At 69.6% G+C, this 55,237-nt stretch carries 53 protein-coding genes (2 of these 53 cut by a window edge); 29 read left to right on the forward strand and 24 right to left on the reverse strand.

Annotated features, from left to right (window positions below):
* The 4 genes from QSJ30_RS04010 to QSJ30_RS04025 all read right to left on the reverse strand — a co-directional run.
* On the reverse strand, nt 1-625 hold the 5' portion of the coding sequence (locus QSJ30_RS04010; RefSeq protein ID WP_285606641.1) for an alpha/beta hydrolase. Its footprint begins 254 nt before the window's first position; 625 of the gene's 879 nt are visible here — the first part of the coding sequence; it begins with the start codon at nt 623-625; its stop codon lies beyond the left edge, outside the window.
* A gap of 62 nt (nt 626-687) precedes the next feature.
* Nucleotides 688-2,052 (reverse strand): DNA repair protein RadA, encoded by a 1,365-nt coding sequence (gene radA / locus QSJ30_RS04015; protein WP_285606643.1) that lies wholly within the window; start codon nt 2,050-2,052, stop codon nt 688-690.
* Nucleotides 2,052-2,450 carry a cobalamin B12-binding domain-containing protein gene (locus QSJ30_RS04020; protein WP_285606645.1) on the reverse strand — a complete coding sequence of 133 codons (399 nt, stop codon included), beginning with the start codon at nt 2,448-2,450 and terminating at the stop codon, nt 2,052-2,054. The genes radA and QSJ30_RS04020 overlap by 1 nt, the downstream gene beginning before the upstream one ends.
* 19 nt (nt 2,451-2,469) lie before the next feature.
* Nucleotides 2,470-2,925, reverse strand: coding sequence for a tRNA (cytidine(34)-2'-O)-methyltransferase (locus QSJ30_RS04025; RefSeq protein WP_285606647.1), 456 nt, complete (start codon nt 2,923-2,925; stop codon nt 2,470-2,472).
* An 11-nt stretch (nt 2,926-2,936) separates the two neighbouring features.
* Here QSJ30_RS04025 and QSJ30_RS04030 point away from each other — a divergent pair, with 11 nt between their 5' ends.
* The 9 genes from QSJ30_RS04030 (at nt 2,937) to mraY (ending at nt 12,431) form a co-directional block, all read left to right on the forward strand.
* Nucleotides 2,937-3,296, forward strand: a complete 360-nt coding sequence (locus QSJ30_RS04030) for a histidine triad nucleotide-binding protein (RefSeq protein ID WP_285606651.1) — start codon at nt 2,937-2,939, stop codon at nt 3,294-3,296.
* 206 nt (nt 3,297-3,502) lie between these two features.
* Nucleotides 3,503-3,988 carry a division/cell wall cluster transcriptional repressor MraZ gene (locus tag QSJ30_RS04035; RefSeq protein ID WP_285606653.1) on the forward strand — a complete coding sequence of 162 codons (486 nt, stop codon included), beginning with the start codon at nt 3,503-3,505 and terminating at the stop codon, nt 3,986-3,988.
* Nucleotides 3,988-4,947: a 16S rRNA (cytosine(1402)-N(4))-methyltransferase RsmH gene (gene rsmH, locus QSJ30_RS04040; protein ID WP_285606655.1), complete on the forward strand. Its 960-nt coding sequence runs from the start codon at nt 3,988-3,990 to the stop codon at nt 4,945-4,947. Before QSJ30_RS04035 ends, rsmH begins: the two co-directional genes overlap by 1 nt.
* 11 nt (nt 4,948-4,958) lie before the next feature.
* Nucleotides 4,959-5,327, forward strand: coding sequence for a hypothetical protein (locus tag QSJ30_RS04045; RefSeq protein ID WP_285606657.1), 369 nt, complete (start codon nt 4,959-4,961; stop codon nt 5,325-5,327).
* 55 nt (nt 5,328-5,382) lie between these two features.
* A complete protein-coding gene (locus QSJ30_RS04050; RefSeq protein WP_285606659.1) occupies nt 5,383-7,524 on the forward strand; it encodes a penicillin-binding transpeptidase domain-containing protein in 2,142 nt (713 codons plus the stop codon).
* Nucleotides 7,521-8,978 carry a UDP-N-acetylmuramoyl-L-alanyl-D-glutamate--2,6-diaminopimelate ligase gene (locus tag QSJ30_RS04055; RefSeq protein WP_285606661.1) on the forward strand — a complete coding sequence of 486 codons (1,458 nt, stop codon included), beginning with the start codon at nt 7,521-7,523 and terminating at the stop codon, nt 8,976-8,978. The genes QSJ30_RS04050 and QSJ30_RS04055 overlap by 4 nt, the downstream gene beginning before the upstream one ends.
* On the forward strand, nt 8,975-9,961 hold the full coding sequence (locus tag QSJ30_RS04060; RefSeq protein WP_285606663.1) for an L-threonylcarbamoyladenylate synthase: 987 nt from the start codon (nt 8,975-8,977) through the stop codon (nt 9,959-9,961). The genes QSJ30_RS04055 and QSJ30_RS04060 overlap by 4 nt, the downstream gene beginning before the upstream one ends.
* Nucleotides 9,958-11,307, forward strand: coding sequence for a UDP-N-acetylmuramoyl-tripeptide--D-alanyl-D-alanine ligase (locus QSJ30_RS04065; protein ID WP_285606665.1), 1,350 nt, complete (start codon nt 9,958-9,960; stop codon nt 11,305-11,307). Before QSJ30_RS04060 ends, QSJ30_RS04065 begins: the two co-directional genes overlap by 4 nt.
* A gap of 35 nt (nt 11,308-11,342) precedes the next feature.
* Nucleotides 11,343-12,431, forward strand: coding sequence for a phospho-N-acetylmuramoyl-pentapeptide-transferase (mraY, locus tag QSJ30_RS04070; RefSeq protein ID WP_285606667.1), 1,089 nt, complete (start codon nt 11,343-11,345; stop codon nt 12,429-12,431).
* On the opposite strand, the gene QSJ30_RS04075 is transcribed toward mraY, so the two are convergent.
* Complete coding sequence (locus tag QSJ30_RS04075) at nt 12,409-13,176, reverse strand: EAL domain-containing protein (RefSeq protein WP_285606670.1); 768 nt, start codon at nt 13,174-13,176, stop codon at nt 12,409-12,411. The two genes, mraY and QSJ30_RS04075, sit on opposite strands and share 23 nt — an antisense overlap.
* Before the next feature lie 102 nt (nt 13,177-13,278).
* Here QSJ30_RS04075 and murD point away from each other — a divergent pair, with 102 nt between their 5' ends.
* Genes murD through QSJ30_RS04090 form a run of 3 tightly spaced genes read left to right on the forward strand, consistent with a single transcriptional unit; the run spans nt 13,279 to nt 16,597 of the window.
* Nucleotides 13,279-14,604 (forward strand): UDP-N-acetylmuramoyl-L-alanine--D-glutamate ligase, encoded by a 1,326-nt coding sequence (murD, locus tag QSJ30_RS04080; protein WP_285606672.1) that lies wholly within the window; start codon nt 13,279-13,281, stop codon nt 14,602-14,604.
* Nucleotides 14,605-14,612: 8 nt separating this feature from the next.
* Nucleotides 14,613-16,040 (forward strand): FAD-binding oxidoreductase, encoded by a 1,428-nt coding sequence (locus QSJ30_RS04085; protein ID WP_285606674.1) that lies wholly within the window; start codon nt 14,613-14,615, stop codon nt 16,038-16,040.
* Nucleotides 16,041-16,090: 50 nt separating this feature from the next.
* Nucleotides 16,091-16,597 (forward strand): hypothetical protein, encoded by a 507-nt coding sequence (locus QSJ30_RS04090; RefSeq protein WP_285606676.1) that lies wholly within the window; start codon nt 16,091-16,093, stop codon nt 16,595-16,597.
* Nucleotides 16,598-16,669: 72 nt separating this feature from the next.
* Here QSJ30_RS04090 and QSJ30_RS04095 read toward each other — a convergent pair whose 3' ends face one another.
* The 5 genes from QSJ30_RS04095 to QSJ30_RS04115 form a co-directional block, all read right to left on the reverse strand.
* On the reverse strand, nt 16,670-18,442 hold the full coding sequence (locus QSJ30_RS04095) for a cytochrome c biogenesis protein (protein WP_285606679.1): 1,773 nt from the start codon (nt 18,440-18,442) through the stop codon (nt 16,670-16,672).
* 1 nt (nt 18,443) lies between these two features.
* On the reverse strand, nt 18,444-19,604 hold the full coding sequence (locus QSJ30_RS04100; RefSeq protein ID WP_285606681.1) for a cytochrome c biogenesis ResB family protein: 1,161 nt from the start codon (nt 19,602-19,604) through the stop codon (nt 18,444-18,446).
* The gene (locus QSJ30_RS04105; RefSeq protein ID WP_285606683.1) at nt 19,597-20,235 is read right to left on the reverse strand and encodes a hypothetical protein; all 639 of its coding nucleotides are present in this window, start codon (nt 20,233-20,235) and stop codon (nt 19,597-19,599) included. Before QSJ30_RS04105 ends, QSJ30_RS04100 begins: the two co-directional genes overlap by 8 nt.
* A gap of 84 nt (nt 20,236-20,319) precedes the next feature.
* Nucleotides 20,320-20,565, reverse strand: coding sequence for a 4a-hydroxytetrahydrobiopterin dehydratase (locus QSJ30_RS04110; protein WP_285606685.1), 246 nt, complete (start codon nt 20,563-20,565; stop codon nt 20,320-20,322).
* Complete coding sequence (locus tag QSJ30_RS04115; protein ID WP_285606687.1) at nt 20,562-22,154, reverse strand: aromatic amino acid hydroxylase; 1,593 nt, start codon at nt 22,152-22,154, stop codon at nt 20,562-20,564. The genes QSJ30_RS04110 and QSJ30_RS04115 overlap by 4 nt, the downstream gene beginning before the upstream one ends.
* A gap of 95 nt (nt 22,155-22,249) precedes the next feature.
* Between QSJ30_RS04115 and QSJ30_RS04120 the strand changes: the two genes are divergently transcribed.
* A complete protein-coding gene (locus QSJ30_RS04120) occupies nt 22,250-23,032 on the forward strand; it encodes a TrmH family RNA methyltransferase (RefSeq protein ID WP_285606689.1) in 783 nt (260 codons plus the stop codon).
* Here the strand turns inward: QSJ30_RS04120 and QSJ30_RS04125 are convergent.
* Entirely contained in the window at nt 23,029-23,598 is a 570-nt protein-coding gene (locus QSJ30_RS04125) for a thioredoxin family protein (protein ID WP_285606691.1), read from the reverse strand. The genes QSJ30_RS04120 and QSJ30_RS04125 overlap by 4 nt on opposite strands.
* A gap of 99 nt (nt 23,599-23,697) precedes the next feature.
* On the opposite strand from QSJ30_RS04125, the gene QSJ30_RS04130 reads away from it, so the two are divergent.
* The 4 genes from QSJ30_RS04130 (at nt 23,698) to QSJ30_RS04145 (ending at nt 28,033) form a co-directional block, all read left to right on the forward strand.
* Entirely contained in the window at nt 23,698-24,210 is a 513-nt protein-coding gene (locus QSJ30_RS04130; protein WP_285606693.1) for a hypothetical protein, read from the forward strand.
* 112 nt (nt 24,211-24,322) lie between these two features.
* Nucleotides 24,323-25,366, forward strand: coding sequence for an NAD(P)-dependent alcohol dehydrogenase (locus QSJ30_RS04135; protein WP_285606695.1), 1,044 nt, complete (start codon nt 24,323-24,325; stop codon nt 25,364-25,366).
* A gap of 108 nt (nt 25,367-25,474) precedes the next feature.
* Nucleotides 25,475-27,013, forward strand: a complete 1,539-nt coding sequence (locus tag QSJ30_RS04140; protein ID WP_285606697.1) for a protein kinase domain-containing protein — start codon at nt 25,475-25,477, stop codon at nt 27,011-27,013.
* A gap of 3 nt (nt 27,014-27,016) precedes the next feature.
* Nucleotides 27,017-28,033 (forward strand): tetratricopeptide repeat protein, encoded by a 1,017-nt coding sequence (locus QSJ30_RS04145; RefSeq protein ID WP_285606699.1) that lies wholly within the window; start codon nt 27,017-27,019, stop codon nt 28,031-28,033.
* Nucleotides 28,034-28,078: 45 nt separating this feature from the next.
* Here QSJ30_RS04145 and QSJ30_RS04150 read toward each other — a convergent pair whose 3' ends face one another.
* Nucleotides 28,079-28,639 carry a type 1 periplasmic-binding domain-containing protein gene (locus QSJ30_RS04150; RefSeq protein ID WP_285606701.1) on the reverse strand — a complete coding sequence of 187 codons (561 nt, stop codon included), beginning with the start codon at nt 28,637-28,639 and terminating at the stop codon, nt 28,079-28,081.
* Nucleotides 28,640-28,906: 267 nt separating this feature from the next.
* On the opposite strand from QSJ30_RS04150, the gene QSJ30_RS04155 reads away from it, so the two are divergent.
* The 3 genes from QSJ30_RS04155 (at nt 28,907) to QSJ30_RS04165 (ending at nt 30,480) form a co-directional block, all read left to right on the forward strand.
* Nucleotides 28,907-29,782, forward strand: a complete 876-nt coding sequence (locus QSJ30_RS04155; RefSeq protein ID WP_285606703.1) for a winged helix-turn-helix domain-containing protein — start codon at nt 28,907-28,909, stop codon at nt 29,780-29,782.
* Nucleotides 29,783-30,081: 299 nt separating this feature from the next.
* Entirely contained in the window at nt 30,082-30,234 is a 153-nt protein-coding gene (locus tag QSJ30_RS04160) for a DUF3309 family protein (protein WP_285606705.1), read from the forward strand.
* A gap of 72 nt (nt 30,235-30,306) precedes the next feature.
* Nucleotides 30,307-30,480: a hypothetical protein gene (locus QSJ30_RS04165; RefSeq protein ID WP_285606707.1), complete on the forward strand. Its 174-nt coding sequence runs from the start codon at nt 30,307-30,309 to the stop codon at nt 30,478-30,480.
* Nucleotides 30,481-30,506: 26 nt separating this feature from the next.
* On the opposite strand, the gene QSJ30_RS04170 is transcribed toward QSJ30_RS04165, so the two are convergent.
* From QSJ30_RS04170 to QSJ30_RS04195, 7 genes are all read right to left on the reverse strand, one after another.
* Nucleotides 30,507-30,866 (reverse strand): nuclear transport factor 2 family protein, encoded by a 360-nt coding sequence (locus tag QSJ30_RS04170; protein ID WP_285606709.1) that lies wholly within the window; start codon nt 30,864-30,866, stop codon nt 30,507-30,509.
* 204 nt (nt 30,867-31,070) lie between these two features.
* A complete protein-coding gene (locus tag QSJ30_RS04175) occupies nt 31,071-31,616 on the reverse strand; it encodes a hypothetical protein (RefSeq protein ID WP_285606711.1) in 546 nt (181 codons plus the stop codon).
* 59 nt (nt 31,617-31,675) lie between these two features.
* Entirely contained in the window at nt 31,676-31,900 is a 225-nt protein-coding gene (locus tag QSJ30_RS04180; RefSeq protein WP_285606713.1) for a DUF2188 domain-containing protein, read from the reverse strand.
* A 487-nt stretch (nt 31,901-32,387) separates the two neighbouring features.
* Entirely contained in the window at nt 32,388-32,729 is a 342-nt protein-coding gene (locus tag QSJ30_RS14470; RefSeq protein ID WP_420798757.1) for a putative signal transducing protein, read from the reverse strand.
* A 57-nt stretch (nt 32,730-32,786) separates the two neighbouring features.
* Nucleotides 32,787-34,079: a dihydroorotase gene (locus QSJ30_RS04185; RefSeq protein WP_285606715.1), complete on the reverse strand. Its 1,293-nt coding sequence runs from the start codon at nt 34,077-34,079 to the stop codon at nt 32,787-32,789.
* A gap of 103 nt (nt 34,080-34,182) precedes the next feature.
* Nucleotides 34,183-35,643: an IMP dehydrogenase gene (gene guaB / locus QSJ30_RS04190; protein ID WP_285606717.1), complete on the reverse strand. Its 1,461-nt coding sequence runs from the start codon at nt 35,641-35,643 to the stop codon at nt 34,183-34,185.
* 148 nt (nt 35,644-35,791) lie between these two features.
* Entirely contained in the window at nt 35,792-36,724 is a 933-nt protein-coding gene (locus QSJ30_RS04195; RefSeq protein ID WP_285606719.1) for an ABC transporter ATP-binding protein, read from the reverse strand.
* Nucleotides 36,725-36,873: 149 nt separating this feature from the next.
* Between QSJ30_RS04195 and QSJ30_RS04200 the strand changes: the two genes are divergently transcribed.
* Nucleotides 36,874-37,107, forward strand: coding sequence for an HP1242/YdcH family protein (locus QSJ30_RS04200; RefSeq protein WP_285606721.1), 234 nt, complete (start codon nt 36,874-36,876; stop codon nt 37,105-37,107).
* 69 nt (nt 37,108-37,176) lie between these two features.
* Here QSJ30_RS04200 and hutI read toward each other — a convergent pair whose 3' ends face one another.
* Entirely contained in the window at nt 37,177-38,385 is a 1,209-nt protein-coding gene (hutI, locus tag QSJ30_RS04205) for an imidazolonepropionase (RefSeq protein WP_285606722.1), read from the reverse strand.
* A gap of 180 nt (nt 38,386-38,565) precedes the next feature.
* Between hutI and QSJ30_RS04210 the strand changes: the two genes are divergently transcribed.
* The 7 genes from QSJ30_RS04210 to QSJ30_RS04240 are packed head-to-tail and all read left to right on the forward strand — an operon-like array spanning nt 38,566 to nt 49,756.
* Entirely contained in the window at nt 38,566-40,653 is a 2,088-nt protein-coding gene (locus QSJ30_RS04210; RefSeq protein WP_285606724.1) for a hypothetical protein, read from the forward strand.
* Nucleotides 40,650-41,594: a DUF1175 family protein gene (locus QSJ30_RS04215; protein WP_285606726.1), complete on the forward strand. Its 945-nt coding sequence runs from the start codon at nt 40,650-40,652 to the stop codon at nt 41,592-41,594. The genes QSJ30_RS04210 and QSJ30_RS04215 overlap by 4 nt, the downstream gene beginning before the upstream one ends.
* A 1-nt stretch (nt 41,595) precedes the next feature.
* Entirely contained in the window at nt 41,596-46,356 is a 4,761-nt protein-coding gene (locus tag QSJ30_RS04220; protein WP_285606728.1) for an alpha-2-macroglobulin family protein, read from the forward strand.
* Nucleotides 46,353-47,213, forward strand: coding sequence for a hypothetical protein (locus QSJ30_RS04225; RefSeq protein ID WP_285606730.1), 861 nt, complete (start codon nt 46,353-46,355; stop codon nt 47,211-47,213). The genes QSJ30_RS04220 and QSJ30_RS04225 overlap by 4 nt, the downstream gene beginning before the upstream one ends.
* The gene (locus QSJ30_RS04230) at nt 47,200-48,030 is read left to right on the forward strand and encodes a hypothetical protein (RefSeq protein WP_285606732.1); all 831 of its coding nucleotides are present in this window, start codon (nt 47,200-47,202) and stop codon (nt 48,028-48,030) included. The genes QSJ30_RS04225 and QSJ30_RS04230 overlap by 14 nt, the downstream gene beginning before the upstream one ends.
* Nucleotides 48,027-49,508, forward strand: a complete 1,482-nt coding sequence (locus tag QSJ30_RS04235) for a hypothetical protein (protein ID WP_285606734.1) — start codon at nt 48,027-48,029, stop codon at nt 49,506-49,508. The genes QSJ30_RS04230 and QSJ30_RS04235 overlap by 4 nt, the downstream gene beginning before the upstream one ends.
* Entirely contained in the window at nt 49,505-49,756 is a 252-nt protein-coding gene (locus tag QSJ30_RS04240; protein WP_285606736.1) for a GIY-YIG nuclease family protein, read from the forward strand. The genes QSJ30_RS04235 and QSJ30_RS04240 overlap by 4 nt, the downstream gene beginning before the upstream one ends.
* Here QSJ30_RS04240 and QSJ30_RS04245 read toward each other — a convergent pair.
* From QSJ30_RS04245 to QSJ30_RS04260, 4 genes are all read right to left on the reverse strand, one after another.
* A complete protein-coding gene (locus QSJ30_RS04245) occupies nt 49,740-50,333 on the reverse strand; it encodes a hypothetical protein (protein ID WP_285606738.1) in 594 nt (197 codons plus the stop codon). The genes QSJ30_RS04240 and QSJ30_RS04245 overlap by 17 nt on opposite strands.
* Before the next feature lie 370 nt (nt 50,334-50,703).
* Nucleotides 50,704-51,462 (reverse strand): hypothetical protein, encoded by a 759-nt coding sequence (locus tag QSJ30_RS04250; protein ID WP_285606740.1) that lies wholly within the window; start codon nt 51,460-51,462, stop codon nt 50,704-50,706.
* Nucleotides 51,459-52,145, reverse strand: a complete 687-nt coding sequence (gene rpe / locus QSJ30_RS04255) for a ribulose-phosphate 3-epimerase (RefSeq protein WP_285606742.1) — start codon at nt 52,143-52,145, stop codon at nt 51,459-51,461. The genes QSJ30_RS04250 and rpe overlap by 4 nt, the downstream gene beginning before the upstream one ends.
* A 50-nt stretch (nt 52,146-52,195) precedes the next feature.
* Nucleotides 52,196-53,800 carry an amidohydrolase gene (locus QSJ30_RS04260; RefSeq protein WP_285606745.1) on the reverse strand — a complete coding sequence of 535 codons (1,605 nt, stop codon included), beginning with the start codon at nt 53,798-53,800 and terminating at the stop codon, nt 52,196-52,198.
* Between the two features lie 77 nt (nt 53,801-53,877).
* On the opposite strand from QSJ30_RS04260, the gene QSJ30_RS04265 reads away from it, so the two are divergent.
* On the forward strand, nt 53,878-55,237 hold the 5' portion of the coding sequence (locus QSJ30_RS04265) for an acyl-CoA mutase large subunit family protein (protein WP_285606747.1). The gene runs 296 nt beyond the window's last position; only the first 1,360 of its 1,656 coding nucleotides appear in the window; it begins with the start codon at nt 53,878-53,880; the stop codon falls past the right edge of the window.

Consider the following 55,237-nt stretch of genomic DNA (forward strand, 5'->3'; position numbering starts at 1 on the left):
TCCAAGGCGCGAAGGCCGCGGGGTCGAGCGGGAAGACCTTCACCAGGCTGCGGCGGACGAACCAGTTCAAGCCCTGGAAGGGGCCTTCGACCAGGGCGGGGGAGAGGGCGAGACAGCGCGAGAAGGCGCCCGTCCGGGCCGCGAGGTTGAGGGCACCGAAGCCCCCCATGCTGAGTCCCGTGACGGCCCGCGCCTCCGGACTGCCCCCGAAGCCGGGGTACCGGGCCTCCAGGAGCGGCAGCAGCTCGTCCATGAGAAACCGCTCGTAGGGGAAGGTGCCGTCGGCGCGGTCCGCGTACCAGCTTCGGAAGTGGGTCACCGCCACCCAGAGGCTGGGCGGGAGCTCCCCCCGGGCTTCCTGGTCCGCAAGGAAGGCGTCCAGGCCCTCCCGCTGGAAATCTCCCGGGCCGTCATAGGCGCCGGGCAGGAAGAGGACCAGGGTCATGGGGCCGGGATGGCGGACGGTCCACTGCCGCACCACCGCGGGCGTCGGCACATGGAGCGCCACGGGCACATCGCGGCGCAGGCGTTCCGAATGGATGGTTTCCAGAGTGCGGCCCAGGCAGGGGAGGGCCAAGGCAAAGGTCAAGGTAAGGCTGAAGGCGAGGAACCACCGTCGCTTCACATGGCCTCCACGATCCTTGGATGCCGCAGGCGCCGGGGGTGTGACCCGGAAGGGGGCGGCGCCTACTCCTCCGCCACACCCTTCAGCCAGGCCTTGCTCCGCAAGCGTTCCACGCTGACCTCGGGGAACAGGTCGAGGGGGCTCTTCCCCTCGAGCCCCAGGCGGGGCACGGCAGCCGCGGCGAAACCCAGGCGGGCCCCCTCCTGGAGGCGCAGGGGCAGCTGGGCCACGGGACGCACTTCGCCGGTGAGGCCCACCTCGCCCATGAAGAGACATTTCTCGGCCAGCAGGCGGCCGCCGGCGCTGCTGCAGAGGGCGGCGATCACGGCCAGGTCCGCGGCGGGGTCCTCGATCTCCAGGCCGCCGGCCACGTTCACGTAGACATCCCGGTCGTGCAGCTGCACACCGCCGCGCCGCTCCGCCACGGCGCAGAGCATGGCCAGCCGCGGCCCGTCGATGCCGAGGGCCGTGCGGCGGGGGATACCCAGGCCCGCGGCGGCCACCAGGGCCTGGATCTCCACGACCATGGGCCGGGTGCCGCTGAGCACCACGGTGGCGGCGCAGCCGGGCCGGGGCTCGGCGTCGAGGAAGAAGGGGTTGCCCTCGGCGGGCACCAGGCCCTTCTCGGTCATGGCGAAGATGCCCAGCTCGAAGGCGGCGCCGAAGCGGTTCTTGAGGGCGCGCAGCAGGCGGTGGTGGTGGTGGCGATCGCCCTCGAAGGCCAGCACCGTGTCCACCAGGTGCTCCAGCACCTTGGGGCCGGCCAGGCCGCCGTCCTTGGTGACGTGGCCCACCAGCACCAGCGGCGTGCCCGTGGTCTTGGCCCAGCGGGTGAGCATGGCCGCGCAGCCGCGCACCTGGCTCACGCTGCCGGCGCTGCTCTCGAAATCGGGGTCGAAGAGGGTCTGGATGCTGTCCACCAGCAGCAGGCCCGGCTGCATGCGCTCGGCCTCCTCGATGATGCGGCGCACGTCCGTCTCCGCCAGCAGGTGGATACCGGGGTTCTCGGCGCCCAGGCGCTGGGCCCGCAGTTTGATCTGGCGCTCGCTCTCCTCGCCGCTGGCGTAGAGGACCGTCCCCTGCGCCGTGGCCGCCCACTGGAGCAGCAGCGTGGACTTGCCGATGCCCGGCTCGCCGCCCAGCAGGGCCACCATGCCCGGCACCACGCCGCCGCCCAGGACGCGATCCAGTTCCGCGAGGCCCGTGGGGCTGCGCTGGGTGTCCGTCACATCCACATCGGGCAGGGCGACGGGGCCGGCGTAGTGGCTCTGGGAGTAGGCCGAGCCCGCCCGCTGGAGGTCGCGCTTCAGGCTTCCGCGCACCTCCTGGACCGTGTCCCAGGCCCCGCAGCCCGTGCACTTGCCCATGGCCTTGGGATGGCGGGCGCCGCAGGCCGTGCACTCGAACAGGGGTGAGGTCTTGGCCATCAGGCGGAGGTCTCGCGGCGGATGAACGTCACGATGTCGTCGGTGTTCGTGCCGGGCTGGAAGATCTCGCGGATGCCGAGGGCCTTGAGGCCGGGGATGTCGCCGTCGGGGATGATGCCGCCGGCGAACACCAGCACGTCATCGGCGCCCTGTTCCTTCAGGAGCCGCATGACCTCGGGGAAGATCTGGTTGTGGGCGCCGCTGAGGATGCTCATGCCCAGCACCCGGGCGTCCTCCTGCACCACGGCCGCCACGATCTGCTGGGGCGTCTGGCGCAGGCCCGTGTAGATGACCTCCATGCCGGCGTCCCGCAGGGCCCGGGCCACGACCTTGGCGCCGCGGTCATGCCCGTCGAGGCCTGGCTTGGCGATGACGACGCGGATGGGGGCCTGGCTCATGGGGGCTCCGGTGGATGGGTTACCAGTTCTCAGTCTGCCGCAGCGCCTCGTAAAGGCCAATGGCCGCGGCCTGGGCCAGGTTCAGGCTGCGGTGGTGGTCGCCCAGCATGGGGATGCGCACCAGGTGGTCCTTGTAGGTCTCCAGGAGGTCTTCCGGAAGGCCGACGGTCTCGCGGCCGAACACCAGGCCGTCGCCGAAGGCCCAGGGGATCTGGGTATGGCGGCGGGCCCCCTTGGTGGTGAAGAACCACAGGCGCATGCCGGGATTGCGGGCCAGGAAATCCTCCCAGCTCTCGTAGTGGGTGGGCTCCAGCTTCTCCCAGTAGTCCAGGCCCGCCCGCCGCAGGTAGTAGTCGCTGGTGTCGAAGCCCAGGGGGTGGATGAGATGCAGCTTGGCGCCGTTGTTCACGCACAGGCGGCCGATGCTTCCGGTATTCTGCGGAATCTCGGGTTGGTGCAACACAATATGAAACATGGAGGTCCCTGATGAGCGCCGCTACGAGCGAATGCCTGTTCTGCAAGATCGCGCGGAAGGAGATTCCCGCTGTTCCAGTCTACGAAGATGACAGCCTGCTCGCCTTCAAGGACATCTTTCCGCAGGCGCCGGTCCACCTGCTGCTCATCCCCAAGGCCCACTGCGAGGGCCTGGCGGACATGACGCCCGGGATCGCCGAGACGGTGGGCCGCCTTCCCCAGGTGGCCGCCCGCCTGGCCCAGGAACACGGGGTCGCCGCCAGCGGTTGGCGCCTCCTGAGCAACAACGGCCCCGACTCCGGCCAGAGCGTCTTCCACCTCCATTTCCACCTCCTGGGCGGCAAGCCCCTGGGCGGAAAGCTCTGTCTCTAAGCTGACGCTCCTAGATTCTTTTCATATTTAGCGAAAAAGACACGCGTTTGCGTGTCTTTTTCGCTTTTATTTCCGCTTGTGGCATCTCGCCGTCTTTCTAGACTTTGAAGTGGTTCTCAGTGGAGAAAAGTGGGCTGAAGTGGATCAAAGTGGTCTCATTTCGGTCTCCCGGTCTCTCCTGGACCACTGGTTGAAAGGCGACACCGGTGCTGCGACTACGCGGAAACTCACCGGCCACAGTAGATGAGAAGGGACGACTGAAGCTCCCCTCTTCCTTCAAGGCCGAGCTCGAATCCTTCGCCCAGGGCGAGGGAGCGGAAGCTCTGCGTGAAGGTGCCGGCGCCCTGCGGCACTACCTGACTTCCCTGGACGGCCGCTCCGCCCGTCTCTACCCCCTGCCAGTCTGGGAGGCCATCGAGGCCCGCCTGGCGGGCCTGCCTTCGACCAGCCCCGCCAAGCGCAAGTTCCTGGAGACCACCGCCTACTTCGGCAGCGAGGTGGAGCCGGATGCCCAGGGCCGCTTTGTCATCCCGCCCATCCTGCGCGAGGCCGCGCAGCTCACGGGCGAAGTCGCCGTGCTGGGGCAGATGGATCACCTGGCCCTGTGGAACAAGGCCGGCTTCGAGCGCCGCCTGGCGGCTGAACCCCTGGGCGCCGACGACCTGGCCCAGCTCGCGGAACTGGGGATCTGATGATGACGATCCCCGTCCATGTCCCCGTGCTGCTCCAGGAAGTGCTGGACAGCCTCGTGCTGCCCCCGGCGGCCCGGGTTCTCGATCTCACCCTGGGGCTGGGCGGCCACGCCGAGGCCCTGCTGGCCCGCTGCGACAAGGCCGCCCGCTACCTGGGCGTGGATCGCGACCCCGAGGCGCGCTACCAGGCCCGTCGCCGTCTGGGGGACGACCTGCGCCTGGAGATCCTGGCGGGGAACTACGAAGACATCTGGAGCGATGCCCAGTTCCTGGCCTGGAAGGCCGAGTACGCCGCCGGCGGCTTCGACGCCATCCTCGCGGACCTCGGCGTCTCCACCCTCCAGCTCCGCACCCCGGAACGCGGCTTCAGCTTCCGGGACGACGGCCCCCTCGACATGCGCATGGATACCACGTCCGGCCCCACTGCCCTGGAATGGATCGCGGAACAGACCGATGAAAGCCTGGCCGACGCGATCTACCAGTACGGCGAAGAGCGTGCCAGCCGGCCCATCGCCCGCGCCATCCTCCGGGCGCACCGCGAAGGCCGGCTGGCCACCACGAAGGATCTGGCCGAAGCCGTCTATACCGTCATTCCCCGGGAGCCCGCCAAGCGGAAGGGGCACAGCGACCCGGCCACCCGCACCTTCCAGGCCATCCGCATCGCGGTGAACGGCGAACTGGACCGCCTGGCCGCCGCCCTGGAAGCCGCCGTTGCCAACCTCCGCCCCGAAGGGCGCTTGGCCGTCATCAGCTTCCACAGTCTGGAGGACCGCATCGTCAAGCAGACCCTGCGCCGCCTCGCGGGCATCTACGACGGGCCGGGCCGGACGGCCCCCGCCGAACTCCCCAGGATCCTCAAGCTCATCCATCCCGGTGGTCTCGCCCCCAGCGAGGCCGAGGCCGCCGGGAATCCCCCCTCCCGTTCCGCCCGCCTCCGCGTGGCGGAGCGTCTCCCCTGACCGAGGTACCCATGGCCGCCGGAACCCTCCCGAGCCCCACCCCTCCCGTCCGCATGGTCGAGAGCGAGGGCATCCTGCGCATGCTGCTCCTTGTGCTGGCCCTGGCCATGCCCCTGGCCACCCTCGCCTACCTGAAGATCCAGAGCACCCGCCTGAGCTACGCCATGGGCGAGCTGAAGGAGCGCATCCGCAAGGAAGAGGAGCTGCAGCGCAAGCTCCTGCTGGAGCGCAGCCGGTACCAGCGGGATGAGGAAGTCCAGGGCTACGCCCAGAAGGCCGGGCTCCAGCCCCGCAAGCAGGGGCACCTGATCCGCCGCGCCTTCACACCCGAGGATCAGCGCCTTGCCAAGCTCCGCCCGGTCTCGTCCGATGGATTGTAGTCTGTAGGCTGGGGGCTGCGGCCCCGCCACCGCGTCATCCAGCCCCGGCCTTCCCGTGTCCATCCGTTTCGCCACCGAGCCCCGCATCTCCCGCCGCCTGCTGGGCCGGCAGGATCCCCAGGATCTGCTGAGCCAGCGCCTGCCCTGGATCCTGGGCGGCATGGCCTTCTGGGCCCTGTGCATCCTGCTGCGGCTGCTCTGGCTGCAGGGGGTGGAGCACAACCGCTACCGGGCCCGGGCCGAGCAGCAGCACACCACCATCGTGCCGATCCCGCCCATCCGGGGCGAGCTCCGGGACCGGCGCGGGGAGCCCCTGGCCATCTCCATCAAGGTCGAGAGCCTCTTCGTGGATCCCCGCGTGTTCTACCCGGACTACAAGCCGGGGAAGGGGGAGGAGCGCCAGTGGGGCGAGCCCGACCGGAAGGCCGCCGCCGCCGTGGCCGCGAAGCTGGCACCCATCCTGGACCAGACCCGGGGCCAGGTGCTGGAGAAGCTCCTCCGCAAGAAGACCTTCGTCTACCTGGAGCGGCACCTGCCGCCCATCAAGACGGCCGCCGTGCGGGCGCTGAACCTGGATGGCGTGGAGTTCCAGCCCGAGAGCCGCCGCTTCTACCCCCGGGGCAGCTTGGCCGCGCAGATCATCGGCTTCACCAACATCGACGGCTTCGGCCAGCTGGGCATCGAGCAGACCTACGACAAGCAGCTGGCCGGCGTGAAGGGCGAGCTTATCGCCCCGAAGGACGCCCACGGCAAGCTGCTCATCCTCCAGGAGAACTACAGCCAGGTGCCCGTGAACGGGGCGTCGCTCCAGCTCAGCCTGGACGCCTCCATCCAGCACATCGTGGAGGACGCCCTGGAGGAGGGCGTGCGCCTCTCCCGGCCCCGCACGGCCTATGCCGTGGTGGTGGATCCCCGCACCGGGGAGATCCTGGCCATGGCCGGCACGCCCACCTTCGACCCGAACCACATCCTGCCCAAGAAGTTCCGCAACCGGGCCGAGTCCGAGCTTTCCACCGCCGAGCGGGAGGAGCTGCGCCGGGAGCTGGAGCGCCAGAAGGCGGCCCGCAAGGTGCATCCGGTGGAGGACGTCTACGAGCCCGGCTCCACCATGAAGATCTTCACCGCGGCCATGGCCCTGGAGGAGCGCAAGGTCCACCTGGGCGAGCGCATCGACTGCATGTCGGGCCGCTGGCTCTACAGCCCCAAGATCCCCCCCATTACGGATACCCACCGCCACGGGCTGCTCACCTTCGAGGAAGTGCTCTGGCAGAGCTCCAACATCGGCGCCGCCAAGATCGGCATCCGCCTCGATCCGACGATGCACTACCAGTACCTCCGGAAATTCGGCTTCGGGGACGCCACGGGCCTGAACTTCCCCGGGGAGAGCTCCGGGCGCCTCATCGCGCCGGACCGCTGGAGCGTGCCCACCCAGTACACGATGTCGTACGGCTACGGGCTGAGCACCACGCCCCTGCAGATCCTCATGGCCGGGTGTGTTTTGGCCAACGGGGGCAAGCTCATGCAGCCGATCCTCGTGCAGCGCATCTACAACGACAAGGGCCTGCTGCTGAAGGAGTTCAAGCCCACCGTGCGCAGCCAGGTCCTCAGCGAGGAGACGGCGAACCTGATGAAGGAGACGCTGAAGGGCGTGATCACCCAGGGCACGGGCAAGCGGGCCAAGCTCGACAACGGGGTGGAGGCCTTCGGCAAGACCGGCACCAGCCGCAAGCTCATTGATGGACAGTACGATCCCAAGCGCCACTACGCCTCCTTCATGGGGTTCTTCCCCGCGGACAAGCCGCAGTTCGGCGTCCTCGTGATGCTCGACGACCCCGCCGGCGACACCACCGGCGGCGACGTGGCAGCGCCGCTGTTCAAGCGCATCGGCGACGGCATCCTCCGCTTCCGGCAGACCGCCGCCGATCCGGATCGCGAGGCGGACCTTAAGCTGTCCCTGCGCGACTGGCCCGTGAGCGAGACCGACGAGGCGGCCCTGCACGTGGAGCGTGGCCGGGTGCCCGACCTGCAGGGGCTGAGCCTCAAGGCCGCCATCCATCGCGTGGTGCTGGTGGGCGGGACCCCCAAGGTGGAGGCGGCGCCTGGCGTCACGGCCACCCATGTGGTGGGCCAGAGCCCCAGTCCCGGCGCGCCGCTGGAGCCGGGCACCGTGGTGAAGATCAAGGCGGGGATGCCATGAAGCTGGATGCGCTCATCGAGGGGTTCGCGGTCCGGCATTCCGGCCCAGATGCGGAGGTGGTGGATCTCACCAGCGACAGCCGCGAGGTCCGCCCCGGGTGGGTTTTCCTGGCCCTCAAGGGGGAGAAGGCCGATGGCGCCGCCTTCGTGCCCCAGGCCCTGGGGCAGGGCGCTTCGGCGGTGATCTCCGAGGCGGCGCTGGGGCTGCCTTCGACTGTCGCGGACTGCGCCTTCACAGAGGAGCCCCGCCTCGCCATGGCGGAGCTGGCCCGCCGCCTGCATGGCGCGCCGGACCAGCGCCTGGCCCTCATCGGCGTCACAGGCACCAACGGCAAGACCACCACCACCACGCTCATCCGCCAGCTCCTGCGGGGGGCCGGGATCGGCTGCGGGGTGGTGGGGACGGTCCTGAATGCCGCGGGCGACCTGGAAGAGGAAGCCGTCCGCACCACGCCCGAAAGCCCGGCCTTCTACCGCTGGCTGCACCGCAGCGTGGCAGCGGGCGATGCGGCCTCGGCGGTGGAGGTGAGCAGCCACGCCCTCTGCCTGGGCCGGGTCCACGGGGCGCGGTTCCGCGTGGGCGTCTTTACGAACCTCACCCAGGACCATCTGGACTTCCACGGCACTCTGGAAGCCTACTTCGAGGCCAAGCACCGGCTGGTGGCCCAGAGCGACCGCTTCCTGGTGAATGCCGACGACCCCTGGGGCCGAGGTCTGCTGGAGCGGGAGGGCCACGTCAGCTACGCCGTGGACCGGCCCGCCTGCTACCGGGCCCACGGCTTGGAGCTGGGCCCCACGGGCACCCGCTTCACCCTGCACTCGGCCAGGGGCAGCTGGGAGGTCCAGAGCCCGCTGCTGGGGCGGTTCAACGTCTACAACCTGGTGGCGGCCCTGGCCGCCTGCGCCGAGGCGGGCTTCGACCTGGATCGCCTGGTCCCCGCCGCCCGGAAGGTCAGCGGTGCCCCGGGCCGCCTGGAGCGGGTGGACTGCGGCCAGCCCTTCGGCGTGATGGTGGACTACGCGCACACGCCGGACGCCCTGGAGAAGCTGCTGGCAGAAGGCCGGCGCCTGCTGCCAACCGGCGGCCGCCTGCATGTGCTCTTCGGCTGCGGCGGCGACCGCGACCGCGCCAAGCGCCCCCTCATGGCCGCCGCCGTGGCCGCCGGCGCGGATGTCCTCTGGCACACCAGCGACAACCCCCGCACGGAGGATCCCGAGCGCATCCTCGACGATGCGGCGCCGGGGATTCCGGAAGCCATTCGCACGAATCGGGCGCGGTACCACCGCAACGCCGATCGTCGGGAGTCCGTGCGCCAGGCCCTGGCGGACTGCCGCCCCGGCGACCTGCTGCTGCTGGCCGGGAAGGGCCATGAGCCCTACCAGGAGATCCACGGCGTGAAACACCCCTACAGCGACCGCGCGGCGGTCGAGGCGGCCCTCGGAGGTCCGCGGTGACCCGCCTCCTCCCCGTCACCGGGCCGGAGGATCCGGCCATCCAGGAGGCCGCGACCCTGCTGCGGGCCGGGGGCCTGGTGGCCTTCCCCACGGAGACGGTGTACGGCCTGGGGGCGGACGGCCTGAACCCCGAGGCCGTGGCGAAGATCTACGCAGCCAAGGGCCGGCCCGCCACCAACCCGGTGATCCTCCACGTGGCCGATGCCGCCGCCGCCCAAGCGCTGGTGTCCCACTGGCCCACGGAGGCCCAGGCCCTGGCGGAGCGGTTCTGGCCCGGCCCGCTCACTCTGGTGCTGCCGGCCTCGGAGCGAGTGCCTTCCATCGTCCGCGCGGGCGGTCCCTCCGTGGCCCTGCGCTGCCCGGCCCATCCCGTGGCCCTGGCCCTGATCCGCGCCGCGGACCGGCCCCTGGCCGCCCCCAGCGCCAACCGCAGTCAGCACCTGTCGCCCACCCTTGCCCGGCACGTGGCCTCCAGCCTGGGGGACGCGGTGGATCTGATCCTGGACGCCGGCCCCACGGCGGCGGGCCTCGAGTCCACCATCCTCGACCTGACCGGGGCCCGGCCGCGCATCCTGCGTCCCGGCCCCCTCGGCCCAGCGGAGCTGGCGACCCTGGTGGGACCCATCGAGCTCTGGGAGGGCGCGGTGAGGGCGGGCGAGGTGCAGGCGGCCCCGGGGATGGCCGAGCGCCACTACGCGCCCCGGGCCAGGCTGGAGCTGGTGGCGCCCGGGACCGGGGCGCATGCCGTCTCCGGTGCGGTGGCCTATGTGGGCCTTGGATCGCTGCCCCCCCTGCCTGAGGGGGTTCGCGGCATCCTCCTGCCGCTGGACGCGGAGGTGGTGGGCGCGCGCCTCTACGCCCTCCTCCATGAACTGGATGACACTGGCTTCGAGCGTATCTTCATGGAGCGCCCGCCGGAGGACGAGCGCTGGCTGGCGGTGCGCGACCGTCTGCGGCGGGCCTCCGCCAAGGAGCTGCCATGAGCCTCTGGTCCCTGTTCCAGGCTGCTTACCAGGTGGGTGGCGAGGTCCTTGGCGATGGCGCCGTGGTGCCGTCGTCCCTTTCGCTGGATACCCGGACGATCCAGCCCGGCGCCTGCTTCGTGGCTCTGCGGGCGGAGCGGGACGGGCATGACTTCATCGGCCAGGCCGAGGCCAAGGGGGCCGCGGCCCTCCTGGTGGACCATCCGGTGGACAGCGACTGTCCACAGCTTGTGGTGCCCGACACGGAGGTGGCCCTCCAACGCTGGGGTCAGACCCGGCTGGCGGCGGTCCGGCCGAGGGCCGTCTTCGGCGTCACTGGCAGTGTCGGCAAGACCAGTACCAAGGAACTGCTGGCGGCGGCCGTGGGGGGGTGGAAGACACCGGGCAACCGCAACAACACCCTGGGCCTGCCCGAGGCCCTGGCCACGCTGCCGGAGGGCCTGGGAGCGGCGGTGCTGGAGATGGGCATGAGCACGCCCGGAGAGATCCAGCTCCTCACGGAGATCGCACCCCTGGACTTCGGGATCATCACGCTGGTGGGGACCGCCCATGCCGAGAACTTCGCTCACGGTCAGCAGGGCATCGCCGAAGCCAAGGGTGAGCTGGTGGCCGGTCTGGTTCCCGGTGGCGTCTGGGCCCACCTCGCCTCGGACCCCTGGTGTCGCTGGATCGCGGAGCAGCCCTGGGCCCGGCATGCAGTGGCCCTGCCCGTGGGTGAGGGGCACCCCTACGATTGGGAAGGCATCGCGTCCCTGGGGGCCGCGGGCGGGGCCTTCCTCATGCGGACGCCGCAGGGCGCGTTCCCGGTGCGGATCCAGCTTTCCGGAGAACACCAGGTGCGCAATGCCGCCCTGGCCGCAGCCATCGCCGTCCAGGCCGGGTTCGACCCGAAGCAGGTGGCGGCGGGTCTCGGCTCGGTGGCTCCCGACCCCGGGCGCGGGAGGCTCCACACGCTGGCCGGAGGTGGCTGCCTGCTGGATGAGACCTACAACGCCAGTCCCGACTCCATCCTGGCCTGCGCCCGGGCCCTGCTCCAGCTCCCCGGTGAGGAGGCCGTGGCGGTGCTCGGCTCCATGCGGGAGCTGGGTCTGGAGGCCCCGCGGATCCACCGGGAGACCGGCGCGGCCCTGAAGGCCCTGGGCCTGTCGCGGCTCTGGGCCTACGGGGAGTTCGCGAAGGACTACGCGGAAGGCTTCGGCCTGAGGGCTGTGGCCTTCCCGGATTTCGAAGCCCTCCGCGACGATGCCGCCGGTCTCTCCGCAATCCCGCCGGGAGCCCGTATCCTGGTGAAGGGCAGCCGGTTCTGGCGCGCGGAGCGCGTCGTGGATTGGCTCCTCAACCGCTGACTTCAGACCTTCAGACTTCAGACTCCGGACTCCCCATGCTGCCTTGGCTCCTCTATCCCTTCCGTGACGTGATCCCGGGTTTCTCGGTCTTCCGCTACGTGACCTTCCGGACCGCCCTGGCCGCCGCCACGGCCATGGTGCTGAGCCTGCTGCTGGGTCCCTGGGTGATCCGCACGCTGACCGCCCTCAAGATGGGCCAGCACATCCGCGACGTGGGCCCTGAGCACCACCAGAAGAAGGCGGGGACCCCCACGATGGGCGGCATCCTCATCCTGCTGGTGATCACGGTCTCCACGCTGCTCTGGTGCGATCTCAAGAGTGGTGCCATCTGGGTGGCGCTCATGGCGCTGCTGGGCTTCGGCACCGTGGGCGCCTTCGATGACGCCCAGAAGCTGCTGAAGAAGCAGAACCTGGGCCTCACCAGCTGGCAGAAGATGGCCCTGCTCACCGGCATCTCGCTGCTGGTGGCCTGGCTCATCCTGCATTTCGGCCTCCGAGGCACGGCGACCAGCCAGCTCTCCATGCCCTTCTTCAAAAAATTCCGACCCGACGTGGGGGTGCTCCTCATCCCCTGGATCTGGCTGGTCATGGTGGGCACGAGCAACGCGGTGAACCTCACGGACGGGCTCGACGGGCTCGCCATCGGCGGCACGCTCATCGTGTCGCTCACCTACGCGATCCTGGCCTACATCGTGGGCCACGCGAAGATCGCGGCCTACCTGGTGGTGCCCCATGTACCCGGCGGCGCGGAGCTCTCCGTCTTCATGGGCGCCATGGCGGGGGCCTGCCTGGGCTTCCTGTGGTTCAACGCCCACCCGGCGGAGGTCTTCATGGGTGACACCGGCTCCCTGGGCCTGGGCGGGGCACTGGGCACCGTGGCCGTGGTCATCAAGCAGGAAGTACTGCTGGTCATCGCGGGCGGGCTCTTCGTGCTGGAGGCCGTGAGCGTCATCCTCCAGGTTGGCAGCTTCAAGCTGCGCGGCGGGAAGCGCATCTTCCGCATGGCGCCCTTCCACCACCACCTCGAGCTGGGCGGGCTCCAGGAGACCAAAGTGGTGATCCGTCTCTGGATCACCGCCATCGTCTGCTCGATCCTGGCGCTCAGCTCTCTGAAGCTTCGCTAGGCAGAGCCAGCGGCTTCGGCCGCGTGGGCCAGGGCTGGCCGAGGATGTAGCCCTGGCCCCAGGGCACGTCCGCGTCCATGACGGCCTCGAGCTCTTCCAGGGTCTCGATGCCCTCGGCGATGAAGCCGATGCACATGTGCCGGGCGAAATGGGAGAGCGCATTGAGGAGGGCCGCCTGATAGGGCCGGCGGTGGACCTGCTCCACGAGGCTCCGGTCGGCCTTGATGTAGTCCGGCGCCAGCCGCGCCATCTGCGTGAGGCTGGCCACGCCAGCACCGAGGTCATCCACAGCCACGCGCAGCCCTGAATCGCGCAGCCGCTTGGCATAGGTCTGGAGCGCCTCGAGATCACTCATGCCCTGGGACTCGGTGAACTCCATCACCACGCATTCCACCGGGAAGGGGAGGGCCTCCAGCCAGCGGGGAAGGCAGCCCCAGAATCCGGGGGCCTCCAGGCTCACGGGTTCCAGGTTCACGAAGTGCAGGTGGGTTCCGGTCCCGCGCTGGGCCAGGGCCGAGAAAGTGGCCTCCAGGAACCGCAGATCCAGGGCCAGCCGGTCCTTCGGCGCCAGGGACGGATCCTGGAGGATGGGTCCCACCGGGTGGGCCACGCCGGCCTGGTCCAGGTGCCGCGCCAGGTACTCCTGGGCCATCATCCGGTTGTCGGACAGCCGGTACATGGGTTGGACGTGAGGCACGATGGCGCCTTCGCCGCTCAACAGACTTTCCAGGATGCCCTTGGGCATGGCCACTCCGAACTCATTCAAGGGTCCTGCCACTATTGTAGCGCGCCGGAAGCCCGCATGCAGGAAGCTTCTGCCCAGGTTACGCTGGAAACAGGGGGAGACATGCGTACCGTGGTCATGGGGGCGGGACGTTCAGGCCTGGCGGCGGCCCGGTTCCTGGCAGCGCAGGGGCAGTCTGTGGTGTTGACCGACACCCGCCCCAGTCCCGAGCCCACGCTGGAACTTGACCTGGCGAAGGACGGAATCCCCGGCGTATGGGGCAGCCACCCTGAGTCCCTCCTGGAGCAATGCGGGGAACTGATCATCAGCCCCGGCATTCCTCCCAGCGCCCCGTTTGTGGCGGCCGCCCATTCAAGGGGCATCCCCGTGATCGGCGAAGTGGAGCTGGCCCACCGCGTCCTCCGGGCACGGAGCGATGGCAGCCGCGTGCTGGCCGTGACCGGCACCAATGGCAAGAGCACCACGACGGACCTGGTGGCGCACCTGCTGCGGACCTCCGGCCTGCCCGCCGTGGCCTGCGGCAACCTGGGCACCCCGGTCATCGAAGCCGTGGTCGCGGGCGCCGCGGGCTCGATCTACGTGGCGGAGCTGAGCAGTTACCAACTCGAGACGGTGGCGGCCTTCCACGCGGAGGGGGCGGCCTTCCTGAACCTCACGCCGGATCACCTGGCCCGCCACGGGAACCTCGAGGCCTACCGCCAGACCAAGCTGCGGATTTTCGAGCGGCAGGATGCGGGGGATCTCCGCGTGGTGCCCGTCGCCCACCCGGAGTGGTGGCAGGACGCGCCGGGGGCCGGGCGGAATGCGCGCTTCGGCTGGTCCGAGTGCGAAGCCTGGTGCGATGGGTCAGGCCGCCTGAAGCTTCACGGCGAGGCGCTCCTGCACCGCGAGGACCTGCGCATTCCCGGCGACCACAATGTCGAGAACGCCCTGGCGGCGGCCCTCCTCGCGCGGCACGGAGGCGCGACGCTCGAGGCCATCCGAGCGGGGCTGCGCACCTACCCCGGGCTGGCTCACCGCATCGCCTTCTGTGGCGAAAAGGGGGGCGTGAAGGCCTACAACGACTCCAAGGGCACGAACGTGGACGCCACCCTCACGGCCATCAAGGCCCTGCCGGGGCCGCTGGTGCTGCTGCTGGGCGGCACGGACAAGGGCGCCAGCTACGAGCCGTTGCGGCAGGCGCTGGCGGGCAAGTTGCGCCGGCTGATCTTCCTGGGCGATGCGATTCCGCAGCTCACCCGCGACCTCGGCGACCTGCCCCACGACGTGGTGCCAGCCTTCGATGAGGCCGTGCGCGCCGCCCTCGCCCTCGCGCAGCCCAGCGACCAGGTGCTCCTCAGCCCCGCCTGCGCCAGCTTCGACCAGTTCGACAACTTCGAACAGCGCGGCGAGCGCTTCGAGGCCCTGGTGAAGGCCTGGCTCCAGTAGAATCGGTTATGCACGATGCCGTCTTAGCCGCCGCCGACCTCCGCGCCATGCTGGGCGCCGATGCCGTCCTGGCGGAGCCGGAGGATCTCACCCGCTACGAGTCGGGCTGGCGGTACGGGAAGGGCAGGGCCCTGCTGGCGGTCCGCCCGGGCACGACCGCCGAAGTGTCGAAGGTGATGGCCTATTGTCATGAGCAGGGCCTCCGGGTGATGCCCCAGGGAGCCAACACCGGCCTGGTCGGCGCCTCCAACCCGGACGCCAGCGGGGAGATGCTCGTGCTCAGCCTGGAGCGGCTGAACAAGCGGCTGGAGATCGACCCCATCAACCGCACGGCCGTGGTGGACGGCGGCGTGCTGCTCAGCACGCTGAACGGTGCCCTCGCGGAGCACGGCCTCATGTTCCCCATCGACCTGGGGGCGGACCCCACCATCGGCGGCATGATCGCCACCAACACGGGCGGCACCCGTCTCCTGAAGTACGGCGACGTGCGCCACAACCTGCAGGGCGCTGAGGCCGTGCTGGCGGACGGCACGGTGGTGGACGTGATGAACCACCTGCGGAAGAACAACACCGGCCTCGACCTCAAGCAGGTGCTTGTGGGCACCAGCGGTGTCTACGGCGTGATCACCGGCGCGGTGCTCCAGGTGGTGCCCGTGCCCCGGCAGGATGCCACGGCCCTGGTGGGCTGTGCGTCCGGGGATGCCGTGCTGGCCCTCCTGAAGGCCCTGGAGCGCGAGCTCGCGGATGTGTTCACGGCCTACGAGGTGATCAGCGCCAATGCCCTGAGCCCCGTGTTCAAGCACCACGACACCATCCGGAACCCCTACGGCGGCAGCAAGCCGCCGGCGTACACGGCTCTGGTGGAGCTCTCCTCCACCCTGCCCGAGACGGCCCTGAACCTGCCCGAAGTCCTGGAGGAGCGTCTGGGAGCCTTCCTCGAAGCCGACGGCGGCGAGGGCATCACGGATGTCTTCATGGGCAAGCCCGAGGACTTCTGGGCCATCCGCCACCACATCAGCGAGAGCCTGCGCAACGAGGGCAAGGTGCTGGCCTTCGACATCAGCGTGCCGCGGAGCCGCATGGCCGCCTTCACCGATGCCGCCGTGGCGCTGCTGGCCAAGGACTATCCCTTCGTCCGCTGCTGCGACTTCGGGCACTGGGGTGACGGTGGGACCCATCTCAATCTGGTGTGGAACGAGGCCGAGTCGCCCCGGCCGACGCCGGTGATCATCGAGGAGCTGCAGTCGCGCATCTACGAGCTGGCGGTGCGCGGCTTCGAGGGTTCGTACAGCGCCGAGCACGGGGTCGGCCCGCACAATCAGCGCTTCTATGATGCCTACACCCCTGAACCGGTGAAGGCCGTGAACCAGGCGCTCAAGCAGCAACTGGATCCCAAGGGCCTGCTGGGCACCACCCGGCTCGGTCCCCGGCCCTGATCGCGGCCGGAGGCATTCCAAGGTAGATTCGAGGTCTCCAGGGAGTTTTCATGCGCCCATCCACCCTCGCCCTCCTGCTTTGCACGCCCCTGCTGGCCCAGGCGCCCGCGCTCAAGGCGGATCCCTTCGAGGCCGTGCGATTCCTGGGCGGCGATTGGGTGGGGGAGTCGGACGGGAAGGCCGGCTCGCCCAGCGGTGCGGCCACCTTCCGCTTCGAGCTGGAGGGGAAGGCCCTGGTGCGGCGCAGCCACGCGGATTACCCAGCCGCCAATGGCCGGCCGGCCGCCCACCACGAGGACCTGATGACGGTCTTCGTCGAGGGCGGCCAGCTCAAGGCCTTCTATGTGGACAACGAGGGCCACGTCATCCGCTACCTGGCGGCCGCCGTGCCCCATGGCGTGGCCTTCACCAGCGAGCCGGCCCCGGGCCCCCGGTTCCGTCTCACCTATCTTCGCGGGACTGCCGACACCGTCGCCATCCGCTTCGAGATCGCTCCGCCCAACGCCCCCGACGTCTTCAAGACCTACCTGGAGGGTGTCACCCGCAGGGTGAAGTGACCTTTTAATGTTTTTACCTGGATGCAAAACGGCCCCCGGTTTCCGGGGGCCGTTTTGCATCTGGCAAAAAACTCAAGCCTTGGAATGCGGCTTCTGTTCCCAGAACCGTGCTGGCGCAGCGCAGATGGCCATGAAGACCAGCTGGCTGACGATGAACCCGGTCAGGGCGTAGAAGGCCTGGTCCATGAAGCCATAGGAGTGCAGGCCCACGCCCAGCATGTTCACGCCGAACCAGGAGCAGGCTGTGATCACGTTGCCGAAGATGGCCATCACCATGGTGCCGCGCTCACGCACGTAGCCTGCCCAGCGGGCGTGAAGGATGATGGCGTTCCACAGCACGATGAGCAGGGCGCCGTTCTCCTTGGGATCCCAGCCCCAGAAGCGGCCCCAGGACTGGTCGGCCCAGATGCCGCCCAGCACGGTGCCCACGAAGCTGAAGAAGAGGGCGAAGCAGATGATGCCGTAGGCCATGTCCACGAGGGCCTTGTCCGTCTCCACATCCACCTTGGCGACGATGTGCTTCCGGATGGCGTAGCCGATGGCGATGGCGCCCGCGAGGAAGGTGCCGGAATAGCCGATGGTGATGGTCACGACGTGGGTGGCCAGCCAGAAGTTGGAGTCCAGCACGGCCCGCATCATCTCCATGGTGTCGCCTTCGGTGCCCAGGTTCTGGGCCACGATGAGGGACGCGAAGCCCGCGGCGGCGGCCACGGCCGTGCCGAAGCCCTTGCGGTACATCCGCTCCACGATGAGGCCCAGGATCACCGCGCCCCAGCCCACGAACACGGCGGAGGAGTAGAGGTTCGTCACCGGGGGGCGGCCCTGGAGGATGATGCGCGCCGCCAGGCCCAGGGTGTGGACGATGGCGCCGGCGAAGAGCAGCGAATAGGCCGTGGGGCGCAGCAGCTCGGGCTTGTAGATCCAGGACACGCACAGGACGAGGAAGGCCACGAAGTAGATCGACAGGCCCACGAAGAAGGGCTGGGCGCGGTTGAAGACGATCTCGTTGTTCGCGTGGCTCAGGGCGCCGGGCTTCAGGGTGCTGACCACACCCTTCATGTCGGCCAGGGCGGCATTGAAGCTGGCGGCATCATTGGCGAGGTAGGCCGCGTTGAGCCGGGCGAGGGGCACCAGGGCCGGGTGGACGCCCTGGCCGGAAGCCATGGCGCGGAGGCCCTCACCCACGTTCTTCCACGCATCGGGGTTGCCACCGGGCAGGGGCGGCAGGATGCGGAAGGCCGCGAGCTGCATCAGTTCCTGGTGACGGGCGGCAGCCTCGGCATCGCCGATGGACTGGAGCTCCCAGCCGAGGCCAGGCGACCCCGCCAGCTGGAGGGTGTTCCGCAGCTTGTAGTAGAGGTAGGCGCGGTCGAACAGGTTCACGATGGCGCTCTGGAAGCGGGTCCGCTTCTGGGGCGCGATGGGCTGGGCGGTCTGCGCCTGCTTCTGGATCTCCTCCAGGTGGGTGGAGAGGTCGGCGAAGCTGAAGTAGTTGCGGTTCTTGGTCTGCTTGGCGCCGATGAGGCCGATGACATCCGGATCATCGATGACGAAGATGGGCTGCTGGTCGGCCACCTGGGGCCGGAACATCACGTCGAGGATCCACTCGTCGGGCCCGATGGTGCGTCCCTGGTAGCGGAAGCCCTGGCGGCTGTGGATGACCAGGAGGGAGTTGCGGGCCAGGGAATCCAGCGGCTTGACGCGTCCGCCATCGAGGATGGGCAGGTTGCCGAAGCCAGCGGCATCGAAGCCGCGGACCTTGCCGCCCGGCAGGGCGACGACCAGCGCGATGAGCAGAGCGAGGACGCCGGCGCCCCAGGCGAGGTATTTCTGCACGAAGGTCATGTCAGCCCTCCTTCTTGTCCTGGCGCCGCTTCAGCGAGCGTCGCAGGACGATGGCGAAGTGCACGAGCAGGCCCAGCGAGACCAGCACGCACGACACATAGGGGAGAAGCCAGCCGGGATTTTCGACCACGGAAAGGACGGACAGGGTGTCGTTCTTGCCAAAGCTCGCCTGGTAGAAGGTCTTGCCCTCGTACCGCAGCGGCTGGTTCATGTAGATGAGCACCTCCCGGGATTCCTTCTGGGAGGGGTTCACCACCTGCACCAGGCTCGAGAAGTTCTTGGGGATGTCGGTGCCGGGGTACACGTCATGCCGGAACTGCTTGAGCGTGAAGGAGTACGGAAGGTACTGGCGGCGCAGGCGCATGGAGAGCGCGTAGGTGCGGCCCTCGTGGGTGAAGGACTGGGGTGCCCCGATGGCCATGGAGGCCAGCCAGATGCCATAGCTGCGGCCACCGGCCACCGGCTCCACGAACACGGAGCCCGTGTTCATCTCATTGTCGTTGGTGACGGTGGGCCGCTCGACGACGGAGACACCAGGGCCGATGCCGGCGGTGGCCAGGGACGGCTGGGCTCCGGGCGGCAGGTTCGAAAGCTCCGAATTGGGGAAGTAGCGCTTCACGTTCAGGGTGATGGGCGTGCCGGGGATGGCGATGGCGCCCCCCTTGGCCAGCAGGGTGTCCGGTACCGAGTAGACCTCGTCCCAGGTGGGGTCGGTCGTGTCGATGACGGCCAGCTCCATGTTCTTGTAGCTCTGGACGTAGTTGACGGTCTGGCCCACCTCGATGGAGAGGTTGGTGTCCACCTGCATCAGGCCGGCCACGAACTCGCCGGCGAACAGGATCACCAGGCCCGCGTGGACCAGCCACATGCCGGCCTTGGTCCAGGTGCGCTGGATGTCGAGGGTCTTGGCGATGAGGTTGAGGGTGAGCATGAGGCCCACCAGGCCGCCGCCCGGGAACGTGGGGATCGGGAAGGGCAGGAAGCTGAACTGGTGCCAGACGAAGAAGCTGCGCATGTAGGCGTTCACGGCACCGGCCGTGCCCAGTTCCACCTGGGCCAGGGTGCAGAACACCACGAGGAGCATGAGCAGGGCCAGCAGCACGATGGTGAGCTGGAAGGACTTGAAGAAAGCCCAGGTGCGGGAGGCGAGTGTCTTAATCAAGGCGGAGGCTCTCCAGGATGCGCATGAAGTCAGGCTTGGCCTTGGCCACGGGACCGGCGTCGCCCGTGAGCTTGAGGAACCAGGTGTTCCCGTCCGGCGTGGAGATCAGGCCGGCCACCATGCGGCTCTTGGCCTGGCCCTGGCTGGTGAAGTCGTAGACGTTCAGGTCGCCGGCCTTGGACTTGACCACCACGCGGGCGGCGGCCAGGGTCGTCTCGTCGATGGGACCCAGGCCGATCTGGCCACGCCAGCGGTTCACGTTCGCCAGCTCGCCACCGGCGGGTCCGGGCAGCACCACCACCGTGGTTTCGTTCTTGCCCGGCACCGGCGACTTGAAGGTGGCGAAGCGCATCCCCTCGCCGGGAACCTCGCTCCAGCCCTTGGGCAGGGACCACTTCAGGGAACCCTGGCCCGTGGGCCTGGGCGGGGCGGGCATGTCGCCGGTGGCGGGGGGCATGCCCTGGGCGTGCTCCTCGTGGCCCGGGTGGTCCGGGTGATCGGCGACGGCCTCCTTGGGCACGCGGAAATGGCTCACCTGGTCGCGGCCGCATCCGACGGCCAGGGCCAGGAGGCCGGTACCGGCCAGGAGGGAGGCCTTCGCGACGAAGGACCTGGAATGGCGGGGAAACATCGATGTTTTCAACAAAGGGTTCCTCTAGGACACATCAGAATACCGGACCTTCCGGGGTGGAGACACGTGACATTGGGCAAAGGCTTACAGGTCGAAAGGCCGGACCGCTTCATCGATGAGTCTGGCCAACTGCTGATCCTTCTCTGTGATACCTCCAGCGTCGTGGGTGGTCAGGGCGATCCTGACGTGGCCCCAGCCAAAGATGATATCTGGGTGGTGATTCATGGCCTCCGAAGGTTCCACTACGGCGGTCACAATCCGGAAGGCGGTCATGAAATCCGGCGTCCGGAACTCCCGGACCAGGCATCCGTCCTGCTCGATCCAGCTCATGGTCTCGCCTCCTGGGCCAGGGTGGCCTCCAGCTCCGCCAGCTCCGCCTGGAGGAGCCATTCGTCCGGGTGGGCCCGGGCCCGGTCAGCCAGAGTCCGGAGGCGCAGACCATCGGGCTCCTCCCGCAGGGCCCGGGCTTCCACGTAGAGCCCGGCCAGCTCCGCGGACAGGGAGGAGGCCTTGCGGTCCCGGGCCTGGGCTTCGGCCTCGCCTTCTCCGAAGGCTCCCGGCCCGCCGTACCAGCGGTCCCAGGCGCCGGGATCCGCCGGTCCCCCTGCCACCGACGACAGGCCCTCGCTCAGGAAGAGCAGGGCCCAGCTGGGCAGGTCCAGGGGGCGGCCATCCTGGTGGCCCCGGAGGTTGATCACCTCGTGCTCACCCACCCGGAAGCCCGTGAGGAAAAGCCCCGAGGGCAGATCCAGGCTGAAAGGTCCCCGGGGGGGCAGCGTCCCGCGGCCGAAGGCCACCAGCGCCGAGCCGGGCCAGGGCTGGTCTTCCGCCACGCCGCCGCGCGACAGCAGCACAGGTCCCTCCACCCGCGCCAGGGCGGTGGAGAGGCCCGGAGCGAGCTCGCCCCGGGCGGGGATCCGCGCCACCACCTTGCCCGTGAGCTCGATGCCGCCTTCCAGGCCCAGGTGGTTCACCGTGCGCGCCCGCAGGGCCTCCTCCAGGCCGTGGTCGCCGCCCCGCCGCCAGCTGAGGGTGGCCTCGAAGGCGTCCAGCACCTCGAAGAGGTGGTCGAAGTCCCGGGCCACGAAGAGCTGGGGCTGCATGCGGGTGATGTCGTATTCGGTGTCGGCGCAGACGAGGCTGAGGGGCACCTTGGCCACGGTCGGGGTGAGACAGTGGGCCGCTTCGCCGAGGCTGCTGAGGAGCCCTGCGCCGTAGAGCTTGGGATCCGCCAGGTCGCCCACCAGGCCGTACTCGGCGGTCCACCAGTAGAGGCGGCTGGCCTTGGTGCTCTCGCTGACGTACCGGCGGCTGGCGGAGGCGGCCCGCAGGCGCTCCTCCGCGAGGTGGATTTCCGATTCCGTGGCTTCGGGATCCTCCTTCACCACGCTGAGGTTCCGGATGGCCTCGTAGACGGCCTGGTCCTCCACGGAGGCGATGGCGCGGAAGCCGGCCTCCCCGCAGCGCTTGAGGTAGTCCGCGTAGCGGCGGTCCGCCAGGATGGGCGCATGGCCCGCGCTCTCGTGGACGATGTCCGGAGCCGGCGTGTACTCGATGTGCTCGTGGCTGCGGATGTCGGCGGCGATGGCCAGCACGCCCAGGGACTGGAGCTCCGTGAACACCGCCGGGGGGATGAAGCCCCGCACACCCACGGCGGACCAGCCCAGGCCCTCCAGCTTGAGGTTCATCTCGTCCAGGCTGGGGATGCGCTCCAGGCCGATGCCCGTGGCCGCCAGGCCCGCCAGATAGCTGGCGTGGGCCGTGTCCCTGAGCCGGTCCGTCAGCCGGTGGAGGATGTGCCGCCAGACCGCGTGCTCCCGGGGGGTGTAGGCCCCGTAGTCCTGGCCCGCCACGTAGCGCCGAAGGTGGGCCGGAAGCCGGTCGATGGCGCGCTGGGTGGGGGAGGGAAGGGAAGGCATGGCGAGATCGTTACCCATTAAATTATAATATATGAACAATAGCTGGATATTCCAAAATCCGGAGACTCAGGCGGACTGCGGGCTACCCTGGTGCCATGACCTTTGATGCCTGGGATCCCTATCGCGACCTGCGCTTCGCCGGGACGCGGGAGCACCCGGAGTTCGGTCCCTGCTTCATCGCCGAGGGGCGGATCCTGGTGGAGGATCTGCTCGCCGCCGGCCGGGCGGGCCGGTTGCGCGTGGTGTCCGTGGCCGCCACGACTCCGGCGGCCGGGGCCGCGCGGGCCCTGCTCCCCGAGGGGACGGAACTGCTGGTGGCAGAGCCCGCGGCGCTGTCGGAACTGGCGGGCTTCCCCTTCCACCGGGGCCTCATGGCCTGTGCGCAGGTGCCGCCGCCGCCTTCCGCGGCGGCCCTGCTGGCGGCCCGGCGCCTGCTGGTGCTGCCGCGGCTCTACGACGGCGAGAACCTGGGCCTGCTGCTGCGCAGCGCCGCGGCCCTGGGGCTGGATGGCGTGCTGGCGGGGCCGGGGCCGGGCCTCTGGAGCCGCCGCACGGTGCGGGTCTCCATGGGCGCCGTGTGGCGCATCCCCGTGTGGCGGGTGGAGGATCCCTGGGCGCTCCTGGCGGACTGGAAGGCGGCGGAGTCCGGCTCGGAGGTCGTGGCTGCAGCGCTCACTCAGCAGGCGGAAGACGCCCGGCACTGGCGGCCCGCGGCCCGCTGCGCCCTGGTGATGGGACCCGAGGATACGGGCCTGGATGCGGACCAGCTGGCGCGCTGCGACCGGGCCGTGGCCATTCCCATGGCCTCGGGCATGGACAGCCTGAACGTGGCCGCCGCCGGGGCGATCCTGATGTTCCGGATGGTGGAGAACGGCTAGGGCTCGCGGCTGGCCGCGATGTCCACCAGGCGCAGGAGCTCGGCCACCACCTCGCGGCAGGCCGTGTCCTGCTCGTAGCGGGCGGACACCTTCTTCCGGGCCGCGGCCACGTCACCGCAGGCCTTGCCCCGGGCGATGAGTTCGCGGCAGCTCTCGGGCATGGGGCCCCAGTTGCCGCACTCCACGAAGCGGTCGCTCAGGAAGATGAACTTGGGGATGGCCTCGCCGCCGTTGGTGAGGAAGCGGGCGAACACATCCGGGTGCTGCTCCCGGCTGAGATAGCGGACCTTCAGGTTCGGGCCGGTCTCGGCCAGGCGCTGGAGCACGGGCGCGTGGCGCACCACGTCGCCGCACCAGTCCTCGGCGATGGCCACCACATGCACGGGCCTGGGCAGGGCGGCCATGAAGCCGGCAGCCTGCGGATCCAGCGCCAGGGCCGCCCGCTGGGCTTCCAGCTTGTCCCGCTGCTCTGCGGATTCCGCGGCGGCCAGCCAGGCGGTGTAGTCCAGGCCGGACTCGAACACGGCCTTCCAGTCCAAAGTGGGCAGGGTGGCGGGGCGGGGCATGGAACCTCCGGGAAACCTCTGATGCTGCCATGCCCGGCCCCGTGACTGGACGTACCTTTGGGGTGGCGCGGACCGCAGCCCGCGGGAAAGGGGGGCGCCATGAGGGCGATGTGGAATGCCACCAAGCCACCTCTCGAATGGGTGGATCCCATGGTGAGGGTGCCGAAGTACGAGCTCCATGCCGGCGAAGAGGTGCTGGCGCGACTGTCCCTGGAGCCGCTCTGCCGGACCTTCGCCACGGTGGAGACGGCGGAGGGGCGCTGGACCTTCAAGCAGACCGGGATCTTCACCACGCTCGTCCACATCCGCGAAGCTGGGGTGGACCAGGATCTGGCTGTCTTCCATCCCGGCCTCCTGGGGCGGGGGAGGCTCCGGTTTCGGGACGGCGAGACCTTCCAATGGCGGCGGGCCCGACACGATGGAGGCTGGTCGTTCCGGGACAGGGACGGCCGGGTGGTGCTCACCCTCAGGCTGGAGCCTGCGCCGCCGGGAGAGCCCTGGCCCCGCCGGACCCGGGCTGAAGTCGACATCACGGCGGAGGGGCGCCCCAATCCGCGGATGCCCTTGCTGACGGCCATCGGCTGGTTCCTGATGCTGCTCCATCCGCTTTAGCCGGACGGGCATCCCGGACCTGCAGGTCCAGAGGCCACGCACCGGGAAGTGCCTTCTTCACCTCGAGGCTCTGTGGTCTAGAGTGGAGGTCCGGTCTTTTCCAGGAGCTCCCATGACCATCGCGAAAGCCTACGCCGCTGCCTCTGCCACGTCTGCCCTCGCGCCGTTCCAGATCGAGCGTCGGGCCGTGGGGCCGCACGATGTCGAGATCGAGATCGCCTACTGCGGCATCTGCCATTCCGACATCCACCAGGTGCGGGACGAGTGGGGCGGCTCGAAATACCCCATGGTGCCCGGCCACGAGATCGTGGGCCGCGTCACCGCCGTGGGCGCTCACGTGAAGGGCTTCAAGGTGGGAGATCTGGCGGGCGTGGGCTGCATGGTGGACAGCTGCCGCACCTGCCCCAGCTGCCAGCGGAAGCTCGAGCAGTTCTGCGAGAAGGGCGCCGCCTTCTCCTACAACAGTACCGAAATGGACCGGAAGACGCCCACTTACGGCGGCTATTCGTCGAGCGTCGTGGTGGACGAAGCTTTCACGCTGAAGGTGTCTCCGAAGCTCGACCTCGCCGCCGTCGCGCCCCTGCTCTGCGCGGGCATCACCACCTACTCGCCCCTGCGCCACTGGAAGACCAAGAAGGGCGACAAGGTGGGCGTGGTGGGCCTGGGCGGCCTGGGCCACATGGCCGTGAAGATTGCCGCCGCCATGGGAGCCGAGGTGACCATGCTCAGCACCTCGAAGTCCAAGGAGGCCGATGCCCGCAAGCTGGGCGCCAGCCACTTCGGGCTCACGTCGGAGGACGCCACCTTCAAGCAGCTGGCCGGCCAGTTCGACCTCATCATCGACACCATCTCCGCGCCCCACGACTACAACAAGTACCTGGGCCTGCTCCGCGTGGAGGGTGCCATGGTGCTGCTGGGCGTTCCGCCTGAACCCACTCCGGTCGCGGCCCACGCGCTCATCGGCGGCCGCAAGACCCTCAGCGGATCACTCATCGGCGGCATCCAGGAGACCCAGGAGATGCTCGACTTCTGCGCCGAGCACGGCATCGTCTCGGAGATCGAGCTCATCCCGGTCCAGCAGGTCAACGAAGCCTACGAACGCATGATGAAGAACGACGTCCGCTACCGCTTCGTGTTGGACATGAAGACGCTGTGACGAGAATCCCGTCGAACGGGGCCACCACCCGGAAAAAAACGGTTGAATAAGCCAATATAGGAATGTACGATCTGGGGGTTTCCTCCCACCAGGGCGTGTGGAGGCTCCGTGTCTCCTCTTGTGATTGGCGAACTCATCGGTGCCTACGAGATCGTGGGTACCCTTGGTGCGGGCGGCATGGGCGAGGTGTTTCGGGCCTGGGATCCCAAACTGGGCCGTGAGGTGGCGGTCAAGGTCCTTCCTGAATCCTTCGTCAGCGAGCCGGTGAAATTGAAGCGCTTCCAGCAGGAGGCCCGCACTCTGGCCGCCCTGTCTCATCCCAACGTGGTGCAGGTCTTCGATGCCGGCGAACATCAGGGCCTCCCCTACCTGGTGATGGAACTGGTGGAGGGGCAGACACTGCGGCAGCGGATGGCCGCCGGCCCCATGCCCTGGCGCCAGGCAGCAGAGCTGGCGGCGGCCGTGGCAGATGGGCTCGCTGCCGCCCATGCCAAGGGCATCGTGCACCGGGATCTCAAGCCTGAGAACCTGATGCTGACGGTCCACGGCCATGTGAAGATCCTCGATTTCGGGCTGGCCAAACTGCGCAAGGATCAATCCCTGCCGCCAGGGTCCATCTCTGGCGCGGGGGTACGCCCGCCGCTCAGTGGGGTCACGGAGGTTGGCCTGGTGATGGGAACCGCCGACTACATGAGTCCCGAACAGGCCCAGGGCGGCAACGTGGGCGCCAGGAGTGATCTCTTCAGCCTGGGGGTGATCCTCTGGGAGATGGCCACGGGAAACCACCCCTTCCACCGCGCCACGCCAGCAGAAACCATGCGGGCCATCCTGACGGGTCGACCGGGAACTCCCGGGGATTCGGAACGCCTGCCCTGGCCCCTGGGCCGCATCCTCAGGGTCTGCCTGGCAAGGGACCCCGCGCACCGGTTCCGGACCGCCCGGGAATTGGCCGAGGCCCTGCGCTTTGCCGCACGGACGGACCTGGGACCCCGCCCCATCTGGGAGGCATCGCAACATTCCTGGGCGGTTCGCCGCTCGCAGGTTCTGGGTGCTGGCATGGCCCTGGTTCTTCTGGGCTCGGGGGGTGGTGTCTATGCCTGGCGACGGAGCCACCGGGCCCCGGTGGCGCCCGCAAACACGGCGCCTCCGCTTCCCAGTGTGCTGGCCCTGCCCGCGCGGGTGTTTGGGGCCGAGGATGCCGTCTACTTGACGGATGCCGTGCCGAACTCGCTGTCCACGCTGCTCTCGAAGGTGGAGGGCCTGGACACGAAGGCGCCGCCCTCCAGCTTCCAGATGGAGAAATGGAAGGGCGATCTGGCCCAGGTCAAGGAGGCCTACCGGGCGGACCACCTGGTGGTCACCACCATCACCAAGAAGGCGAAGCGCCTGGTCCTCAATGTGCAGCTGGTGGACACGCGGACCTGGAAGGTACGCTGGGGCCACCAGTACGAAGGGGTGCAGGCGGACTACAACAATCTGGTCCGCGACGCGGCGGAGGCTGTGGCCCGCACTTTGACTCGCGAGGAGGGGCTGGCCCCGGTCATCGCCCGGCCCGCGACAGGCTCCGAAGCCGAGCTGGCTTTTGGTGAAGGGCGGCACTTTCAGTACCGCTATCGGGCCCTGGGGCGGAGCGGGGACTACGACTAGGCCGTGGCGGCCTTCGAGAAGGTCGTCCGCCTGGATCCGCGACATGCCGAGGCCGCGGCGCAGCTGGCCTGCCTCCACGGGTGGCGGTCCTACGAGGCGGGGACCGCCCAGGCCGGAGAAGCCGAGCGACAGCTGGAGACCACCTGGGCGCGCCGGGCCCTGGACATCGACCCGCGCTGCGGTCTGGCGTGGAGTCTCCTTGGGGCGGTGGAGGTGCAGGGCCGTCGGGAGAACCCGGAGTTGGCCGTGGAATACGCGGTGAAGGGGGTCTGTCTCGCCCCGCACCAGGCCCAGGTCCACATCACCATGGCCACCATCCTGTCCGGGCCCGGCTCAGTGGGTCTCTTCATCGCGGGCGGCCGCCGGTCCATGGAACTGGATCCCATGGATCTCACGGGGCCCGCCTTCGTGGCACTGGGTCTGGCCTGGATGGGCCGGGCGGAGGAGGCGCTGGCCAATGTGGACCGGGCCCTCCTGAGGGAGCCGGGGCATGCCTTGTTGAACGGCACAGTCCGGCCCTATGCCCTGGTTCGACTGGGGCGCCTAGACGAGGCCGAGGCCCACTACGCACGTTTGGGCAAGCCCCCCGGCCCCACGATCCGGTTCTGGAGCGCGGTGGACCGTGGGCAGACAGGGGAGGCCCGGGCCCTCGCGGGACCCCTCCTGGCCCACTGGCTCGGCCCCAAGGAGCGGGCCATCGACATCGGGAACGCAGTGTTGTTCAACGCGCCCTACCTGGTGCGTGCGGGCCTGAGCGACGATGCCATCCGACTCCTCCAGCGGAGCGTAGACGTAGGGGCCATCCCGTGCCTGGATTGGCTCCTGGCCAACCCGGAGATGCAGCAGTTGCGCCGCGATCCCCGCTTCGCGCAGATCCTGCGGGCGACCCGGGACAGCGCGGCCATGGTGGCGCGGCATCTGGACCAGGCCAAGGCCCGGGGAGAACTGCCTGAATACTTGCAGAAGCCCCTGGAGGACCTGCATGGGCACATCGCGGAGGCCTCGCGGTTGGGTCCATGAGAAGCGCCCCGCCAAGGCGGGGCGCTTCTCGGTGGGGGCCTGCGCTCACTTGTAATGGAACACGAGGTCCAGAGTGGCGGGTCCGCCCTTGGTGCCGTTCTGCCAGGGGGTGATGGTGACGTCTTCGATGACGCCCCGCTGCAGATCGATATCCAGCAGCTTGGGGTTGAAGAGCAGTTCCCAGTTGGTCGCCTTGCCCATGGCCATGACACAGCCGTTCTTCAGGGCCGCTGGCGTGGTGCCGAAGGCAGGGATGCTGCCGTTGAATTTGGCCACAAGACTCGTAGCGAGGCCGGAACCATCGTAAACCAGGGGATCGCCGGGCAGCAGGGCCAGCAGCTGCACTCGGCGCTGCTGGATCATTGTGCCGGCGCGGCCCACCTGCATGGGATGGCGTACATCGATCACCGTGAGGGTGGCACCCTCGGGCAGGGCCCGCTGGAGATCGGCCACCTGGCTCTGGCTGCGGCCATAGTCGCAGACCACGCCGAAGTGGTTCATCCCCTGGTAGATGATGCCCGCTGCCTTCACCACGGGGCCGAAATCCTCGGCGACGAGGGACGTGGAAAGAGCTGCCAAGGCGAGCAGGGTGGTGGGGCGGAACATGGGACACCTCCATGAATGGGACCCGACCGGGTCCGGGTGGTGCCGAGCCGGAGGCTGCGGCAAGGGAAACCTCGGCCAGGGCCCCTCACCGGGCCATGACCGCTGACTGACGGTACAAGTTGTGTTTTCAAGCCACTTGCGAGACCCGTTTTTGCCCGCCTCCGGGGCCGGCCTCCCGGCGCAAGGGGGCCGTTAGGTCCCCGTGAGATCAGGGTGTTGAAGCGGATCTGTCCGGTCCCATACTTGCCACGCCTCCCGCGGTGCCGAATGACCCGATTGGCCTTTGGCGACTTCGAACTGGACCCCTCCACCGGAGAACTCTGGAAGGGGGAGGACTGCGTGCGCATCCAGGAGCAGCCCCTCAAGCTGCTGGTCTGCCTGCTGGAGCGGCCCGGTCAGCTGGTGGGGCGCGAGGACCTCCAGAAGCGGGTCTGGGCCGGAGACATCCACGTGGGCTTCGAGGATGGGCTCAATGCGGCGGCCTGGCGCCTCAGGCAGGTGCTGGGCGATTCCGCCGACCGGCCGCGGTTCATCGAGACCGTGCCGCGCAAGGGCTATCGCTTCGTGGGGAAGGTGATCCCTCTGCCGGGGAAGACGCCACCGCCCTCCGGTTCCTTCCCGATGCCCGTCTACCAGCCACCTTCGAATTCGAGCGTGTACCAGGCGGCCCGGGCCACCTGGCGCTGGAATGCCGGGAGATTCTGGCTGGCGGGTGCCCTGGTGCTGGGCCTCCTGGGGGCGGGCGTTGCGGCGTGGTCGGCGCTGAGGCCGAAGCCGGTGCCCCTCGTGGCCGCGCCCCTGCTGAACGTGACCGGGGACCCGGCCCTGGACTACTTCGCCTCCGCCCTCTCCCGCCAGGTGATCCAGGATCTGGCTGCCGCTCCGGGCGTGGAAATCAGGACGGCCGAACCCCGTCCCGCCGGGGCCGGTCCTCCTCCAGGCGCTCTGACCCTCACCTGGACCATGGCCCGGGAGGCCCAGGGCTACCGCGTCACTGCGAGCCTGATGGATGCCCAGGGGCGTGGCCGTGGCGACCGGGTTTTCCTGGTTTCCTCAGAGCACCTGCACCAGGTCCACCGCGACATCTCCGCCTACCTGGCCGACCAGGCCGCTCAGGAGCCCAGGCCCGGGGCCTCGCGCTGACGCCAGAGCGGGCCCCCCTGTCCCTGCGATCGTTTTGAATGCGGGTCTCCATCGTTTTGAACGATCTGAAGGTTGGGCCAGGTCCGGCTGTACCCCCTCTCTCAGCGCTGTTGGCGCGTCCAAGGCCTGATTCATGTGGGGTTGGAGCCGCGGGAGGAGGCCCCGGTCCCCCAGGCACGATCCTTGATCTGGGAGGTGCAACCAAGGGCAACACAGGCTGTTCTGGTTCGCGCCCTTTCGTGAATGGCTGGATGGGTCTCGGCGGGTTGCGCCTGCCCTTGGGCTGGAGGAGGTCGGACATGCTCATTCTCTTGATCGTCATCCTGCTCTTGCTGTCACTCGGCACCCTTCCCACCTGGCCCCACAGCAAAAACTGGGGCTATTACCCGAGCAGTGGCCTGGGTCTTGTGGTGGTGGTTCTCGTCATCCTGCTGCTCATGGGCCGGATCTAGACCCAGGGGCCGGGGCTTGAGTCGGGTCCTTCCAGAGCCATTGCCACAAAAGGGAAACCGAGGGGAACTGCCATGTCATTCGGGCTGTATGCGGCGGGATTCGCCATCATCGTCATCGGGCTCATCTATGGTGCCCATCTGGTGCATGTGCCCGCGGAATGGATTGCCGTGGGTGCCATTATAATGATTGGGGTTGGGATACTTACTGGCGTCAAGGCGACCCGCCAGAAGGATCCGCCAGCCTGAAGTTGCGGAACGGCACCCAGCTCGACTCAACCCAGGGGAATGGGCAATCCGTGTTGTCGGAGGAAGCTGAGCTTGTCCCAGTAGCCGCGCTGGAAGGCGATCTGCCCTCCCACGACGCGGAAGAAGCCGCAGCCGCGCAGACCCAGGGGATCGCGCCACTCGAGGATGGCCCACTCGCCGTCCTCGAAGAGGTTCTCCACGAGACACACCATCTCTGCGGCGGCGAACTCCCGCGCGAACATGGCACGGATCGCCTCCCGGCCAGCCACAGGTGCCGCCGCCACCTGGTGGTTCACGGCGTCCGCGTGGTACATCGCGGCCAGCGCCTCGGCGTCGCCACGGTTGAAGGCCTCGACCCAGGCAGCCACGAGGGCCTTCGGCGTCATCGCACCGTCTCCGGCTGGCCCAGCCGCCGGGGCGTGTGGTTCGGGTTATCCATGTCGGACACGATGGGCCACCGGCCCCCAGGCGCTGGCCAGTGCCGGGATCGGGGCCAGAGCGAAGGGCGGGTTCAGGCGGCGCATGGAGGTCTCCGGCGGGCTGGGGTGGCGCTCAGGGTCAGAAGATACGGTAGCCGAATCCCCGGTGGTTCAGATCTCGGCGGGATGGACGGCGGGCCGCCCCGGGCGGAGGCGGCGCGCCAGGACGGAGAGGAGCAGCATGGTCGCGAGGACGATCCAGACGGTGGCTTCGGGATGCTTCAGCCAGGCATTGAGGCGCAGGGTCGCGAGGGCCACCACGGCGTAGTAGAGCAGGTCGCCCGCGATGGCGATGGCCCAGCCCGCCAGGAAGCCGTGGCCTGCTGCCAAGGCGGCGCTCCGCCCCGTCATGGGGTCCACCCCGAAGGCGACCATGACGAGGGCGATGGGCCCCAGGCCCGGGCCGCCGACCTGAGTCGCGCTGCGGGCCATGGCCGCCTGCAACGCCGTGCCGAACCGGGCGAGGAAGGGGCTGCGTCGGGCCAGGAACATCAGGCCCCGGAGCACCGGCTCGAAGGCCAGCGCCAGGATCAAGTCCGACAGGAAGTACAGGCCCGCCGTCGGCGCCCAGCCCAGTCCCTGCGACTGGGCCAGCAGCACCCCCGCCGGGATCCCGCCCCCGAGGGGGAGCAGGAAGAGGAGGAGGACCGCAATCATGAACCCATGCTACCCGGGCCGGGGCCTGAACCCGGGGGCCGCGCGGGGAGGATCAGGACTCAGCCCTTGATGCGCCTGGGATCTGCGGACTTCGGATAGGTCCGCTCCTCCTGGATCTGGCCATTCTCCTTGTGGATCTTCACGGAGCCTTCATGGCCGTGCATGTAGGCCCGCATCTGCCCGATGGCCTCCGCCTTGGTCGCTGCGTGGACGACGGGTCGGCTGCCCCCCTCAGGCTTGAGGTTCCAGGCGTTTCCTTCCTTGGCGAGGTGATAATTTTTCATATCGGCCTCCCTGCATGTGGCGATCGCCGTTGCAGAACATAGGCTTTTTGCGCCGCTCCACCCATAAAACTGCTTGCCCCTGGTCCCGGGGGAAGCCTGGCGGTGGCTGGCGAATCAAACCAAGGTCACCAGGTTGTGCGCCAGGGTGCGACGGCTTCCTTCCAGATCAGCAATCGTGCCCGGAAGGCGGCGCGAGCCCAAAGCACAAAAAACCAGATGGCGAAGGTCGCAGGCAACATCAACACCCAACGGCCGTGGGCGAAGGCGGTCACCAACCCTAATACTCCGGCACAGGCCCAGATCAGCGAGAGAATCGCCGCGACCAGGCGGCTGGCACGACCGAGCTTGCGACCCGTTGGCATGTGAGTGAGGCCTGAGGAATGGAGTCCACCGGCCAGCCTGCACTGAGGTGCTGGGCAGAGCCGGGGATGCGGAGCGGTGAGAGAGAACGGAAGGCAGCTACGCAGGGTTCGGGTGGATCGGAAGGTCAGACCGCCGGAATGGGGCTTGGTTTTGCCGCTCCGCATTTCCAGCACTCGGTGAATTGGGGTTCAAGGGTTTCGCCACACGCTGGGCATCGCCAAGAAGGGCCGGATGACTGGGGGAGGGATTCGCCCCTGGAGAAGCGCCTGACGAGATCCAGGGCTTGCGGGACTTGATCCGGATTGGACACCCATACTTCCGGAGCAGCCCCGGGAATCATGGATGCCGCTTCCACGGTTGTGAACAGGGCCTCCCCCCGAACTTCTGCATCAATGCCGTGGGAGCGGAGCAGCCCTGTCACGAGATGCGCCTCTGCGTGATGCTGCGCGACAAAGACCTTCTGCATGGCGTTCTCCTGGGCGGACTGGCCGGGAATGACGCGAACGTGGAAGGGGCCGGAGTCTCAGCCCCAGACCCGCGTTCCGCCCACCCAGGTGCCGAGCACCTTGCCGGGCAGGCTCCAGCCCTTGAACGGCGTGTTGTAGGACTTGGACTGGATGAAGGCGCGATCCACCTGGATCTGGGCGTTCGGATCGAAGAGGACGAAGTCGGCGGGGACGCCGGGCTTCAGGGTGCCGAGGCCCTGGCGGTCGAGGTGGAAGACCTTCGCGGGCTCCCAGGTCAGCAGGCTGATGGCCTTGGCCAGGCTGATGACCTGGCGGTTCACGAGAAGCTCGAGAGTGAGGGGCAGGGCGGTCTCCAGGCCGATGACGCCGAAGGCGGCAATGGGCAGCTCCACTTCCTTGTCGTCCCAGCCGTGGGGGGCATGGTCCGTGGCGATGGCATCCACGGTGCCGTCGGCGATGGCCTCCAACACGGCCTGGATGTCAGCCTCGGTACGCAGGGGCGGGTTCATCTTGTAGTCGCTGTCGAACTTCATCAGTTCCTTGTCCGACAGGGCGAAGTGGTGGGGGGTCACCTCGCAGGTGACGGCGAGGCCACGGGCCTTGGCCTCGCGCACCATCCGCAGGGAACCCTTGGTGCTGAGGTGGGCGAGGTGCAGGTGGCCGCCCGTGTGCTCGGCCAGCACGATGTCGCGGGCCACCATGGCCTCTTCGGCCGCGGCGGGGATGCCCAGGCAGCCGAGAGAGGCGCTCACGGCGCCCTCGTGCATGTAGCCTTTGCCGGCCAGATCCCTGTCCTCCTCGTGGGCCACCACGGGAACATCGAGCCAGCGCGTGTATTCCAGGGCCCGGCGCATGAGCGAGGCGTTCGAGATGGGTAGGCCGTCATCGGAGAAGGCCACGCAGCCTGCGGCCTTCAGCGTGCCCATGTCTGCCAGCTCCTCGCCCTTCATCTCGCGGCTCACGGTGCCGATGGGGAAGTAGCGGCAGAGGCCGGCCTTGGCGGCCCGGGTGAGCATCATCTCGGTGATGGCCACGCTGTCGTTCACGGGCTTGGTGTTGGCCATGGCGCACACGGAGGTGAAGCCCCCGGCCACGGCGGCCCGGCTGCCGCTCTCGATGCTCTCCTTGCGGGTCTGCCCCGGCTCGCGGAAGTGCACGTGCAGGTCCACGAGGCCCGGTGCCAGCACCGCGCCCCCGCCATCCAGGACCTCGGCCCCCGCCGCCAGCGGATCGCGCTCCAGGTCCGCCCCGATGGCCGCCACGACCCCCTCCACCACCAGCAGCGCTCCCGGCCCGTCCAGGTTCTGCGCTGGATCCACAAGGCGGACGTTCTTCACGAGGAGGGACATGGGGGCTCCGGAGATGGGGACAGTTTAGCTTGGGGCTGTCAGCTATCAGCTGTCAGCTGTCAGCGACTGAAAGCTGATAGCCGAGAGCTGATAGCCAAAGGCCCTACTCCATCCGGTAGTTCGGCGCTTCCTTGGTGATCATCACGTCGTGGGCGTGGCTTTCGCGGAGGCCGGAGCCGCTGATCTCCACGAGGGTGGCCTTCTGCTGGAAGTCGGCGATGGAGGCGCCGCCGCTGAGGCCCATGCCGGCGCGGAGGCCGCCCATGAGCTGGGTGACCAGGTCGCCCATCTTCCCTTTGTAGGGCACCTGGCCCTCGATGCCCTCGGGCACGAGCTTGGTGTCGTCCTTGCCTTCCTGGAAGTAGCGGTCCTTGCTGCCCTGCTTCATGGCGCCCAAGGACCCCATGCCGCGGTAGGCCTTGAAGGTGCGGCCCCCGTAGAAGATGGTCTCGCCCGGGGCCTCGTCGGTGCCGGCGAAGAGGCTGCCGATCATGACGCAGTCCGCGCCGGCGGCGATGGCCTTGGCCACATCGCCGCTGAACTTGATGCCCCCGTCGGCGATGCAGGTGACGCCCGCCTCGCGGCAGGCCCGGCTGGCCTCGGCCACGGCGGTGATCTGGGGCATACCGGCGCCGGTGACGATGCGCGTGGTGCAGATGGAGCCGGGCCCGATGCCCACCTTCACGGCGTCGGCGCCGGCCTTCGCGAGGTCCCTGGCGCCCTGGTAGGTGGCCACGTTGCCGGCGATGACGGGAACGGCGGGAAAGGCCTGCTTGAGGGCCTTCACGGCCTCCAGCACGCCCTTGCTGTGGCCGTGGGAGCTGTCCAGGCAGAGGACGTCCACCTGGGCCTCCACCAGGGCGGCGGCCCGGTCCAGCAGATCCTTGCCCACGCCCACGGCCGCGGCCACCCGCAGGCGCCCATGGGCGTCCTTGCAGGCGCTGGGGTATTCGATGGACTTCTCGATGTCCTTGACGGTGATGAGGCCCTTGAGCTGGCCCTGGGCGTCCACCACCAGCAGCTTCTCGATGCGGTGCTTCTGCAGGATGCCCTTGGCCTCCTGCAGGGTGGTGCCCACGGGTACGGTGACCAGGTTCTCCTTGGTCATGGCGTCGCGCACGGGGATGTCCCAGCGGGTCTCGAAGCGCAGGTCGCGGTTGGTGAGGATGCCCACCAGGCGGTGGCCCTCCACCACCGGCACGCCGCTGATGCGGAACTTGGCCATGAGGGCCTCGGCGTCACGGATGGGCGCGTCGGGCCCGATGGTGATGGGGTCCGTGATCATGCCGGATTCCGACCGCTTCACCTTGTCCACCTCCTCGGCCTGGCGCTCGTGGCTGAGGTTCTTGTGGATCACGCCGATGCCGCCCAGCTGGGCCAGGGCGATGGCCATGCGGCTCTCCGTCACGGTATCCATGGCGGCGGACATGAGCGGGATGCGCAGGCCGATGTCCTTCGTGAGCCGGGTGCCCAGGTCCACCTGGTTGGGGTGGATCTCCGAGTAGCCGGGGACGAGCAGGACGTCGTCGAAGGTGAGGGCGCGCATCAGGGGCAAGGTCAGCATGGGGGGCCTTTTTCCGGACCCGCTGCCTGCGGGACCTTGCATCCCATGGTCTCACGGCTGGGGGCCGGGTTCCAGCGCCGGTGCTCAGCGGGAGGGCTGGAGGACGGGATGGAACGTCAGGGTGAGGAGCAGGGGGTGCATGCAGGATCTACTCTGCCGGTTGCAGCGGGCGATCGCAACGAAGACCGTGGTCGGGGGTTCCCTGCCAGGGCGACCAGTCCACACAGCTGCCCTGGCGGTCTGGGCAGCGGGGCTGGAAGGGGCATCCGGCGGGGCGGTCCTGGGGCGCGGGCAGGAAGCCCGCTTCGACCGACGGCTGCCGCCGGGCGGCCGTCAGGAGGCGGGCCGTGTAGGGGTGCCTGGGAGCCGAGAGCAGGTGGACGGCGGGCCCGGCTTCCACGGCCTCGCCGCCGTAGATGACCAGGAGGCGCTCGCAGGCCAGGGAGGCCAGGGCCAGATCGTGGGTGATCCAGAGGAAGGCCAGGCCCCGCTCCCGCTGGAGCTCGAGCACCAGGTCCAGGAAGGTCTTCTGGGCCAGGGGATCCAGGGCCGTGGTGGGCTCGTCCAGCACCAGCAGTCCGGGATCGCAGGAAAGGGCCATGGCGAGGCAGAGCCGCTGCCGCTGCCCTCCGCTGAGCTGATGGGGGAAGCGCCGGAGGAAACCCGCGTCGGTGGGCAATCCCAGGCGTTCCAGCAGGGGCGCCATCCGTCCCAGGGTCGCCCGGGGAGTTTCGCCCCGGTGGACGCCCGGCAGCAGGGCCACATGCTGGGCCAGGGTCAGCAAGGGGTTCAGGGCCTGCCGGGGGTCCTGGGGCACCCAGGCCATCCGGGCGCCCCGGATGCGGTCGAACTCCCTCCCGGGGTGGTCCAGGGGGGTGTCGAAGGCGGATACCGTTCCCCCCGCCTGGCGCACCCCAGGGGGCAAGACGCCGAACAAGGTCTGCACCAGCAGGCTCTTGCCCGACCCGCTCTCGCCCACCAGTCCCAGCCGCTCCCCGGGAGCCACCCGGAGGCTCAGGGGCCCCAGCAGGCGGACTCCGTCCACCCGTTCCAGGAGCAGCGCATCAATGGCCAGGGACATGGGCCGAGAATGACACGGAAGTAATGGAAATCAAAGGGTTCCATAGAGCCCGGGATTGCCCCTTGACGCCCTGTGGGGTGGTCCTACCCTTGGGTCCACCTGATCACCCTGCGGGCTCCGTAGCGGGTCCGCCCAGGCAAGGAGGATGCATGGATTTCCTGCGCCCAGATCTCCAGGAGCGCCTGATGAAGGAGCACTTCGAATTCCGCAAGCTCATGGAAGAGCACCGGGCCGCCGACACGCGCCTGTGCGATCTCCAGAGGAAGCCCACGCTCTCGGCCAAGGAATCCCTGGAGGAGGTGGAACTGAAGAAGACCAAACTCCGCGCCAAGGAACGCATCTACCACATCGTGCAGGAGGCCTCCAGGCACGCCGAACAGTAGGCCACCCCGCACTCGCAGGAGAAGCCCCGGGAATCGGCCCGGGGCTTCGTTTTTGGCCCCGGCCCTGGATCAGGCGGGCAGGAGCCTGGGCCGATAGGGCTCGCCCACCCAGTACACCAGCTCCAGCAGCTCATTCACGTCCCACAGCAGCACGTCGGCCTTGGCCCCGGGGAGGAGGTGGCCGAGATCTCCGCGGCGCAAGCTGCGGGCGGGGTGCAAGGTGAGAGCCGTGAAGGCCTCTTCGAAAGTCATGCGCAGCTGGAGGCAGCCCAGGCGAAGGATGGTGAGCGGGTCCACGCAGGGGCAGGAGCCGGGATTGAAGTCCGTGGCCAGGGCGACGCGACAGCCGGCCTCGATCATCTTCCGGGCGGGGGCCCAGTCGCGCATGCCCAGGAAGAGGGTGGTGCCCGGCAGCAGCACCGGCGTGACGTCGGCGGCGGCCATGGCCTTCATGCCCGCCTCGCTGCAGAACATGAGGTGGTCCGCGCTGGCGGCGCCCACCTCGGCTGCCAGCTCGGCCCCGCCGGTCCAGCTGAGTTCGTCCGCATGCACCCGGGGGATCAGCCCCAGGCGCTTCCCGGCCTCGAAGATGCGGCGGCCCTGGTCCGCGGTGTAGACCCCCGTCTCCACGAACACATCGCAGAACCGCGCGATGCCTGGGTGACGGCGCACCAGCTCCGGCAGCCACTCCTCGGCCACGGCCCGGGCATTGGCCTCGGCGTCCCCGACGAATTCCGGGGCCAGGTCATGGGCGGGAAGCAGGGTCACATCGAAGCTCCAGCCCCGCTTCTTCAGCTCCGCGTAGGCGGCCGTGAGGCGGGATTCCGCCTCCAGTTCCAGACCGTAGCCCGTCTTGCACTCGAGGTGCACCACACCCCGCTTGCGGAAGGCCTTCAGACGCTCCTCGCCCGCAGCCACCAGCTCCGCCACCGTGGCGCCCCGGGTGGCGCGCACGGTCTCCCGGATGCCGCCGCCCTCGGCGGCGATCTGCTGGTAGCTGGCGCCATGGAGCCGGCGGTTGAACTCGCCGGAGCGGTCGCCGCCGAAGAGCAGGTGCGTGTGCGGATCCACGAAGCCCGGCGTGGCCCAGGTCCCACCGCCATCCACCTTGGGTGCATCGGCCCACTGGGCGGGCAGGTCTGTGGCCTGGCCCACCCAGGCCACCCGGCCGTTCTCCATGGCCAGGGCCGCATCCGGAATGCGGTCCACCGCCCAGGCATGGGCGGGATCGGGGGTCAGCAGGCCCCGGAGGTTCACGAGCACGCGGCGGTCCGACATGGGTTCAGTCTGGCAGCAAATATTTCCACGGACGTCCCTTGCGCCGGGGCTCCGGCTTGATAGCATCGCTCGACACCGGAGGTTCCAGTGCGGGGCAGGGGGCGTGGCATGAGGCGACTCGCACAGGGTTTGTGCGTACTGGCGGTCCTGGCATCGGGAGCGGCCCGGTCGCAGGGAACCGTGCCCCCCTGGGCGCAGGAGCGCGCCCAGAGGTGGTCCACGTACCGCACGGATGCCCGCGGCCAGCGCATCTGGCAGGCCGTGCCCTTCGCCCGGATGACCCAGGCGGAGCAGTGGGACCAGTTCATGCAGCACCTGAAGCAGGGCGGAGAATCCCGCCGGGTAGCCCTGGCCTTCCTGGGCCAGCAGACTGTGTCGGTCTGGGCCGAGGAGGCCCTCAAGACCAGGGATCCGGAAGTGGCCCTCGCCCTCTACCGGCTGGGCTACCGCCAGCCCGGAGCAGACCCCTTCGCCTATCTGGGCTCGCCGGACCGCGTGGAGCGCCCCTGGACCCACGGCCTGGGCCTGCATCTCGACAGGACGGGCTGGCGCTTCCAGTGGATCCCGAGCCCGGCCCTGTTCACGCAGTCAGGCACGGCGGGACTGCCGAAGGGCCTGGGCCAGGCCGCCCAGCCCGGCGTCCTCATCCACCTGAAGCAGCTGCGGCCCGGCCTCGAGAAGCTGGTGGCCCTCAGCGGAGGGGGTAGTCCCGACCCGCGCGGTGTCCTGCAGGCCCTGGCCCAGGGCAGCCGCGCGGGCTTTGCCGTACGGCATCTGGAGCCCTGGCTGAAGCAGGCCTCCCCGGCCCTGGAGCCCCTGGCGAACCGCGAGGCCTGGGTGTTGCACTACGGAACCACGCGGGATGGAGCCGGCGGAATCCAGGGGACCCTGGTGTTCATCCCGGGGGACCTTCCAGCGCGCACCCAGCTGATGATGGCCCTGCTCAGGCTGAATCCGCTGAGTGCCGGGGCCCGCACCCGCGTGGAGAAGTGGACAGGCCCTGGCGCATCCACGGAGGTTCAGCAGCTGCGCGGATCGGGCGGTGTCTTCCACTTGATCCAGATGGCCGAGGGCACCTGGATCAGCGACCGCGAGGCCCCGCTCCGCGCCCTGCTGTTCCCGGGGCCCGTGCCCACCCTGGGGGAGCGCCAGGAATGGACGCGCGTCGCCCTGTCGGCCATGGCCGCGGACACGGAGTTGTCCTTCTGGCTGGCTCCGCGGATCGGCGCGGACGCGACCTTCGAGAACCAGGCCCTCCGTCGCCGTCTGGCCAATTCCCAGCAGGGCACCTGGCCCAATCCCTTCGTGGCCAAGGCCGCGCCCCGCACGGGGGCCATGGCGGTGGCCCTCGGCGCAGGGCCGACCGAAAAGCTGGTGGAGGCGATCCTCCGCGTGGACGATGCCCGCGACCTGCCGACTCCTCAATATCCGGTGTTCACGAATGGGGGGCAGGCCCTGACTCCCGAGCAGCGGAAAGGCATCAAAGACGCGGATGTTCGTGCAGAGGAGGCCCTACGTCAACGGACGGCCCTGCGCCAGGACGCCGCGGCCCTGCAGGCCTGCCTGGATCTCAGGGGTGCGGCGCTGCTCTGGAATGGCTGGGTCAGCGCGCCCCCGCTCGGGCCCAAGGAGAAGGCCTCGTTGGTGGAGCTGGCCAAGCTGCGGAGAGAGGATCCCTGGCGGGCCATGCAGCTCCAGCAGGAGGGAAAGGTGTCGGCCTTCGGCGGCTTTGGCGAGCCCGGCATGGCCCCGAGCCTGGCCCTGGCCATCCCCGTGCAGCCCGCCCGGCGGGTCCAGGCTGAGAACCTGCTGAAGAAGGTCCTGCCCCGCCTCTTCCAAGGCCAGAACCAGAAGCAGGCCCTGGGGGCGGCGGAGCTGCACCGCATCCTCACGGCCCAGGCCTTCCGGCCCGCCTGGACCCTGGTGGCCGACACCCTGGTGCTGGGCACGGACGAGGCCGCTGTGAAGGCCGTGGCTGCGGGGCTCCTGGGCCAAGCGCCCACCCTGGCGGACACCGACTCCCGCGCCTGGGCGCGCATGGAAGTGGACGGGGCCCGGGCGTCTGCCGAGCTGGAGAACCTTCTGCTGGCCTTCCTCCGCAGCCGCACGGGCAGCGGATGGTGGATCGGCGAGGCTGGCAGCCAGGACGAGTCGGCGGCGGAGCTGGCGATGAGCCTGGGGCCCTTCCTGGGCGCCCTCAAGGCCCTGGGGCCGGTGCGCCTTGAGTGGAACTGGACGGCGGGCGGCCTGGAGGGGCGGCCCCGATGAAGCCACGCCTCCTCCTGGGCGCTGGCGTCGTGCTGGCCGCCGCAACCATGCTGGTGCCCCTCCGGCACCGGGCGGTCCTGGAGGCGGACCCGGCCAATCCGGTGGTCCGCATCCGCGTGGACAGCCGCTCCCTGGCGGGCCTCCGGCTGCCGGGCTGGGGTGTGGCGGTCGAAGGGGTCCCGGCCTGGCGCGGGCCGGGGGGCTTCTTCCTGATGGCCAACGGGCCGGCCTCCGCGCAGGTCAGGGCCTGGCCTGGTTTCCGACAGTCCCTGTCCATTCCTGGTGGAGGGAACTGGACTCCCGCGGGCCTTCCGGATGAAGGCGACCGGGAGGCCTTCCGGAGCTGGTTCGTGGCCCTTCTCGAGCAGCAGGTGGAGGCGCCCAGTCCCGCCTGGGAGCCCGCCCAGCGGGACTGCGCGGGTCTGCTCCGCTTCGCCTTCCGCGAGGCTCTCGTCCCCCACACGGTGGAATGGCGGAACCGCATCGCCTTCAGCGACAGCGCACCGGGCCAGGATCCCTCTCCCGCGCTCGGTGCCGCCTGGCGGCAGGGGTTCCCCACGCCGGATGGGCCGCGCCCCTTCGCCAAGGGCGCCTTCCTCCGGCGCCTGGCCTGCGTGCCCCTTGGCCGCGACACGGCCTTGGCCCGCCCCGGGGACCTGGTGTTCTTCGCCCGCGGCGGGGCCCGCACCCAGCCCGACCACGCCATGGCCTTCGTGCGGCCGGACGTGGACGGCGCCCCCATGCTGCTCTACCACACGGGGCCCGAAGGCAGCGGCACCACCCAGAAGCCCGGGGAGGTCCGCCGCGTCCGCCTGGATGACCTGCTGCACCACCCCGACCCCGAGTTCCGACCCGTGCCCGAGAACCCCTCGTTCCTGGGCCTCTACCGCTGGCAATTGCTGGCGGGCGGGGCCTCCGAACCATTCCTCCCCAGGTCCTGACATGCGCTGGTTCCGATCGATCCTCACCCTGCTGCTGCCGGCGCTCCTGCTGCTGCCCACCACCGGCACGGCCCAGAAGCGGGCCGCCGAGGCCCCCTGGCGCGAAGGCGGCTGGACCGGCGCCTTCGCCACCCTGCGGCCCACGCTCCCCGGGCAGGCAGGTCAGCTGGAAGCCGCGGGGCCCATTCCGGCGGAAGCCCGCATCCGGATCTACCGGGTGGAGGATCCCGAGGCCTTCCTGAAGAAGGTCCTGACGGACCGGAACCAGGCTGCGGCGGAAGGTGGACGCGGGGTCGCGGATCCCCTCGACCTGCTGCGCGAAGCGGTCCTGTGGGGCGGCCGCCGCGCCTTCGTCACCGTGCATCGCACCGCCACCCAGGCCCTGCGGGACGCCGCCAAGCAGACGGACCGGCTGCACTCCGCCCGCACCAGCCCAGAGCGTGTCCGCGAGGGCTCGGCCCTGCCCATCGAAGGGCGGCCCGGCATCACCTTCGTGACCGAGATCGTCCCGAAGATCAGCGAGGACATCGCCGGCAAGAAGGGGCATGAGGACGATGAATCCGGCGATGACGGGTTCACCAGCCGCGTGCCGCTGCCGGCCCAGCCCGCGGGCCTCTACCTGGTGGAGATCCTGAGGGGCAGCGATGCGGCCTATGTGCCCTGGATGGTCACGGACCTGGCGCTGCTGTCGGAGCAGGACGGCACCCGGATCCGCGTGCAGGCGGTGGATGGGCGTGATGGCGCGCCGAAGGCCGGCGCCTCCGGTCAGATCATCGAGGGGACCAGGGCCCAGCCGCTGGCCTTCGATGGCGGCGGCAAGGCCGAGGCCATGGTCACGCCGGGCGTGCGCCGGGTGGTCCTGGCCCGCAGCGGCGGGAGCTTCGCGCTCCTTGCCAGCGAGGGCCAGAGTGCCGCGGCCGTGCGCCAGCGCCTCTATGCCTTCACGGAACGGCCCCTCTACCGTCCGGGCCAGGAGGTCTTCGCCAAGGCCATCCTGCGGCGCGTGGAGGACGGTGAGAACCGCGTGGTGAACGGCGCCGCAAGCCTGCCCTTCACGGTGCTCGACCCCGAGGACACGAAGGTGGCGGAAGGTCAGGCGGAGCTGCTGAATGCCGAGACCGGCACCTACGCCGCCCAGTTCACCCTGCCGGGCGCAGGCCGCCTGGGCCTCTACCGCCTCGTGTTCCAGGGCCCTCAGGGCCCCGGCCAGGCCGAGTTCAAGGTGGAGCAGTTCGTGAAGCCCGCCTTCGAAGTGAAGGTGACCTCCGAAAAGACCAAGGTGGGTCTGGGTGATGCCCTGGCCTTCCACGCGAACGCCCGCTACTTCTACGGGGCGGCCGTGCGCGGCGCCAAGGCGGACTGGTTCCTCTACAAGGTGGTACCTCCGAAGAGTCCCTGGATCTGGGACGACGAAGACGCCGGCCCCGCGCCCGAACTGATGGAAAGCGGGCAGCTGGAGCTGGATGACGAAGGCCAGGCCGACCTGCCCACGTTCAAGGCCGAAAGCGATGGTCTCTGGCGCATGGTCGTGAAGGTGGCCGACGCCTCGGGCCAGCGCAACAGCGGCCAGGCCCAGGTGCGGGCGGCCGCCGGCGACCTGGTGCTGATGATCGCCGCGGACCGCCAGGTGGCCCTGCCCGGCAAGCCCTTCCAGGTGACGGCCCGGGCCCTCGATCTGGACGGCAAAGTGGTGCCGGGCGTGGCCATCACCCTGCGGGCCGCGCGCCTCGTGGCCCAGAAGGACCACGCCTACTGGTGGTCGCGCCCCAGTGCCCTGAAGCCCGGCGAGACCATCGCCTCCGCTCAGGGCCCCCAGGCCATGCTGAGCATCCCCGAAGGTGGTGCCTTCCTCCTGGTGGCGGAGGCGAAGGATTCCAAGGGCCGCCCCGTGACCGCCCAGCGCCAGATCACCGTGGCGGCGGAAGGCACGCCGCTGCCCGCGGTGCCGGACCTCCGCGCCGCCGCGGACAAGCCCGAATACCAGCCCGGCGACACGGCCCGCATCCTCGTGCAGCTGCCGCGGCCCAGGCTGACCCTGCACTGGGCCCTGGAGCACGAAGGCCTGGGCCAGCAGCAGAGCCGCGCCGTGCAAGGCACCACGGCGCTGATCGAGATCCCCGTCACCGCCGCCATGCAGCCCAATGTCTGGGCCGTCTTCGAGATCGTGAGCGAGGGCCGCCGCCAGCTGGCGGAAGTGCCGATTCGGGTGCCGAAACGGGACCGGCGCCTCCAGGTGGCCGTCACCACGGACAAGGAGCGCTATCAGCCGGGCCAGCCCATGAAGGTCTCCGTGGAGGTGAAGGATGCCTCCGGAAAACCCTCCGCCGCGGATCTCAGCGTGGGCGTGGTGGACGAGGCCATCTACGCGCTGAGCCAGGAGCTGCATCCCGACCCCGTGCGCTTCTTCCACCCCACGCGCCGCCACGGCGTGCTGCGATCCGGGTCCACGGACTGGAGCTTCCACGACCTGCTGCGCCGGCAGCGGCCCGTGTGGAGCCTCAAACAGACCAGGCGCGGCGACTTCAAGGCCGATGACGGCGACAAGGTGCGCCAGAACTTCAAGGACACGGCCCACTGGGTACCCTTCGTGGCCACGGGCCGCGACGGGAAGGCCAGCGTGGACCTGGTGCTGCCGGACAACCTCACGGCCTGGCGGGCCACGGCCACGGCCGTCACCGCTGACACCAAGGTGGGCGTGGGCCGGGCCTCCAAGCCTGCCTCCAAGCCCCTGCAGGTGGCCCTCACCCTGCCGCGCACGCTGAGCGTGGGCGAGGAGGCCCGGGCCATCGCCCTGGTGCGGAACCTCTCCGGTCAGCCCCTCCAGGGGAAGATCCGGCTGGAAGTCCAGAACGGCCGCTTCTCGGGCACCCCCGAAGGATCATTCAGCCTCCAGGACCAGGGCGAGTACCGCTTTGCCCTCCCGCTGTTCTCCGACAAGACCGGTCCGCTCACGGTGACCGCCCGCGTGGAAGGCGGCGGGCTGAAGGATGCTGAGCGGCAGAAGGTGGCCGTCCAGGACCAGCTCGTTCCGGCGTCGATGTCCGGTTCCATGCTGCTGGAGGGCGGCTCCCAGTCCCTCACCATCCCGCTCCCGCCCGCCGCCAAGGGGGACGCGACCCTGGTGCTCACGCCCGTGGGCAACCTGGAGCATCTGGCCGCGCCCTCGCTGCCTTACCTCATCGGCTATCCCTATGGCTGCGTAGAGCAGACGCTCTCGAGCTTCGTGCCCAACCTGCTGGTGGCCGACCTCGTGAAGCAGGGCGCCATGCCGGATCTCGACTGGAAGCAGCTCACGAACCTGGACCGCAACATCCGGGATGGCGTCTTCAAGGTCTACGGCTACCAGATGGCCAACGGCGGCTGGGGCTGGTACGCGCCCGGGGACTTCGCCCTGGACGCCAACCCCCACACCACCGGCTACGCCATCCAGAGCTTCGCCACCATGAAGCGCCTGGGCTATGCCGTGGACGAGGGGGTCTACCGCCGCGGCCGCCTGGCCGCCATGAACCTCTTCCAGCAGGTCGCGCGGCAGGCGGATCAGGCTGGCGCCACGCCCCAGGCCCGATCGGCCGGCCATGGGCAGTCGAGCGAGCCCGCCGCGGATGCCGCCTTCCTGCTGGTGTCCCTGGCCCAGGCTGGCGAACCCCTGGCGGGCCTGCTGGACAGCGCCGCGGACAAGGTGCTGCGGGGCCAGTGGCCTGGCGATCATGTGCTGGCCATGGTGGCGCTGGCCGCGGCCCAGGCGAAGCACCCAAGGACCGCCGCGCTCATCGAACGCCTGGAGCAGCGGGCCGTGGTGAAGGGGGGCTTGGCCCGCTGGGAGGGCCGGCGGGAGTTCTGGTGGAGCTACGCCTCGGGCGATGTGGTGCCCACGGTCATGGCCCTGAAGGCCCTGTGCCTGGCGCGTCCCCAGTCGCCGCTGATCCGCCAGGGCGAGACCTTCCTGGCCTCGGAATACCGTGGCTACGGCTGGTACTCCACCTGGAGCACGGGCCAGATCGTGGACCTGCTGCCCTACCTGATGAAGGTCCGCAAGCTCGATTGGGGGCCGCTCGCCATCCAGGCCGCTGTGCAGGGTGGCCCCACCTGGGACTTCAAGGAACGGCCTCAGCCCCGCCGCTGGAACGTCCGCGAAGCCCGCCCGGGCAGCTACGCCATGGCAGAGCCAAAGGCCGTCACCCTCACGGCCAGCGGCAAGGGCCTGCTGGTGTGGACCTACGCCTACCAGGTGCCGGGCAGTGCCGCGGGCGTCCCCAAGGGCGACGCCTCCTCGGCCCTCCGCCTGTCCGTGACCCGGAACCTCTGGCGTCTGAAGACGCCCCAGGAAACCGGCAATGCCCATCAGGGATGGGTCCGCCAGAGCTGGACGGGGACCCTGAACGCAGGCGAGGAGGCCTGGATGGAGGTGTCCTTCCGCACGGACCGGGATGCGGACTACGTGATGCTTGAGGTGCCCATCCCCGGCGGCCTCAGCCCCACCGTGAAGCTGGAAGGCTTCGTCCTGGAAGGGAAGCCCTTCACGGACGAGGGGGCTTCCGAGACCTGGACGAAGCCCCGCATCGAGGTCCACGCGGACAAGGTGACCTTCCTGTTCCCCCGGACCTGGAGCTGGGACACACACACCGTGCGGATCCTCCTGCGGGCGGGCATGGCAGGCAGCTACCGGCTGCGGCCGGCCAAGCTGAGCCTCATGTCGAACGAGGGGCAGTGGGCCACCTGCGACGGGGCGGACCTGAAGGTACTGGACGGGGGTGCGCGATGAGGCGGCTGCTGATTTTCTCCCTCCTGCTGACAGCCACCTTCCTGGGCGCCCAGAAGCCGCGGGCGGCGAAACCCCAGCCCGCGGGAGCCTATGTGCCCGACCTCAAGCAGTGGCGCCTGGAGGTGGCGCCGGCCCTCGGCGGATGGTCCGGGGACCGCACCGTGAACCTGCGCATCAAGCTCGTGGATCCCCGGGATCCCAACCCGCCCAAGGACCAGGCCCAGCCCCGATTTTTCGACGACGAGGAAGGGGGCGAGGACGAGCCCAGGACGGAGGACACCCGCACCGCCGAGCAGCTCCGTCAGGAGCGGCTGGCGCGGGAGGCCGAGGCCGCCCGCAACGCTTGGCGGTCGCGCAGCCTCCAGGTGTGGTTCAACGGCGCGACACTGCGCTGGCAGGCCAGTGTGGGCACCACCCTGCACACCGAACTCACCGCCCAGAACGGCGAGAACCGCCTGGAGATCCTGGAGCCGGATTCGGGCCTGAAGGTGGTCCGCAGCTGGTGGGTGTCCACGGCGCGGACCCGCCTCCGCGTGGTGTCCGTCCAGGTGGGCGAGGAGTACGCCAGCGGCAGCCTCCAGGTGCAGGAGCCGGACGGGGCCCTGGCGCAGGGAGGCCGCCGCACGCCCTCCGGTGGGATGCTGCGCTGGTCCGGCGAATACACCCACGAAACGCCGCCTCCGGGCACGTACACCCTGAAATGGATCAGCGGCTGGCGTGGTGGCCGGCCCGCCCGGGTCCGCCTCGAGGCCCTGCTGGACGGCGGCACCGACCAGGAGCGCCGCTGGATCTGGGAACGCCTCATCCTGCCCGGCGCTGGACCTGTCACCCTGGGGACCTTCGATGTGGAACCTTAGGCTGGTCGTCGCCCTCCTGGCCTTCCGGCTGCTGACCGCCCAACCGGCGCCGGAAACCGGGCCCAGTCCCGCGTTGCTGGCAGCCTCGCGGGCGCCGGTCCTCCGGCCGGGCGAGGGTTTCGCCATCACCCTGGGGGACGGCGAAGTGCGCGCCTTTGGGGAGGCCCGGAAGGAGGCTCCCATGGGCAGCCTCGCCAAGCTGGTCTGGATGCGGCTGGAAGGGGCCGAGTGGTCCAGCTCGGGCGTCCAGTACCGGTGCAAAGGCACTGATGGGCCCTTCGTGTGCTGGAATCGCGAGGGCCACGGCCGGGTGGACTTGGGCCGCGCCCTCCAGGAGAGCTGCAACCTGGCCTTCCTGGTCTGGATCGCGGGGTCCCGGGAGCGCTGGCTGCAGGACTACGGCCCGGATGCGGCCCGGGCGCGCCTGGAGGATGTCTTCCAGCCCTTCCTGGGCCGCCGCCTGCCACTGGGGGAAGGCCTGCCGCCCCTGACCGCGGCCTGGGTGGGCGACGGAGACCTGCTGCGGACCAGCCCCGAGGCCTTCCTTCGCTGGCTCATGGAACCGGACCAGGCGGAGGTGGTCACCTTCGGGAAGCGCTTCCTGGCGGGCTATTGGGTGGAATTCATGGATCTCTTCGGCAAGGAGGGCTGGTGGTTCAAGACCGGTACCGGCCCGGTGCCCGGCGAACCTACGGCCACCAGCGCCTGGGTGGCCGGTGGGCGCGGCTCCGCCCTCGTGGTGCTCCACCTGCCGCGGGGCCGGGGCAAGCAGGAGGGCATGGTGCGCATCCGGGAGATCCTGGGGCTGAAGCCTTGATCGTTCTGGCTGTGGCGGCCCCCGCGCCGCCGTTCACGCCTCCGGTGATCGACGGGGATCCTGCCGCCCAGCAGGCCGTGGAAACGGCCTTGCGGCAGTCGTTCGCCGCCACGACGGCCTTCGGGGCATGGCCCCCCGGGCCCTGGCGTGTGGTCATCCACGCTGACGCCACCGCCTTCGAGCGGACCACGGGCGGGGCCCCAAGTGCGCGCAGCGGCCAGTGGGTGGGGGCCACGCTGCACCTGCGGCCCTGGGAACAGCTGCAGCGGCGGGACCTGGGCGCGATCCTGCGCCACGAGCTGACGCACCGGCGCCTGGCGAAGGCGGGGCTGCGCCGGTGGACGGAGGAGGCCCGCTGCCAGTGGGCGGAAGGCCATTCGGGCCCGCCGAAGGTCTGGCCTGTCGCGCCTCCCGGCGGGCTGCAGGCGCGCCTCGACCGGGCCCTGGCGGGTGGCACCACTCGCGAGCAGCACTGGGCCTATGGGTGGCTGCGGGCCTGGCTGCGGGGTGAGCCCCTGCCGGCACCGCCCAGCGCCCGGGCGCCCCGGAGGGACGCGTGGGTGAAGGAGGCCGCCACCCTGGCGGAAACCGTCACGGTGGTGTGGCCGCCCGAGCGCCTCCGCCATCCGATGATCGTGAATGGACATCGACTGTCGCATCGAGCGGGCGGGACCTGGCGCTTCCAGGGGCAGGTCCGATTTGGTGGGGGCTCCCCCGTCCACACCCTGGCCGGTCGCGTGGTGGTGCGCGCCGAGGCCCGCGGCTGGCGGCTTGCCTGGACGGCCTCCCGGGCCGCCTGGGTTGCCGCGGCCACCGAGGGCGAACTCGGGGCCGAGGCCCCCTTCGAAGCGCGACGGGCCCTGGCGGCTGTGTTGCAGCGCTGGCTGGAGGGCCATCGCCATCAGCATCCCGGCGGTGTCCTCTGTCCTCTGACGCACTGTGCGGTGGTGCGGGGAAAGGCCTCGATCGATACGCTCCGTGCGGCCGCGACGGCACCACGCTTGGATGTGGATCCCCGCTGGGCCTTCTTCACGGGCTCATCCGGCGGTCACCCTCTCAGTCCCCGCGAGGTCTGGGGTGGGGGGCCCGAGGGTCCCGGCGGGGGCACGGAGGTTCCAGGCGACCGCTGGCTGGCTTGGGAGCGCACCCTCAGCCCAGGACAGGCCAGTGCGCTGAAGCAGGATGTGCGGCCCAGCCTGAAGCCGGGCCAGAAGGGCCTGAAGCTGGGGGACTCCGGGCCCTATGCGGTCGAGGAACTGCGGCTGGCCGCGGGGCGGCGCTTCGGCTGGACCACCTGGCCCAGCAACGCCTGCGAGGCGGAGGCGCTGCCCGACGGGTCGCTGCGGCTGCACGGCTGGGGCTGGGGCCACAATGTGGGCCTCTGCCTTGCCACGGCCCGCTTCCGGGCAGAGCAGGGCGCCACCGCGGAGCAGATCCTGGCGGAAGCCTACCCTGCTTCGTGGAGAGGCGCCCCATGACCTGGTGGCTGTACCTGCTCCGTTGCGTGGACGGCACGCTCTACTGCGGCATTGCGCTCGATGTGGAGGCGCGGTTGCAGCAGCACCGCGAAGGCAAGGGCGCCAAGTACACCAGGGGCCGCGGGCCCCTGGTGCTGGTCTACCGCGAGGCCTGTGGCTCGAAGGCCGAGGCGCTGCGGCGGGAGCGGACCATCAAGCGCCTGAAGCGCCCGGCCAAGGAGGCCCTGATCGCTACAGGAAGACCGTGATCGCGATGCGGATCCCCGGGTGGCGGGGATTGACCAGGTAGTAGCCATCGCCGTAGTAGTCGACGTACACCCGGTCCGTCAGGTACCAGTCATCCACCCAGAACTCCGGCCAGGGATCCACGATGAGGAACCAGTAGCCCCCGCACCGGAACCGGGGATAGCCCTGGTAGATCACGGGGCGGCTGCCGATGAGGAAGGGATGCTGATAGCCGAAGCGGGAGACGAACTGCGGCTCGGGGATGCGATAGCCACCGTAGCCACCACGCTGGGCCCAGGTCCGGTGGTCGCGCTCCCATTGATGAGCGCGATGTTCCCGCCAGCTGGAGCGGGCGGGCCAGGCGTCGCGGCGCCATGTGTCCCGCGCCTGCCAGGCACGGGCGGTCTCGGCGGCGCGTGGAGAGGGGCGCGCCTCACGCGCCTGCGGGCGGGAGGGCTCCCGGCGGTCGGAAGGCGGTCTCATGGTGCCGGGCGCCTCGCGCCGCTCCATGCGTCCCTCGGGGCGTCCCTCTGCGCGACCTTCGGGCCGGGTGGAACGCTCCTGCCGTTCGGGCCGTGCCTGGCGTTCGGGTCCAGGCATGGGGCGCGCCCGCTCCATGTCCCGCGAGGGGTGGGGTGCCTGGGGGGCGACTCTCGTGGGTGAGGGCTGCTCCCGGCCTCGTTCAGGAGCGCGACGTTCGGGGGGGCGACCTTCATGGGGGCGATCCGGCCGGGGACCTTCTTCCCGGCGGTCGTGTTGGGCCGAGGCCGGCATGGCCAGGATGGTCAGAAGCGACAGAACCAGAGGGCTGGACGTTCGATGGCGCGTCATGGACTTCTCCTTTCCACATCCTCGATGGAGGCACTGGATAAGATGCTGGCAAAGCAGGATCAGTGCCAGCCCATGCTGCCCCACCACCGAGCCGGAGGTGTTCCGGCGCCGTCGAGATCGGCCCCAGACCTAGCCGGAATCAGTGCTGCAGCAGGTTCCGCAGGTCGTCTATCTGCGCCTTCGAGGCCACCGGGCGGGCTGGCTGGGAACCATCGATGGGCACCGCGAGCACGTCCGCCGATTCGGCCTTTCGCGAATCGCTCCGGGTCTCCACGACCAGGTAGACCGTTCGACGGAGGCTGTCGTAGTGCCAATTGGCGCACCTGGTTCCCGTGGCCGTGATCGCGTGCAGATTCCTGCCCGACGCGTCGCAGAGCCAGATCCTGGCCTCGTCGCCTTCATCGAGGCGGCCATTCCCGTTCGTGTCCGAGTCGACGATGCTCACCACCAGGCCGTCGACCCGGGCGCTCCTGCCCTCCTCTGCGTCCTCGAGGGTGTCATAGCGGAGGATGAGGCTTTTCCGGGATAGCAGGGGCCGGGATGCCAAGGTCTTCGCGTCCACGAAGAGGAGGTTGAAGAGCGGGACGCTCGGGGCACCCTTGCTGTAGCTCCCGATGCCTCGGGGTTCTTCGGGCTCCTGCGGGAGTCCCTCCACGGGAACGAGCAGGGTATCCGTACCCTTCATGGGCTTCGGGAGGCCGAGACGCAGGATGGCGGCCTGGGAGGGAGGAGCGTCCGCCGTGGTTGCCGGGGCCCCAGCCGGAAGGCTCTGGCCCCGGTCACGAGTGGGCCAGAGCGCAGTGAGGCCGGTGGTCAGCAGGACCAACAGGCCCACCAGCAGGAGCGTTCCGTTCACGGCCCAGAGGAGGTGGTTGTAGCGCTGGAGGTCGATCCTCATGCCTGGCGTCCCGCGCCCATCTCCCGCAGCAGCGCGGCCACCGCGGCCTTGGGATCCTCCGCCTTGAACACCGCGTTGCCGGCCACGAGGCAGTCGGCGCCGGCGCGGACGAGCTCGGCGGCGTTCTTCAGACTCACCCCGCCATCCACCTGGATGAAGAAGGGCACCCCGCGAGCCGCCCGCAGGGCGTTGAGGCGCTTCACCTTGTCGAGGACGCGGGGGATGAAGCTCTGGCCGCCGAAACCCGGGTTCACGCTCATGAGCAGCACGAAGTCGAAGTCTCCCACGAGGTCCACCAGGGTCTCGATGGGCGTGCCCGGATTCAGTACCACGCCGGCTTTGCCGCCTGCCTGGCGGATGGCGGCGAGGGTGCGGTGCAGGTGGGGATCCGCCTCCTGGTGGATGCTCACCCAGTCGGCGCCGGCCTTCACGAAGTCCGCGGCGTAGCGCAGGGGCTCCAGGATCATCAGGTGGCAGTCCAGGGGCAGGGCGGTGGCCTTGCGCAGGCCCTCCACCACCGGCAGGCCGATGGTGATGTTCGGCACGAAGCGGCCGTCCATGACGTCCACGTGCACCACCCGGGCGCCGGCGGATTCGATCATCCGCAGTTCCTCGCCCAGCCGCGTGAAGTCGGCGGAGAGCAGCGACGGGGCCAGCAGGGGGGCGGCGGGACGGAGGCTCATGGCTCCAGTATTCCAGAGGCGGTCTCCATCCGCCGCGGAGATCCTTGTTTTCAGTGTCCGAGCGGCGCTTCCACGCCGTTCACCCACAGCCGTCCGGGCTTCACCTTCCGCAGGGCTTCGGGACTCACCTCCCCGAGGGGCACCTGGATCCACAGCAGGTCGGCCACGGCCCCCTTCTGGAGCGCGCCCAGGTCCTTGGCGCGGCCCAGGGCCGCGGCGTTCCCGGCCGTATAGGCACGGACGGCCTCGGCGCGGGTGAGGCGCTGGGCGGGCAGGAAGCCGCCGGGCGGGTTGCCGTCGGGATCCTGGCGGGTCTCGGCGGCAGCCAGGGCGATGAAGGGGTTGGCGTCCTCCACCGGGGCGTCGCTGCCGAAGGCGAGCAGGGCGCCGCCGTTCGCGAAGCTGCGCCAGGGGAAGGCTTCGTCCACGCGCCCGGGGCCCAGGCGGGCGGGAGTCCAGCTGTGATCCGAGGTGCAATGGGTCGGCTGGATGCTGGCCACCACGCCCAGCTTCCCGAAGCGGGCGGCGTCTTGGGCCGTGACGATCTGGGCATGCTCGATGCGTGGGGGCAGGGCGCCCTTGCCCTTCTTCATGGCTTTTTCGAGCAGGTCCAGGGCCGCCCGGTTGGCCGCGTCGCCGATGGCGTGGATGGCCGGCTGGAATCCGGCCCGCAGGGTGATGGAGGCGTCCAGGGCGACCTTGGCCGGATCGGTGACCCACAGGCCCTGGGTGGATGGTTCGTCCGAATAGGGGGCGAGCAGCCGGGCGCCGCGGCTGCCCAGGGCGCCATCCAGATAGAACTTCACGCCCTGCACCTGGAAGAAGGCCAGGTTCTTCGCCCGGCCCTGCTTCAGCTCCCGGAGCATCAGGGCGTGATCGTGGTTCAGGTAGGCGAAGACGCGGATGGGCAGGGTTCCCGCCGCGGCCAGGCGCCGGTAGGCCGCCAGCTCGCGGGCGCCGACACCCATGTCCGCCACGGCCGTGAAGCCGTCGGCGCGCAGGGCGATGAGCCCGGCCTTCAGGCGGGCTTCAAGTTCGGTGGAGGTGGGTTCGGGGATGAGCTTCTCCACGAGCTGTGTGGCCGCATCCAGCAGGATGCCCGTGGGGCGCCCGGCGGCATCCTTGAGGATGCGTCCCCCCTTCGGGTCCGGCGTGCCGGGGCCGATGCCCGCCAGAGCCAGGGCCGCGCTGTTCACCCAGGCGGCGTGGCCGTCCACGCGCTGGAGGAAGGCGGGCCGGGCGCCGGTGAGGGCGTCCAGGTCGAGGGCCTTGGGGAAGGTCTTGGCGGGCCAGCGGTTCTGGTCCCAGCCCCGGCCCAGCACCCAGCCCTGCGGGTGGGCGGCGGCCCAGGCCCGGATGCGCGTCAGGGTGCCGTCCAGGTCCGCCGGTCCCGTGAGGTCCACCTTCCGGCTCAGGGCGCCCAGGCCGCCCACATGCGCGTGGCCCTCGATGAGCCCGGGCAGCAGTGTGCCCCCGGGCAGGTCCACGCGCCGGGCTGTCGGGTGGGCTTTGGCGAGGGTGTCAGGCGTGCCTACGGCCAGGATCCTCCCTTTCCCGATGGCCAGGGCCTGACCGTGCTGCGGGCCCTGGGGGGTCCAGAGGTCGGCACCGGCGAGAATCAGGATGGGAGCTGGCGGCGGAGGCGGCAGGGGCATGGGGCTCTCTCGGAGGGGAAGGGCCAGTGTAGCGTCACCCCTCACGTGGGCGATAAGGTGGATCCTTCGGAGGCTCCATGTACCAGAAGGATTTCCTGGATCAGGTGCGGACACAGCTCACAGTGTCAGAAGATCCGGCAAAGCTTCGGCAGCGGTCCTTCGAGACAAGTTCGGGCATTCCGCTGAAGAACAGCTATACGCCCGCGGACCTGGCCGATCATGACCCTCTGCGTGACCTGGGCGCCCCGGGGAAGTTCCCCTTCACGCGGCACGTGCAGCCCACCGGGTACCGCGGCCGCCTGTGGACCATGCGCCAGTACGCGGGCTTCGCCACGGCGGAGGAGAGCAACGCCCGCTACCGCTACCTGCTGGAGCAGGGCACCACGGGCCTCTCCGTGGCCTTCGACCTGCCCACCCAGATCGGCATGGACCCTGATCATCCGATGGCGCTGGGCGAGGTGGGCAAGGTGGGCGTGAGCATCAGCTCCATCCACGACATGCGCACGCTGTTCCGGGACATCCCACTGGACAAGGTCAGCACCAGCATGACCATCAACGCCCCCGCCAGCGTGCTGCTGGCCCTCTATCTGGCCGTGGCGGAGGAGCAGGGCGTTTCCTGGGACAAGGTGAGCGGCACCATCCAGAACGACATCCTCAAGGAATACATGGCCCGCGGCACGTACATCTTCCCGCCGCGCCAGAGCCTGCGTCTCATCACGGACATCTTTGCCTTCTGCGCGGAGCAGGTGCCCAACTGGAACACCATCTCCATCAGCGGCTACCACATCCGCGAGGCCGGCTGCACGGCGGCCCAGGAGATCGCATTCACCCTGGGCGACGGCATCGCCTACGTGCAGGCGGCGCTGGACGCAGGGCTGAAGCTGGAGGCCTTCGCGCCCCGCCTCAGCTTCTTCTTCAACGCCCACAACCAGTTCTTCGAGGAGGTGGCCAAGTTCCGCGCCGCCCGTCGGCTCTGGGCGCGGATCATGAAGGAGCGTTTCAAAACGGACGATGCAAAAAGCCAGATGTTGCGTTTCCACACGCAGACGGCGGGCAGCACGCTGACGGCCCAGCAGCCGGACAACAACATCGTCCGGACGGCGGTCCAGGCCATGGCGGCCGTGTGCGGCGGCACCCAGAGCCTGCACACCAACAGCCGGGACGAGGCCCTGGCCCTGCCCACGGAGCAGAGCGCCATGATCGCCCTGCGCACGCAGCAGATCCTGGCCCATGAATCGCGCGTGGCCGACGTGGTGGATCCCTTCGCGGGCAGCTATCTCATCGAGTCCCTGACGGATGAGCTGGAGGCCCGCGCCTCCGCGCTGCTGGCGAAGGTGGATGAGCTCGGGGGCATGGTCGCCGCCATCGAGAAGGGCCTTCCCCAGCGCGAGATCCAGAACGCGGCCTACGCCTACCAGAAGGCCGTGGAGAAGGGCG

It is taken from the genome of Geothrix edaphica, from assembly GCF_030268045.1.
In the GTDB taxonomy this organism is placed as follows: Bacteria; Acidobacteriota; Holophagae; order Holophagales; family Holophagaceae; genus Geothrix; species Geothrix edaphica.

Coding starts and splice junctions, on each gene's coding strand:
- radA (WP_285606643.1), bottom strand. CDS start 2,052: ATGGCCAAGACCTCACCCCTGTTCGAGTGCACGGCCTGCGGCGCCCGC.
- QSJ30_RS04020 (WP_285606645.1), bottom strand. CDS start 2,450: ATGAGCCAGGCCCCCATCCGCGTCGTCATCGCCAAGCCAGGCCTCGAC.
- QSJ30_RS04025 (WP_285606647.1), bottom strand. CDS start 2,925: ATGTTTCATATTGTGTTGCACCAACCCGAGATTCCGCAGAATACCGGA.
- QSJ30_RS04030 (WP_285606651.1), top strand. CDS start 2,937: ATGAGCGCCGCTACGAGCGAATGCCTGTTCTGCAAGATCGCGCGGAAG.
- rsmH (WP_285606655.1), top strand. CDS start 3,988: ATGATGACGATCCCCGTCCATGTCCCCGTGCTGCTCCAGGAAGTGCTG.
- QSJ30_RS04045 (WP_285606657.1), top strand. CDS start 4,959: ATGGCCGCCGGAACCCTCCCGAGCCCCACCCCTCCCGTCCGCATGGTC.
- QSJ30_RS04055 (WP_285606661.1), top strand. CDS start 7,521: ATGAAGCTGGATGCGCTCATCGAGGGGTTCGCGGTCCGGCATTCCGGC.
- QSJ30_RS04065 (WP_285606665.1), top strand. CDS start 9,958: ATGAGCCTCTGGTCCCTGTTCCAGGCTGCTTACCAGGTGGGTGGCGAG.
- mraY (WP_285606667.1), top strand. CDS start 11,343: ATGCTGCCTTGGCTCCTCTATCCCTTCCGTGACGTGATCCCGGGTTTC.
- QSJ30_RS04075 (WP_285606670.1), bottom strand. CDS start 13,176: ATGCCCAAGGGCATCCTGGAAAGTCTGTTGAGCGGCGAAGGCGCCATC.
- murD (WP_285606672.1), top strand. CDS start 13,279: ATGCGTACCGTGGTCATGGGGGCGGGACGTTCAGGCCTGGCGGCGGCC.
- QSJ30_RS04085 (WP_285606674.1), top strand. CDS start 14,613: ATGCACGATGCCGTCTTAGCCGCCGCCGACCTCCGCGCCATGCTGGGC.
- QSJ30_RS04090 (WP_285606676.1), top strand. CDS start 16,091: ATGCGCCCATCCACCCTCGCCCTCCTGCTTTGCACGCCCCTGCTGGCC.
- QSJ30_RS04095 (WP_285606679.1), bottom strand. CDS start 18,442: ATGACCTTCGTGCAGAAATACCTCGCCTGGGGCGCCGGCGTCCTCGCT.
- QSJ30_RS04105 (WP_285606683.1), bottom strand. CDS start 20,235: ATGTTTCCCCGCCATTCCAGGTCCTTCGTCGCGAAGGCCTCCCTCCTG.
- QSJ30_RS04110 (WP_285606685.1), bottom strand. CDS start 20,565: ATGAGCTGGATCGAGCAGGACGGATGCCTGGTCCGGGAGTTCCGGACG.
- QSJ30_RS04115 (WP_285606687.1), bottom strand. CDS start 22,154: ATGCCTTCCCTTCCCTCCCCCACCCAGCGCGCCATCGACCGGCTTCCG.
- QSJ30_RS04120 (WP_285606689.1), top strand. CDS start 22,250: ATGACCTTTGATGCCTGGGATCCCTATCGCGACCTGCGCTTCGCCGGG.
- QSJ30_RS04125 (WP_285606691.1), bottom strand. CDS start 23,598: ATGCCCCGCCCCGCCACCCTGCCCACTTTGGACTGGAAGGCCGTGTTC.
- QSJ30_RS04130 (WP_285606693.1), top strand. CDS start 23,698: ATGAGGGCGATGTGGAATGCCACCAAGCCACCTCTCGAATGGGTGGAT.
- QSJ30_RS04135 (WP_285606695.1), top strand. CDS start 24,323: ATGACCATCGCGAAAGCCTACGCCGCTGCCTCTGCCACGTCTGCCCTC.
- QSJ30_RS04150 (WP_285606701.1), bottom strand. CDS start 28,639: ATGTTCCGCCCCACCACCCTGCTCGCCTTGGCAGCTCTTTCCACGTCC.
- QSJ30_RS04155 (WP_285606703.1), top strand. CDS start 28,907: ATGACCCGATTGGCCTTTGGCGACTTCGAACTGGACCCCTCCACCGGA.
- QSJ30_RS04160 (WP_285606705.1), top strand. CDS start 30,082: ATGCTCATTCTCTTGATCGTCATCCTGCTCTTGCTGTCACTCGGCACC.
- QSJ30_RS04165 (WP_285606707.1), top strand. CDS start 30,307: ATGTCATTCGGGCTGTATGCGGCGGGATTCGCCATCATCGTCATCGGG.
- QSJ30_RS04170 (WP_285606709.1), bottom strand. CDS start 30,866: ATGACGCCGAAGGCCCTCGTGGCTGCCTGGGTCGAGGCCTTCAACCGT.
- QSJ30_RS04175 (WP_285606711.1), bottom strand. CDS start 31,616: ATGATTGCGGTCCTCCTCCTCTTCCTGCTCCCCCTCGGGGGCGGGATC.
- QSJ30_RS04180 (WP_285606713.1), bottom strand. CDS start 31,900: ATGAAAAATTATCACCTCGCCAAGGAAGGAAACGCCTGGAACCTCAAG.
- QSJ30_RS14470 (WP_420798757.1), bottom strand. CDS start 32,729: ATGCAGAAGGTCTTTGTCGCGCAGCATCACGCAGAGGCGCATCTCGTG.
- QSJ30_RS04185 (WP_285606715.1), bottom strand. CDS start 34,079: ATGTCCCTCCTCGTGAAGAACGTCCGCCTTGTGGATCCAGCGCAGAAC.
- guaB (WP_285606717.1), bottom strand. CDS start 35,643: ATGCTGACCTTGCCCCTGATGCGCGCCCTCACCTTCGACGACGTCCTG.
- QSJ30_RS04195 (WP_285606719.1), bottom strand. CDS start 36,724: ATGTCCCTGGCCATTGATGCGCTGCTCCTGGAACGGGTGGACGGAGTC.
- QSJ30_RS04200 (WP_285606721.1), top strand. CDS start 36,874: ATGGATTTCCTGCGCCCAGATCTCCAGGAGCGCCTGATGAAGGAGCAC.
- hutI (WP_285606722.1), bottom strand. CDS start 38,385: ATGTCGGACCGCCGCGTGCTCGTGAACCTCCGGGGCCTGCTGACCCCC.
- QSJ30_RS04215 (WP_285606726.1), top strand. CDS start 40,650: ATGAAGCCACGCCTCCTCCTGGGCGCTGGCGTCGTGCTGGCCGCCGCA.
- QSJ30_RS04220 (WP_285606728.1), top strand. CDS start 41,596: ATGCGCTGGTTCCGATCGATCCTCACCCTGCTGCTGCCGGCGCTCCTG.
- QSJ30_RS04225 (WP_285606730.1), top strand. CDS start 46,353: ATGAGGCGGCTGCTGATTTTCTCCCTCCTGCTGACAGCCACCTTCCTG.
- QSJ30_RS04230 (WP_285606732.1), top strand. CDS start 47,200: ATGTGGAACCTTAGGCTGGTCGTCGCCCTCCTGGCCTTCCGGCTGCTG.
- QSJ30_RS04240 (WP_285606736.1), top strand. CDS start 49,505: ATGACCTGGTGGCTGTACCTGCTCCGTTGCGTGGACGGCACGCTCTAC.
- QSJ30_RS04245 (WP_285606738.1), bottom strand. CDS start 50,333: ATGCCTGGACCCGAACGCCAGGCACGGCCCGAACGGCAGGAGCGTTCC.
- QSJ30_RS04250 (WP_285606740.1), bottom strand. CDS start 51,462: ATGAGGATCGACCTCCAGCGCTACAACCACCTCCTCTGGGCCGTGAAC.
- rpe (WP_285606742.1), bottom strand. CDS start 52,145: ATGAGCCTCCGTCCCGCCGCCCCCCTGCTGGCCCCGTCGCTGCTCTCC.
- QSJ30_RS04260 (WP_285606745.1), bottom strand. CDS start 53,800: ATGCCCCTGCCGCCTCCGCCGCCAGCTCCCATCCTGATTCTCGCCGGT.